Origin of the sequence: Variovorax sp. Varisp85 (assembly GCF_047304045.1) — a bacterium.
Taxonomy (GTDB): domain Bacteria; phylum Pseudomonadota; class Gammaproteobacteria; order Burkholderiales; family Burkholderiaceae_C; genus Variovorax.
In genome coordinates, this window is sequence record NZ_JBGLYN010000005.1 from 56184 (window position 1) to 113854 (window position 57671).

45 protein-coding genes and 1 tRNA gene (2 of these 46 cut by a window edge) are annotated in these 57671 nt (G+C 67.8%); 25 read left to right on the top strand and 21 right to left on the bottom strand.

Annotated features, from left to right (window positions below):
• The 3 genes from ACCC97_RS03760 to ACCC97_RS03770 form a co-directional block, all read left to right on the top strand.
• Nucleotides 1–253, top strand: the 3' end of a protein-coding gene (locus ACCC97_RS03760) for a type IV pilus twitching motility protein PilT (protein ID WP_007833310.1). It extends 791 nt beyond the left edge of the window; 253 of the gene's 1044 nt are visible here — the last part of the coding sequence; its start codon lies off the left edge, out of view; it ends in the stop codon at nucleotides 251–253.
• Between the two features lie 136 nt (nucleotides 254–389).
• Complete coding sequence (locus ACCC97_RS03765; RefSeq protein WP_007833325.1) at nucleotides 390–1526, top strand: PilT/PilU family type 4a pilus ATPase; 1137 nt, start codon at nucleotides 390–392, stop codon at nucleotides 1524–1526.
• 161 nt (nucleotides 1527–1687) lie between these two features.
• Nucleotides 1688–2596, top strand: a complete 909-nt coding sequence (locus ACCC97_RS03770; RefSeq protein WP_413331624.1) for an NAD(P)-dependent oxidoreductase — start codon at nucleotides 1688–1690, stop codon at nucleotides 2594–2596.
• Nucleotides 2597–2743: 147 nt separating this feature from the next.
• On the opposite strand, the gene ACCC97_RS03775 is transcribed toward ACCC97_RS03770, so the two are convergent.
• From ACCC97_RS03775 to ACCC97_RS03785, 3 genes are all read right to left on the bottom strand, one after another.
• A complete protein-coding gene (locus ACCC97_RS03775; RefSeq protein ID WP_007837336.1) occupies nucleotides 2744–3550 on the bottom strand; it encodes a BON domain-containing protein in 807 nt (268 codons plus the stop codon).
• A complete protein-coding gene (locus ACCC97_RS03780) occupies nucleotides 3547–4191 on the bottom strand; it encodes an SIS domain-containing protein (RefSeq protein WP_413331626.1) in 645 nt (214 codons plus the stop codon). Before ACCC97_RS03780 ends, ACCC97_RS03775 begins: the two co-directional genes overlap by 4 nt.
• Nucleotides 4192–4320: 129 nt before the next feature.
• Nucleotides 4321–4698, bottom strand: coding sequence for a YraN family protein (locus ACCC97_RS03785; protein WP_007837338.1), 378 nt, complete (start codon nucleotides 4696–4698; stop codon nucleotides 4321–4323).
• A gap of 46 nt (nucleotides 4699–4744) precedes the next feature.
• Between ACCC97_RS03785 and rsmI the strand changes: the two genes are divergently transcribed.
• Entirely contained in the window at nucleotides 4745–5695 is a 951-nt protein-coding gene (gene rsmI, locus ACCC97_RS03790) for a 16S rRNA (cytidine(1402)-2'-O)-methyltransferase (RefSeq protein ID WP_413331627.1), read from the top strand.
• Here the strand turns inward: rsmI and ACCC97_RS03795 are convergent.
• The 6 genes from ACCC97_RS03795 to ACCC97_RS03820 all read right to left on the bottom strand — a co-directional run bounded on the left by ACCC97_RS03795 (nucleotide 5692) and on the right by ACCC97_RS03820 (nucleotide 25903).
• Nucleotides 5692–6420 (bottom strand): glutathione S-transferase, encoded by a 729-nt coding sequence (locus ACCC97_RS03795; RefSeq protein ID WP_007837340.1) that lies wholly within the window; start codon nucleotides 6418–6420, stop codon nucleotides 5692–5694. The two genes, rsmI and ACCC97_RS03795, sit on opposite strands and share 4 nt — an antisense overlap.
• 83 nt (nucleotides 6421–6503) lie before the next feature.
• The gene (locus ACCC97_RS03800) at nucleotides 6504–13412 is read right to left on the bottom strand and encodes a beta strand repeat-containing protein (RefSeq protein WP_413331629.1); all 6909 of its coding nucleotides are present in this window, start codon (nucleotides 13410–13412) and stop codon (nucleotides 6504–6506) included.
• Entirely contained in the window at nucleotides 13393–20625 is a 7233-nt protein-coding gene (locus ACCC97_RS03805) for a hypothetical protein (RefSeq protein ID WP_413331660.1), read from the bottom strand. The genes ACCC97_RS03800 and ACCC97_RS03805 overlap by 20 nt, the downstream gene beginning before the upstream one ends.
• 208 nt (nucleotides 20626–20833) lie before the next feature.
• A complete protein-coding gene (locus tag ACCC97_RS03810) occupies nucleotides 20834–23746 on the bottom strand; it encodes a beta strand repeat-containing protein (RefSeq protein WP_413331630.1) in 2913 nt (970 codons plus the stop codon).
• A 128-nt stretch (nucleotides 23747–23874) separates the two neighbouring features.
• A complete protein-coding gene (locus ACCC97_RS03815; RefSeq protein ID WP_042674103.1) occupies nucleotides 23875–24510 on the bottom strand; it encodes a DUF11 domain-containing protein in 636 nt (211 codons plus the stop codon).
• 412 nt (nucleotides 24511–24922) lie between these two features.
• Nucleotides 24923–25903 (bottom strand): LysR family transcriptional regulator, encoded by a 981-nt coding sequence (locus ACCC97_RS03820; protein ID WP_413331631.1) that lies wholly within the window; start codon nucleotides 25901–25903, stop codon nucleotides 24923–24925.
• A gap of 208 nt (nucleotides 25904–26111) precedes the next feature.
• Here ACCC97_RS03820 and ACCC97_RS03825 point away from each other — a divergent pair, with 208 nt between their 5' ends.
• Together ACCC97_RS03825 and ACCC97_RS03830 are read left to right on the top strand one after the other, a co-directional pair.
• Nucleotides 26112–26846: a response regulator transcription factor gene (locus tag ACCC97_RS03825; protein ID WP_007837353.1), complete on the top strand. Its 735-nt coding sequence runs from the start codon at nucleotides 26112–26114 to the stop codon at nucleotides 26844–26846.
• A 3-nt stretch (nucleotides 26847–26849) separates the two neighbouring features.
• Nucleotides 26850–29270: a CHASE2 domain-containing protein gene (locus ACCC97_RS03830; RefSeq protein WP_413331633.1), complete on the top strand. Its 2421-nt coding sequence runs from the start codon at nucleotides 26850–26852 to the stop codon at nucleotides 29268–29270.
• A 15-nt stretch (nucleotides 29271–29285) separates the two neighbouring features.
• Here ACCC97_RS03830 and ACCC97_RS03835 read toward each other — a convergent pair whose 3' ends face one another.
• Nucleotides 29286–30260 carry a Bug family tripartite tricarboxylate transporter substrate binding protein gene (locus tag ACCC97_RS03835; RefSeq protein ID WP_413331634.1) on the bottom strand — a complete coding sequence of 325 codons (975 nt, stop codon included), beginning with the start codon at nucleotides 30258–30260 and terminating at the stop codon, nucleotides 29286–29288.
• Nucleotides 30261–30349: 89 nt separating this feature from the next.
• Nucleotides 30350–31303, bottom strand: a complete 954-nt coding sequence (locus ACCC97_RS03840; protein WP_042674105.1) for a 2-hydroxyacid dehydrogenase — start codon at nucleotides 31301–31303, stop codon at nucleotides 30350–30352.
• 117 nt (nucleotides 31304–31420) lie between these two features.
• On the opposite strand from ACCC97_RS03840, the gene ACCC97_RS03845 reads away from it, so the two are divergent.
• Nucleotides 31421–32635 (top strand): citrate/2-methylcitrate synthase, encoded by a 1215-nt coding sequence (locus ACCC97_RS03845; RefSeq protein ID WP_413331635.1) that lies wholly within the window; start codon nucleotides 31421–31423, stop codon nucleotides 32633–32635.
• Here the strand turns inward: ACCC97_RS03845 and ACCC97_RS03850 are convergent.
• The 3 genes from ACCC97_RS03850 to ACCC97_RS03860 all read right to left on the bottom strand — a co-directional run bounded on the left by ACCC97_RS03850 (nucleotide 32539) and on the right by ACCC97_RS03860 (nucleotide 34390).
• Nucleotides 32539–32991, bottom strand: coding sequence for an amidohydrolase family protein (locus ACCC97_RS03850; protein ID WP_413331636.1), 453 nt, complete (start codon nucleotides 32989–32991; stop codon nucleotides 32539–32541). The two genes, ACCC97_RS03845 and ACCC97_RS03850, sit on opposite strands and share 97 nt — an antisense overlap.
• A gap of 4 nt (nucleotides 32992–32995) precedes the next feature.
• Nucleotides 32996–33625 carry a restriction endonuclease gene (locus tag ACCC97_RS03855; RefSeq protein ID WP_007837367.1) on the bottom strand — a complete coding sequence of 210 codons (630 nt, stop codon included), beginning with the start codon at nucleotides 33623–33625 and terminating at the stop codon, nucleotides 32996–32998.
• Nucleotides 33626–33715: 90 nt separating this feature from the next.
• A complete protein-coding gene (locus ACCC97_RS03860; RefSeq protein WP_007837370.1) occupies nucleotides 33716–34390 on the bottom strand; it encodes a hypothetical protein in 675 nt (224 codons plus the stop codon).
• Between the two features lie 212 nt (nucleotides 34391–34602).
• On the opposite strand from ACCC97_RS03860, the gene ACCC97_RS03865 reads away from it, so the two are divergent.
• The gene (locus ACCC97_RS03865; protein ID WP_007837372.1) at nucleotides 34603–34845 is read left to right on the top strand and encodes a helix-turn-helix domain-containing protein; all 243 of its coding nucleotides are present in this window, start codon (nucleotides 34603–34605) and stop codon (nucleotides 34843–34845) included.
• Nucleotides 34846–34968: 123 nt separating this feature from the next.
• Nucleotides 34969–35871, top strand: coding sequence for a LysR family transcriptional regulator (locus ACCC97_RS03870; RefSeq protein WP_413331637.1), 903 nt, complete (start codon nucleotides 34969–34971; stop codon nucleotides 35869–35871).
• On the opposite strand, the gene ACCC97_RS03875 is transcribed toward ACCC97_RS03870, so the two are convergent.
• The 3 genes from ACCC97_RS03875 to ACCC97_RS03885 form a co-directional block, all read right to left on the bottom strand.
• Nucleotides 35857–36549, bottom strand: coding sequence for a glutathione S-transferase family protein (locus tag ACCC97_RS03875; RefSeq protein WP_413331638.1), 693 nt, complete (start codon nucleotides 36547–36549; stop codon nucleotides 35857–35859). The two genes, ACCC97_RS03870 and ACCC97_RS03875, sit on opposite strands and share 15 nt — an antisense overlap.
• A 308-nt stretch (nucleotides 36550–36857) precedes the next feature.
• Nucleotides 36858–36932, bottom strand: a tRNA-Arg gene (locus ACCC97_RS03880).
• Nucleotides 36933–36975: 43 nt separating this feature from the next.
• On the bottom strand, nucleotides 36976–37650 hold the full coding sequence (locus ACCC97_RS03885; protein ID WP_413331640.1) for a TetR family transcriptional regulator: 675 nt from the start codon (nucleotides 37648–37650) through the stop codon (nucleotides 36976–36978).
• Nucleotides 37651–37826: 176 nt separating this feature from the next.
• On the opposite strand from ACCC97_RS03885, the gene ACCC97_RS03890 reads away from it, so the two are divergent.
• From ACCC97_RS03890 to ACCC97_RS03905, 4 genes are all read left to right on the top strand, one after another.
• Nucleotides 37827–39104 (top strand): efflux RND transporter periplasmic adaptor subunit, encoded by a 1278-nt coding sequence (locus ACCC97_RS03890; protein WP_007837378.1) that lies wholly within the window; start codon nucleotides 37827–37829, stop codon nucleotides 39102–39104.
• An 18-nt stretch (nucleotides 39105–39122) separates the two neighbouring features.
• Complete coding sequence (locus ACCC97_RS03895; protein ID WP_007837379.1) at nucleotides 39123–42287, top strand: efflux RND transporter permease subunit; 3165 nt, start codon at nucleotides 39123–39125, stop codon at nucleotides 42285–42287.
• Nucleotides 42280–43701, top strand: coding sequence for an efflux transporter outer membrane subunit (locus ACCC97_RS03900; protein ID WP_413331642.1), 1422 nt, complete (start codon nucleotides 42280–42282; stop codon nucleotides 43699–43701). Before ACCC97_RS03895 ends, ACCC97_RS03900 begins: the two co-directional genes overlap by 8 nt.
• Nucleotides 43702–43816: 115 nt before the next feature.
• Complete coding sequence (locus tag ACCC97_RS03905) at nucleotides 43817–44419, top strand: c-type cytochrome (protein ID WP_007837382.1); 603 nt, start codon at nucleotides 43817–43819, stop codon at nucleotides 44417–44419.
• Between the two features lie 75 nt (nucleotides 44420–44494).
• Here the strand turns inward: ACCC97_RS03905 and ACCC97_RS03910 are convergent, their stop codons facing one another.
• The 3 genes from ACCC97_RS03910 to ACCC97_RS03920 are packed head-to-tail and all read right to left on the bottom strand — an operon-like array spanning nucleotide 44495 to nucleotide 46558.
• Nucleotides 44495–45058: a DUF2946 family protein gene (locus tag ACCC97_RS03910; protein ID WP_007837384.1), complete on the bottom strand. Its 564-nt coding sequence runs from the start codon at nucleotides 45056–45058 to the stop codon at nucleotides 44495–44497.
• Between the two features lie 19 nt (nucleotides 45059–45077).
• Entirely contained in the window at nucleotides 45078–46106 is a 1029-nt protein-coding gene (locus tag ACCC97_RS03915) for a YheT family hydrolase (RefSeq protein ID WP_413331644.1), read from the bottom strand.
• Nucleotides 46106–46558 carry a YybH family protein gene (locus ACCC97_RS03920; RefSeq protein WP_007837388.1) on the bottom strand — a complete coding sequence of 151 codons (453 nt, stop codon included), beginning with the start codon at nucleotides 46556–46558 and terminating at the stop codon, nucleotides 46106–46108. The genes ACCC97_RS03915 and ACCC97_RS03920 overlap by 1 nt, the downstream gene beginning before the upstream one ends.
• Before the next feature lie 217 nt (nucleotides 46559–46775).
• Here ACCC97_RS03920 and rutA point away from each other — a divergent pair, with 217 nt between their 5' ends.
• Genes rutA through rutF form a run of 6 tightly spaced genes read left to right on the top strand, consistent with a single transcriptional unit; the run spans nucleotide 46776 to nucleotide 51081 of the window.
• Nucleotides 46776–47888: a pyrimidine utilization protein A gene (rutA, locus tag ACCC97_RS03925; RefSeq protein ID WP_413331645.1), complete on the top strand. Its 1113-nt coding sequence runs from the start codon at nucleotides 46776–46778 to the stop codon at nucleotides 47886–47888.
• Nucleotides 47889–47901: 13 nt separating this feature from the next.
• Nucleotides 47902–48693 (top strand): pyrimidine utilization protein B, encoded by a 792-nt coding sequence (gene rutB, locus ACCC97_RS03930; RefSeq protein WP_413331646.1) that lies wholly within the window; start codon nucleotides 47902–47904, stop codon nucleotides 48691–48693.
• Between the two features lie 23 nt (nucleotides 48694–48716).
• The gene (rutC, locus tag ACCC97_RS03935) at nucleotides 48717–49109 is read left to right on the top strand and encodes a pyrimidine utilization protein C (RefSeq protein WP_007837393.1); all 393 of its coding nucleotides are present in this window, start codon (nucleotides 48717–48719) and stop codon (nucleotides 49107–49109) included.
• Nucleotides 49110–49114: 5 nt separating this feature from the next.
• On the top strand, nucleotides 49115–49921 hold the full coding sequence (gene rutD, locus ACCC97_RS03940; RefSeq protein ID WP_413331647.1) for a pyrimidine utilization protein D: 807 nt from the start codon (nucleotides 49115–49117) through the stop codon (nucleotides 49919–49921).
• A complete protein-coding gene (locus tag ACCC97_RS03945) occupies nucleotides 49918–50520 on the top strand; it encodes a malonic semialdehyde reductase (protein ID WP_413331648.1) in 603 nt (200 codons plus the stop codon). The genes rutD and ACCC97_RS03945 overlap by 4 nt, the downstream gene beginning before the upstream one ends.
• A 12-nt stretch (nucleotides 50521–50532) precedes the next feature.
• Nucleotides 50533–51081: an NADH-dependent FMN reductase RutF gene (rutF, locus tag ACCC97_RS03950; protein WP_413313302.1), complete on the top strand. Its 549-nt coding sequence runs from the start codon at nucleotides 50533–50535 to the stop codon at nucleotides 51079–51081.
• 155 nt (nucleotides 51082–51236) lie between these two features.
• On the opposite strand, the gene rutR is transcribed toward rutF, so the two are convergent.
• Nucleotides 51237–51941, bottom strand: coding sequence for an HTH-type transcriptional regulator RutR (rutR, locus tag ACCC97_RS03955; protein ID WP_413331649.1), 705 nt, complete (start codon nucleotides 51939–51941; stop codon nucleotides 51237–51239).
• Between the two features lie 193 nt (nucleotides 51942–52134).
• Here rutR and ACCC97_RS03960 point away from each other — a divergent pair, with 193 nt between their 5' ends.
• The 6 genes from ACCC97_RS03960 to ACCC97_RS03985 form a co-directional block, all read left to right on the top strand.
• A complete protein-coding gene (locus tag ACCC97_RS03960; RefSeq protein ID WP_413331650.1) occupies nucleotides 52135–53136 on the top strand; it encodes an isopenicillin N synthase family dioxygenase in 1002 nt (333 codons plus the stop codon).
• A 4-nt stretch (nucleotides 53137–53140) separates the two neighbouring features.
• Nucleotides 53141–53527, top strand: a complete 387-nt coding sequence (locus ACCC97_RS03965) for a VOC family protein (RefSeq protein WP_413331651.1) — start codon at nucleotides 53141–53143, stop codon at nucleotides 53525–53527.
• Between the two features lie 68 nt (nucleotides 53528–53595).
• A complete protein-coding gene (locus tag ACCC97_RS03970) occupies nucleotides 53596–54705 on the top strand; it encodes a BMP family ABC transporter substrate-binding protein (protein ID WP_413313306.1) in 1110 nt (369 codons plus the stop codon).
• A gap of 23 nt (nucleotides 54706–54728) precedes the next feature.
• Entirely contained in the window at nucleotides 54729–56255 is a 1527-nt protein-coding gene (locus tag ACCC97_RS03975) for an ABC transporter ATP-binding protein (protein ID WP_413331652.1), read from the top strand.
• Nucleotides 56248–57372, top strand: coding sequence for an ABC transporter permease (locus ACCC97_RS03980; RefSeq protein WP_413331653.1), 1125 nt, complete (start codon nucleotides 56248–56250; stop codon nucleotides 57370–57372). The genes ACCC97_RS03975 and ACCC97_RS03980 overlap by 8 nt, the downstream gene beginning before the upstream one ends.
• Nucleotides 57369–57671: the start of an ABC transporter permease gene (locus ACCC97_RS03985; RefSeq protein ID WP_413331654.1), read on the top strand. The gene runs 630 nt beyond the window's last position; 303 of the gene's 933 nt are visible here — the first part of the coding sequence; it begins with the start codon at nucleotides 57369–57371; the stop codon falls past the right edge of the window. The genes ACCC97_RS03980 and ACCC97_RS03985 overlap by 4 nt, the downstream gene beginning before the upstream one ends.

Sequence of the window (57671 nt, forward strand, 5' to 3'; positions counted from 1 at the left end):
CTCGCAGACGCTGTGCAAGACCAAGGACGGCCAGGGCCGCGTGGCGGCGCACGAGATCATGCTGGGCACGCCGGCCATCCGCAACCTGATCCGCGAGGCCAAGGTCGCGCAGATGTACTCCACCATCCAGACCGGCCAGGGCTCGGGCATGCAGACGCTCGACCAGAACCTGACGGAACTGGTGCGCCGCAATACCATCTCGGCTGCAGAAGCCCGCGGCAAGGCGAAGATCCCAGAAAACTTCCCAGGCTAGCCATGAAGCCCCCCGGCTTTTCACTTCGCTGCGCTGCGTGTAACTCCACCCCCCAAGGGGGAGGCGCGGCCGCCTTGGGGCGGCCCGGCGGTCGGCCGCCGGCAGCATCAAACTAAACAGATCAAGGAGCGCTCTCATGGAACGCGATCAAGCCAGCCAGTTCATCAACGACCTGCTCAAGCTCATGGTGAGCCGCAGCGGCAGCGACCTGTTCATCACCGCCGACTTTCCGCCGGCCATCAAGGTCGACGGCAAGGTCACCAAGGTGTCGCAGCAGGCGCTGGGTGCGCAGCACACGCTGGCGCTCACGCGCTCGATCATGAACGACCGCCAGACGGCGGAGTTCGAGCGCACCAAGGAGTGCAACTTCGCGATCTCGCCGACCGGCATCGGCCGCTTCCGCGTGAACGCCTTCGTGCAGCAGGGCAAGGTCGGCATGGTGATGCGGACCATCCCCGCCAAGCTGCCGACCATCGACGGGCTGGGCATGCCGCAGATCCTGAAGGATGTGTCGATGACCAAGCGCGGCCTGTGCATCCTGGTGGGCGCCACCGGCTCGGGCAAGTCGACCACGCTGGCCGCGATGATCGACTGGCGCAACGAAAATTCGTACGGCCACATCGTCACGGTGGAGGACCCGGTCGAGTTCGTGCACCCGCACAAGAACTGCGTGGTGACGCAGCGCGAGGTGGGCATCGACACCGACAGCTGGGAAGCCGCGCTGAAGAACACGCTGCGCCAGGCGCCCGACGTGATCCTGATGGGCGAAATCCGCGACCGCGAGACCATGGAACACGCGGTGGCCTTCGCCGAAACCGGCCACCTGTGCATGGCCACGCTGCACGCCAACAGCGCCAACCAGGCGCTGGACCGGATCATCAACTTCTTTCCCGAAGAGCGCCGCGCGCAGCTGCTGATGGACCTGTCGCTGAACCTGCGCTCGCTGGTGTCGCAGCGCCTGGTGCCCACCGAGGACGGCACGGGCCGCGTGGCGGCGGTGGAAGTGCTGCTGAACACGCCGCTGATTTCCGACCTGATCTTCAAGGGCGAGGTGGGCGAGATCAAGGAGATCATGCGCAAGAGCCGCAACCTGGGCATGCAGACCTTCGACCAGGCGCTGTTCGACCTGTTCGAGAGCCACTCGATCAACTTCGAGGACGCGATCCGCAACGCCGACTCGGCGAACGACCTGCGGCTGCAGATCAAGCTCAACAGCCAGCGCGCGCGCAGCACCGACCTGTCGGCAGGCACGGAGCACTTCGCAATTGTGTAAGGGCTCGCCCCCAGGCTTCGCGCACTTCGTGTCGCTTCGCCTTCCCCCTACCGGGGGCGACACCTGCCGCACGGCGAAGCCGGTTCTGCGGTGTCTCGCGACTGGATCGCGCGGGTTTCATGCCTGATGGGATCGGCTTTCTTGGCTTTAAGCTGTCGGCCATGAGCAGCATCAACCCCCGCACCTACGAATCCGTTCCCGCCCAGACGGTGGCCTTCCTTGGCCTCGGCGTCATGGGCGGGCCCATGGCCGGACACTTGGCCAAGGCCGGCCATACAGTCACGGTCTACAACCGCACGCCCGCCAAGGCGCAGGCCTGGGCCGCCGAATTCGGCGCACCCGGGCGCCACGCCCCGACGCCGCGCGAAGCCGCGGCCGGCGCCGACATCGTGTTCTGCTGCGTCGGCAACGACGACGACCTGCGCTCCGTGGTGCTGGGCGACGACGGCGCTTTCGCCGGCATGAAGAAGGGCGCGGTGCTGGTCGACCACACCACCGCCTCGGCCGACGTGGCGCGCGAGCTCTCCAAGGCCGCTCAGGCGTTGGGCCTGCACTTCATCGACGCGCCCGTCTCGGGCGGACAGGCCGGCGCGCAGAACGGCGCGCTCACCGTGATGTGCGGTGGCGATGCGGCTGTGTTCGAGCACATCAGGCCGGTGGCCATGGCGTTCTCGCGCGCGGTCACGCTGCTGGGCGACAGCGGCGCCGGCCAGCTCGCCAAGATGGTGAACCAGATCGCCATCGCGGGCCTGGTGCAGGGCCTGTCGGAAGCCATCGCCTTCGGCCAGCGCGCGGGGCTCGACATGGAGGCGGTGCTCGGCGTCATCAGCAAGGGCGCAGCCCAGAGCTGGCAGATGGAAAACCGCGGCAAGACCATGATCGAAGGCAAGTTCGACTACGGCTTCGCCGTCGACTGGATGCGCAAGGACCTGGGCCTCGTGCTCGACGAAGCCAAGCGCAACGGCGCGCGCGTGCCGGTGACGGCGCTCGTCGACCAGTTCTACGCCGACGTGCAGCAGGCCGGCGGGCGGCGCTGGGACACGTCGAGCCTCATCATCCGATTGAAATAGGCTCGCCCCCAGGCTGCGCGCACTCCGTGTCGCTTCGCCTTCCCCCTACCGGGGGCAACACCTGCGGCCCGGCGAAGCCGGTTCCGCGGTGTTCCACGAAAAATGCCCGCGACGAGCAGCGGGCATTTTTGGTTCGGCGCTCGTTCTTCAGCGGATCGGCGACGTCGTCGCGCCGCTTGCGGGCAGCGGCTCCATCGGCGGCAGCGGCACGCGCGAGCTGGAGGAAGAAGGCGCTGGCGACGGCGAAGGCGCGGACGGCGTTGCCGAGGTCACCGGCGCCGGACCCGTGCCGCCGCGCTGCGCCGCAGCCTGGTTTGCCGCCTGGCTGGCCGCCAGATCCGCCTCGCTCACGACCTCGACCACGCGCACGACCTTCACCACGCCCGACACACCGCGCGTGATGTCGGTGGCGCGGTCGGTTTCGCGCCGCGTCGCGATGCCCATCAGGTAGACCACGCCGCGCTCGGTCACCACCTTGAAGGAATTGGCGAAGATGTCCTTGGCGTCGAGCAGCGAGGCCTTCACCTTGCCGGTGATGTAGAGGTCGTTCGAGCGGTCCTGGAAGGTGCTCGAGGAGCCGACGGTCAGCTCGTTCACCACCGAGCGCACGTTCACGATGCGGCTCACTTCCTCCTCGACACGGCGGCGGTCGGCTTCGCTGCCCACGGCGCCGGTCAGCAGCACCTGGCGGTTGTAGCTGGTGACGCTCACGTACATCTGGTCGTTGGCGATGTCGCGCACGCGGGCCGCGGCGCGCAACTCGATGCCCTGGTCGTCCAGCTGCGCGCCCGAGCTGCGGCGGTCGGTGGCCACCATGCCCACGCCCATCACGGCCGCACCGCCCACGACGAGCGGCACGCAGGCGGAAAGGCCGGCGACCAGCGCGGCACCCAGGGTGAGGGCCAGGGCGAAACGCCGGGTCGATGATGTCATCGTCATGGTCGTCATGGTCATGAGGAAGCTTCCTGTTCTCCGAGTAACTGGGCATCCACGCCGTCGCACAGGCAATGCAGCGCGATCTGGTGGATTTCGTGGATGCGCGCCGCACGCTCGTGCGGCACGCTGATCTGGACATCGGTCTCGCGCAGCGCACGGCCGATGGCGCCGCCCGAACCGCTGCTGCCCGCAGCCAGCGCCGAGGGCGCCCCCGAGACGGCGTTGCCGAGCAGCGCGACCACGGTCATGTCGCGTTCGTGCGCGGCTGCCACCGCGGCAAGCACCGACGCCGACTGTCCGCTGGCGCTCAACGCCAGCAGCACGTCGCCGGCCTGGCCGAGCGCGCGCACCTGGCGGGCGAAGCGGTCGACGTCCGTCGCGCTCGCGCTGTCGGCCTCGGGGTCGGTGGTGTCCCCGGGCAGCGCGATGGCGCCGAGCTCGGGCCGCTCGCGTTCGAAGCGGCCCACGAACTGCGCGGCGAACTGGGCCGCCAGCAGCCCCGACACGCCAGCACCGCAGGCGAGCACCTTGCCGCCGCTGGTCACGCACGCCAGGATGGCCTGCATCGCTTGAGAGATGGGTTTGCTGAGGACCGGTCCGGTCTGGTACTTGAGGTCGGCACTGTCGATGAAGTGCTGCTGAATCCGTTGCTCGAGCATGAGGCGGGATGATAACTGGGGGTTGTGAAACAAGACGTTTTGGAATGCCCCACCCCGAATCTCCGCGCACTTCGCGTCACTTGCGGGTGCCCGGCATGGGATGGGTTGCTCCACGGGTGTTCGATTGGATCAACTCGCGTCGAAGGCGCCCGGGAGCCAGGTGATTGTCTCTTCGACCAGCACCACGTCGAAACGGCATGGCGGTACCGTGCGCAGCCGGCTCAGGTAATGCTGCGCGGCGAACACGATGCGTCGCTGCTTCAGTCCGGTGATGCTGCCGCCCGCGCCGCCGTGCGTGCCGGTGCTGCGCTGGCGGACCTCGACGAACACCAGGGTGCCCTGCGGCGAATGGCGCGGATCGCGCATGATCAGGTCGATCTCGCCGCCGCCGCGCCCGGGCGTCCGATAATTGCGCGCGACCAGCACGAGGCCGGCGTCCTGCAGATGGTCGAGCGCGGCGTCTTCCGCCGCATCGCCGCGATGCTTCGTTGTGGTGTCTGTCTTCATGGCTCCCTGCCTGCAATCTTCTTGTTCGTTCTGACGGAGAAACCCCTTGGCTTCACTCGCCCCTGCTTCATTCGGCGCCGCCCTCGCGGCCGCGCGCGACGCCGCGGGTGCGCAGCATTATCCGCAGGGCACGCTCTACGTGGTCGCCACGCCCATCGGCAACCTGGCCGACATCACGCTGCGCGCGCTGCATGTGCTGCAGCTGGTGGACGCCATCGCCTGCGAGGACACGCGCCACACGCAAAGCCTGCTGCGCGCCTACGGCATCGACCGCCCCGGCGCACAACTGCTGGCGGTGCACCAGCACAACGAGGCCGAGGCCGCACAGGCCGTGGTCGCGCGGCTCGCGCAGGGCGAGCGCATCGCCTACGTCAGCGACGCCGGCACGCCCGGCGTGAGCGACCCCGGCGCGCGGCTCGCTGCGGCCGTGCGCGCGGCCGGGCAGCGCGTGCTGCCGCTGCCCGGTGCGAGCAGCGTGACCACCCTGGTGGGCGCGGCGGGCCTGGTGGCCGAAGGCGGCGACGCCAACGCCAGCAGCAGTGCCTTCGTCTTCGCGGGCTTCCTGCCGAGCAAGGCCGGCGAGCGCGACACGGCCGTGCAGGCGCTGTCGCAGGAGCCGCGCGCCGTGGTACTGCTCGAAGCACCGCACCGCATCGAGAACCTCGCGCGCGCACTGGCCACGCTGGGCGAGCGCCGCATCACCGTGGGCCGCGAGCTCACCAAGCAGTTCGAGGAAATCGCAACGGTGGCGGCCAGCACCCTGCCCGACTGGTTCGGCGCCGACCGCGACCGCATTCGCGGCGAGTTCGCGCTGGTGCTGCACCCGGTGGCGGTGAGCGGCGACGGCGGCGCGGAAGGCGAACGCGTGCTGCGCCTGTTGATGGCGGAACTGCCGGTGAAAACGGCGGTGAAGCTGGCTGCAGAGATCAGCGGCGCGCCGCGCAACACGCTGTATGAATTGGCGCTGCGCATACGCAACGAGGCCGGGGAAGGCTAGCCGTCCAATTCAGCGTAGCGCCTGAAGATGCCGTCCTCGTTGAACGCGACGCGGCGCGGGCTCTGCAGGTAGTCGTGCACGCGCTGCCGCCGCCTGACGTTGGCATGCAGCTTCTCGACCGCGGGCGTTGCAGCCAGCGCCCGCGCCGTGGCCTTCGGGAACGCGTAGTGCAGACCGTCCACCAGCTGGAACAGCGACAGGTCCGCATAGGTCAGCACGTCGCCCACCAGGTGCAGGCTGCCCGCGGGGTTGCGCTGCAGCACGCGCTCGAACCAGTTCAGGAACTTGGGGATGCGCTCGTTGCGAAAGGCCTGTGCGCGCAGCACGGCCGCGTCGCGCTGGTCTTCGTAGTAGGCGCCGGTCGAGATCGGATGGTGCGTGTCGTGCGCCTCGGCGACCACGTCGGCAATGGTGAGCTGCAGCTGGTGCGTCCACAGGCCGTCTGATTCGCCCACGCCCGACAGCCCGAGCCGGGGCCCGAGGTAGAGCAGGATCGCGGCCGTCTGTCCGACCACGATGTCGCCGTCGACGAGGAAGGGCGGCGCGAACGCGGGCCGCGCGCTGTCGGGGTCGCCCAGCCGCCGGCCCAGCGCGGACTCGCCGCCGCCCTCGGCTTCAGGCAGGCGCGCCACGTCGACGTAGTCGGCACCGGCCGCCTCGAGCGCGAGCCGCACGAATTCGCCGCGGCCCTGGATGGTGGGCCAGTAATGCAGTTGGTAGGGCATGCGGGCATGGTGTCATGAGGCCGGGGCGGTTGCAATCGCGCCCGCCGGCAGCGCCGGATTATTCGGCCCGCATCTCTTCGGCCTCAGTTCACCTTGACCGTGAAAAGAACAGCCCCCGAAGCGCCCGGGTCCAGCGGTCCCGTGAATTGCCAGCTCAGCGCCCCCGTGCCTCCCGCGGTCTGCGCCGTTGCGCAGGCCTCCGTGGCCGCCGGAATCGGATTGGCGGGCGTGCGCTTCTGGCAGTTCGCGAGCGTCGCCGGCGTCGTGCCCGCCTGCGCCGTGACGAAGGCGGTGAACTGCGGCGTCGTGTCGTTGACCGTCATGCCGCTGATCGGGCTGGAGCCGTTGTTGGTGTAGGTGATGCGGTACTCCAGCACCTCTCCAGGCTTCGCCTGGTTGTTGATGCCGAAGCTGCCACCCTGCGTCACGTTGCGCACTTCCTTCTTGAGCTCCAGCGCGCTGGTCGAGACGGTCGTGGTGTCGGTCACCGTGTAGGTGGCGCTCAGGGCCGGGCCGGCATTGGTGAACACGAAGCTGGCCTGCACGACGCTGGCGTTGCCGTTGCCGGTCGCCGCGTTGGCGGGAATGAACTCCTGCATCAGGATGCAGACGCTCTGCCCGGCCACGACGTTCACCGGCGCGGCCGGCGGGTAGAGCAGCGCGGCGCCCGCCTGCAGCGAACCGGTGCAGCCCACGTCGGCAAAGATCTTCCCGCTCCAGCCGCTGACGGCAGGCGTGTCGATCGAGCTCGGGATGTCGAAACTCACGGCACCCGCGGTCCGGGCCATGAAGGTGTGCGGATAGCTCACCGTGCTGCCGGGCTGGCCGGTCTTCGCGCCGTCGGCCGCGAGCGTGTTGCGGTCCACGTCGCCGAAGTTGAGCCCCGCGTGGCCGGTGCCGTTCCAGGTGAAGGCGATGCGATCCGGCGTGCCGCTGCGGGTGTAGGTGTAGCTGATGCCGGCGATGGCGACGGCCTGGCCGGAGCGCAGCGGGACGCTGCCCAGCGAGGCGCCCGTGGAGATGCGCGAAGCGGCGTTGGTCTCTTCCACGCACACCGGATCGTTCAAGCCGAGACCGAGGGGCGCTCCCAGCGCGTACTGCCCGCTGCCGTTCGTGATCGTCGTTGCGAGCGTGGTGGCGCCGCAATCGGTCAAGCGCACGGTGATGCCAGGGATGCCGGCCTCGCCGCCGTTGATCAGGCCGTCGTTGGCGATTCCGGCGCCCACGCCGTTGTCCAGGAACACCCGGCCGGTCACGCTCCTGGGGTAGCCATTGACGAAGGTGCAGGTGATGGCCGCCCCGGCCACCATGTTGGCAGCAGGAATGCTCAGCTGGTTGCCCGTGAGCGTGCCGAACTTGGCGGTCGGCGTGCTGCTGTTCGCGTCCACGCAGCTGGCGCTCATCGGATTGGCGGGCCAGCCGTCCGGCGAGCTTTCCCGGATGGTGACGCCGGTTCCTGCGGTGCCCGTGATGTTGGCGGCGCCGTTCGCGCTGCCTTCGCCCGTCACGGTGATGCTGTCGGTCGCCGTTGAAAGGCCGCTGAGCGCAAAGCCGAAGAGATTGGCGCCGACGCCGCCGACGGTGGTCTTGACGATCTGGACCCGGGGAAACGGCGGCGAATAGGTGTTGGTGAAGGTACACGCGATGTTGCTGCCCGGTGCCGTGGCGGCGGCGCTCAGCGTCACCTTGCGGTTCGGCAGATCGGGCGTGGCGGCTCCGCCGGCACCCAGGCCGGTACAGCTGATGCCCGTCAGCACGTAGTCGGCCGGCAGCGGATCTTCCGTGATGGTCGTCGCCACGCCGGGCGTGGTCAGGGTCTGGGCCGCGCCCGCGGCGGGCGTGCCGGCGGCGGTGGTGGTGATGCTCTGCGCCGCCAGGCCGTTGTCGCCCGTGAAGCCGAAGGTGCCGGTGGTGCCCACGGAAACCTTGCGGATGGTCACGCTCGCAGATGCGGCATTCGTGAACACGCATTGCAGCGACTTGCCCAGCTGCACGCTGGCCGCCGGGATCGTGTAGGTCCGGCCGCTCGCCCCGGTGCCCAGGCTGCCCACCGGCGTGCCCGCGTCGGTACAGGTTGCACCGGCCAGGTTCCAGCCGGGCACCGCGGCTTCGGTGATGCTGATGACCGCGCCGTTCGCGCTGGCGGTGAAGGCCTGCGTGCCCGCGGCTGCCGTGTTGCCGTCCACCTGCGCCGGCGTGCCGGCGGCCACGGTGCTGACGCTGCCGGCTGCCTGGGTGGTGTTGGTCAACGTGAAGCTGAAGGGGCCGCCGGTGCCGCCGGTCGTGGTCTTCTGCAAGGTGACCGTGGCCGGCGAACAGAGCGCGCTGGTGGTCGCCTGGGCGAGAAAGCCCTGGTAGGGGGCGCCGCTCTTGATGTGGACGACCACCGTGTTCGACCCGGACTGCCAGTTGCTCGCCAGCGTCGCGCTGGCCGCGGCACCCGGGTCGAAGCCGCGGAAGGTGTACGGGGTCGCCCCGCCCTGCGGCACGCCTCCAACGCTCTGCAGCACGCCGTTGACGTAGATCTCGGCGACCGAATTGTCGGAATAGAAGTCCAGCTTCAAAGAAAAGCTCGCCGGGTTGACCGACGCCGCCATGTTGAAGGTGAAGCGGTGGTAGATGTCGACATTGCCGGCGTGCGTGGTCTGGTACTGCGAGATCCAGTTGGCATTGCCGAAGGGCGAGGCGATCCAGGCCGTCGGCGCCTTGTTGCCGACGTAGGAGCGCGCCCAGGTGGCGACGGTGCCGGGCCCGCCCGTCGCCGCGCCGATACCCGACTCCCATACCGGATCGCGGCCCGTCGTCAGCGGCGGTCCGACCGGGCCGTCGAAGCCCGTGTTGAAGATCGCCGCATTGGTCGAGCACATCACCGTCGGCGCGATGGGCGGCGAAGGCGGATTGGTGTCGGCGGTGTTGGTGAAGGTACAGACGATGTTGCTGCCGGGCGCGGTCGCGGCTGCGTCCAGGGTGAGCACGCGTCCGTTGCGCGAGGCCGTCCCGCCGGCGCCCATGCCGGTGCAGGAGGCATCGACCAGCGCATAGGTCCCCGGCGGCACGCCCTCGGTGATGGTCGTGGCGGTGTTGGCTGCCGCGAGCGAACGCGTCGCCGCGCTGGCCGGCGTACCGTCCACCGTGGTCGTGATGTTCTGGGTCGCCGCCAGGCCGTTGGTGCCCGTGAAGCTGAAGGTGCCGGTGCCGCCGAGCGAGGTCTTGCGGATGGTCACCGTCGGCATGGTTCCGAACCTGTAGGGCTGCGGGCTGGGCAGGTAGCTGTTGGCGCCGACGCTGAAGCTGCCGCTCAGGACCGCGCCGCCCACCGTCACCTGTGTCGTGCTGTAGACGGCGGCCACGGTGGAGGTGGCCGTCACCTGACAGGTCGCGGCCGCCGTGGTCGTGCAGCTGCCGGCGGCGCCCACCGCGCCGCCGTTGAAGGCGACGTTCGGCGTCGCGCCGAAGCTCACCACCGTGCCGGCCTGAACCGGGTTGCCGGCCGCGTCGCGGATGAAGACCTCGAGCACGTCCTGTGCCGCGCCGTTGGCAAGCTGGTTGTCGGTGACGATGCGCAGGCCCGATTGGCTGGCGGTGCCGGAGCCGACGACGATGCTCGTCTGGGCGCTGTCACAGCTCACGCCGTTGCCGGACACGCAGCCCGCGCCGGCTGCCGTGGCTGGCGCACCCACGCCGCTCGTGCTGGTACTGGCGTAGTTGGTGAGCACCGTGCCGGTTGCCGCGATCGGCGCGGTCGCGTTCAGCGTGAAGCCGCGCACACCGGTGGAGGCCGGAATGCCGCCGGCAGGCAGCGTCATCGTGCAGCTGAGCAGTGCACCGGCGGCGCTGGGCAGCGTGCCGCAGTTCACCGAGGTGACGCCGGTGCCGGCCACGGCCGACGTGGCCACCACGCCCGGCGGCAACTGCTCGCTCACGACGAGCGAGGTGCCCGAGTCCACCGCGCCCGTGTTGGCCAGGTTCAGGCCGTAGGCGATGTTGCCGCCGGCTGCCACGGTCGCGGGCGCGGTCTTGTCCACGGCAATCACCGGGGCCGCGGTGTTGGTGAAGGTACAGGTGATGGCCGCGCCGGACCGCATCGCGCTCGCGGGCAGGGTCGCGGTGTTGCCGGCGAACGTCGCCAGCTCGGTCGCGGGATTGCCGCTGGTCGCGGCCGCCGAGTCCAGGCAGGACGCCGAGACCGGATTGGCCGGCCAGCCCGCGGGCACGCTCGACTCCTGCACCGTCGCCGCGATTCCGGCCGTGCCCAGATGGACCGTGGCCGAGGCCTGCGGCGTGAACAGCGCCGTCACGTCGATGCTGTCCGCCGGATTGGTGACACCCGTGAGCGTGTAGCCGAAGGTCTGGGTGCCCGTCACGTTGGTCTTGGTCTTGCGCACCGTGATGCGGGGCTGCGCGAGCACCGGGGTCGTCACGCTGCTCGTGCAGTTGCCCGCGGCGTTGCAGGCCGGATCGCCGCCGCCGCTGGCGGTCGCGGTGTTGTCCACGCTCGGCACCGCGCCGGCCAGCGGCGTGACCGGAATGACGAAAGAGACGCTGCCAGTGGTGGCCGCGAGCCCCGCGGGCACCGTGCAGCTCACGGCCTGTCCGGTGGCAGTGCAGCCGGCGGGCATGGTGCCGAGCGTCAGCGTCGCAGGCACCGTATCGCTGATGGTGGTCACGGCGGTCGTGGCGACCGGGCCGGTATTGGCGAGTGTCAGCGTGTAGCTGGCCGGCGTGCCGACCGCGAAGCTCGGCGCGCTGGCGGTCTTGGTCAGATTGAGCTGCGGCTCGATCGAGTTGGTGAAGGTACAGGCAATGTTGCTGCCCGCCGCAGTGGCAGCGGCATTCAGCGCAACGGACCTCGTTGCGAGGTCCGGCGTGGCCGTGCCGCCGGCGCCCATGCCGGTGCAGACGATGCTCTTGAGCCTCCAGCCGGCGGGCGGCGCGTCTTCCGTGATGGTGGTGGCAGCCCCCACGGTGGTGAGGCCCGATTGCGCACCGGCCACGGGCGTGCCGGCCGCTGTGGTCGCAATGCCCTGCGCGGTGAAGCCATTGGTGCCGCTGAAGCCGAAGCTGCCCGTGCCGCCTTCGGTGACCTTGCTGACGGTCACGGCCACGCGGGTGTAGGTGAAGGTGCAGAAGATGGTGGCGCCGTAGTCGGTGGCGGCCGCATCGAAGGTCACTCTTCGGGTCGAGAGATCGTAGGTCGCGGTGCCGCCCGGCGCCATGCCGGTACAGCTGATGCCGGTCAGCACGAAGCCGGCTGGCGCGGAGCTCTGCAGGATGAACGTCGAGATTGCGGGCGTGGTCAGAAACTTGGCGGGTCCGGAGGCCCCGACCCCTGGCGAAGTCGTGACGATGGGGCTGGCGGCCGCGCCGTTGTTGCCGAGGTAGCTGAACGACCCCACGCCGCCGTTCGAGACCACGGTGGTCGTGATGCTGGGCGCCACCTTGGGCGGCGTGTTGTAGGCGAGCACGAGGGTCGCCGTTTCATTGACGTTCACGCCATCGTCGTTGTTCGGATCCGCGTCGTTGGGCACCGTGCAGAAGTGCGTGGCGCCAGGCGTCGCGGCCTGCACGCACACCTTGGCGCCGTTGGGAACCGAGTAGCTGCCGGTCGCCACGCTGGGCTGCGGGAACACGGGAATGTCGAAGCCGGCCTCGCCGCCGTCCGCCAGGTTCGGGCCGCTGGAAGCAGCCAGCGGCGTGGGGTTGACCTGGCAGGTCACCACCACGGGCGAACCGGCCTTCGCGCAGTTGGCGGGCAAGGTGCCCGTGTCCCATCCGGCCGGAAGGGTCAGCACCGCGGTCGAGTTGTCCGAGCCCGTGGTCGGCGCGGGGCCGAAGTTCTTGGCGATGAGCCTGACGTTGCGCTGCTGGCCGTAGCTGGTCCAGGCGTCGCTCGGCACGACCACCTGAACCTGCAGGTCCGGACGGCCGGTGATGATGTTCGAGCAGGTGTAGTCCTCGTTGGTGCCGAGCGCGTGCGCGGTCGCGCAGGTGCCGGTCTTCGAGTAGCTGTTGCTGTTGGTCCCGGTCGGCGCCAGGGCGTTGCCGCTGTAGTTGGTGCCCGCGGAGGTGTAGGTCTCGTAGGTCTGCTGGTAGCGCGCCGTGTTGTTGGAAACGCCCGGCGGATAGAAGACCACGCCGGCAACGCTCGGGCGCCAGGCGGCCGTGTTCGTGCTGCTGCCGAGCGTCTGGTCCCACGCGTAATTGACGAAACTGATGCGCTGCGAAACGCGCGCATCGGGAAACTTGCCGCTCACGCCGGAAAAGCCGTCGATCAGTTCACCGCCGCCGGTGTCGACCAGGCCGCTGCAGGTGCCCGTCGCGGAAAACGGGCAGACCGTCTTTTCGGCGTTCACGGGCCCGGGCACCGCGGAGCCCGGCCCCGTGCCGCCGTCGTCCGCGGTGAGGCCCAGCGTAAAGTTCGCGCCCCCGCTGGACGCCGCCTGGAACCAGTCGCCCGCGGTGACCATGACCGGGCGGCAGACGAAGGTGATCTGCGTCGGATAGATGTTGCCCGAGGCGCCGTTGAACATGCGGTCGAAGCCGCCGAGCACGGCAATCACGGTGCCGGCCGGACAGACCTGGGGACCGCGCTGCGTCATGCCGTTGATCGGTCGGCCCCACCATCCCGCCGAGGCCGACGAGCCGAACGCGATGGTCGCCGCGCCAGCGCCTTCGCTCACGGTGAATGGCGTGCAGCCGAATTCGACCGCGCGCAACCCGCCGGTCAGGTTGGCGAAGGTGCCGCTGACCTCGGGGCCGTTGATGCGCTCCCACATGGTCAGTCCTGTGGGGAAGCCGTTGGCGCAAACCGTCTGCACGACCTGGCCGGCGTTGGTGCCCACCACGGTGCCGTTGAGCCTTACCGCCCCCTGCGGCACGAGCACCTGCTGCGCATGCCCGAGAAGCGGAAAGGACAGCAGCCAGGCTGCGAGCAACAGCCATCGCCGCGCGGCGGCCGCATGCGAGCGCAGCCTAATCTTGAGTCTTTGCATGTTCGCTTGCCTGATCCGTGTTTTTTCGAGAGGCCGATGCGGCGGGGGCGCTGGCCGACGCGAAGCCCAACCCCGTCTCGTCGAACTTGAAGCGCAGCCGGATGTAGGCACCCTTGCTGGTGTATTCGTTGGCCGTCAGCTCGCGGTCGCGCAGGCCGACGAAGTTGTAGCCGGCCGAGACCCACAGGTCCTTGGCCACCTGGTAGCCGAGTTCGACGCCCGCGGTCTTCTGCAGCGCGCCGCCCTTGCCGTAGAGCACGCCGGCCTGCATGCCGAAGTCCCAGTCCTTGTTGATGTCGCGCGTGTAGCGCGCATGCAGCAGATGGGCCCAGTAGCGGCTCGCCAGGAAACCGTCGTCGGCGCGCGAGATCTTGCCCGCGTAGCGCGCACTGAGAACGCTGCCGCGCTGCGGGTTGTAGTTCAGGTGGGCCGAGACGATGTCGGCGCTGGTGCTGCCCGGCAGGCTCCTGTTGCCGGAATCGCTGCCGAAGGCGCTGCCGCCGTTCAACGCGCCAGCCGCATTGCCGCCCCCCACGATGCGCTCGGAGCGGCGCTCGTAGCGCAGCAGCGCGTTCCAGCTGTCGGTGTCCACCGGGCGGTAGGCCATGCCGATCTGGTGGCGCTGAAGGTGGCGCTCGTTGCCTGCATTGGTGCCCTGCCCTTCGCTGTCGCTCACCACGCTGCGCGCCAGCAGGCTCCAGGCGGGGCTGATCTTGTAGCCGAAGCCGGCGCTGAAGAGCCGGGTGTCGGCATCGTCGCCCTTGCGTCCTTCGAGGATGCCGCTGAGCTTGTAGGTGTCGGTGAGGTACTCGACCCCGGCGGTGATGGCGGTGGACTGGCCGAGACCGCCCGCATAGCCGGTGCCGCTGTTCGCGCTGTTGGCGTAGCCGCCCAGCTGGCGGGTGTGCTCGAGGCCGCCCGTCACGCTGAAGCGGTCGGTGAGCTTCACGGTGTTGCGCACGCCGGTCGCCGCCTGCGCGGCCCGGCCGTCGATGCTGTCGGCGAGCCGGAACTCGTTGTAGACGCGGCCGCCCTCCATGTAGTTGCTCTCGATGCCCAGGATGCCGACGTTGTTGGATTGCGTCGCGCTCAGTCCGTCGGTGCCGTAGAGGCTGGAGACGAGTTCGTAGCGGCCGTAGACGCGGGTCTTGTCGGTGATGGCGTAGTTGCCGCCAACGGCCAGCGTGCGGCGAGCGGAATCGTGCAGGTCCTGCTCGCCTTCGACGAAGACCTGGGCCAGCGGCACGCCGGGCACCTGCGCCGACAGGCGTGCGCGCACGGTGGTCAGGCTCTCGCTGTCGGCATTGGCGGTGGCCGCCGCACCGAGTGCGGTCACGTTGTTGGCACCCACGCGGCTGCCTAGGCTTCCGGTGGAGGTGGAGACCTCGCCGTAGTCGAATCCGGAGCCGGAGGCGAGGCCGCTGCTGCGCTGGCCTTGGCGCAGGCCCACTTCGGCGACCAGGGTGTCGCCGAACTTCTTCTGCACGCTCGCGGTAGCGCCCTTGCGGTCGCCTTCGAGCAGGGCGTCCTTGCTGTAGATCATCTCGGCGCGCACCGCAGTGCTTGCGTCGATCTTGTATTCGGCGCGTACGGAGGCTTCGGTGCGGCCTGCGGAAAAGCTGGCGCCGGGGTTGTCGAAGCCCGCGCTGGTCTTGCCGGCCAGCGCCACGACCGCGAGCTTCTCGTCCTGGTGACGCACTTCGAGGCGCGTGCCCTCGCCCTTGCCCTTCGCATCGGAATCGGTGCGAACCAGCTCGGCCGCGGCCGTGGTGTTGTCGCCGATGCGGGCCACCGCCGTCAGGGCGCGCAGGTTGCGGTGGTTCTCGGGATTCTGGTCGGTGCTGGCGACCACGCCCAGCTGCAGGCGCTCCGCCACCTTGACCTGCACGTCGGTACCGGCCACCGTGAACTTGGGGCCTCCGCTGTCGACTTCGTACGTGACGCGGATCGACTGCGGGTTGAGGTTGGCATCGGCCGACGCGATCGCATGGGTGAACAGGATGCGGCGCGTAAGCGGCTCGACCGTGTAGTCGACGAAGCGCGTGACCGGCGTGCGCTGCAGCACGACGTCGGGCTGGTTGCGGTCGCGCACCACGACCTCGACCTGCTCGCTGTTGTCGACGAACTCGCCGCTGGTGGCGCTCAGGTAGTAGGGGCCGGAAGTGCCGACGGCGCGGAATTCCTCCACCTGCTGGGTCTGCGCGGTGCGCGAGACATAGCTGGTCGCGCGCACATTGCGGTCTTCGTACACGTGCTTGAGGCCGGTCAGCGAGCGGTTGTTCTGGCTCAGGTTGCGCACCTCGGTGCTGCTCGCGGTGGTGAAGTCGCCGTACAGCAGGAAGGAGCGGTTCTTGTCGATGCGCACGTAGAGCTTTTGCGTGCTCTGCGCGTCGAAGCCCTTGACCGACGAGTCGCCGTACACCGGGTAGAACTCGTCGGGCCGGATGTCGCGGAACAGCCGGTCGTCGCGCGTCTTGTCGGAATCGAAGGCGGCGGTGAGCAGGTAGTCGCCCTTGACGGCACCCTTGAAGAAGAAGGCGGCGCGGGCGCCGGCGCGGCGGTCCTTGCGCTCGTCGGCAAGGCCCGTCAACTCTGCCTCGAACGCGGCGCCGGCAGGCATGGCGCCGAGCGGTACGCTGCCGCGCCTGGTGAAGTCCAGCACGCCTTCGACAATGCCCACGCCGAGCATCGGCCGCATCTCGGGCAGCAACGCCAACCGCACTTCCTTCACAAAGCTGCCGGCGCTCACGCGCAGGCGCACATCGCCCGGCTCGCCGGGCGGCAGCAGGCGGAACTCCGCCGCGCCGCCGTCCATGAAGACCTGCGTGCCCGGTTCGGCGGGGTTCAGGTCCTCGTCGAGCCAGCGGCCGCGGTCCGTCTCCAGGGTGAGTTGGGTGCGCGCGGTCACCGGCACGCCGGCCGCGTCGACCAGCCGCACCTTGACAGCCACGGGGGTGCGCAGGTCGGCATATGCAAGCTCGGGCAAGTCGACCTGGATGGCGCCGAGCTTGTCCGGCGCGACGATGCCGATCCGCTGCGTGGCGCGCACGTTGCCGAAATCGTCCACCGCGTCGAGCTGCAGGCGGTTGGCCCCGGGCTGCAGCACCACGCCGACGTATTCCCAGGCGCCGATGCTCTTCGACGGCAGCTGCGTCTTCTTGCCGACGCGTCGTTCGTCGATCGCCTGGCCGTTGACCGAGAGGCGCAGCGCCACGCCGGACTCGCCCTTGACGCGCACGTTGATCGACTGGCCGGGAACGGTGTCGCCTTCCTTCAGGCCGAGGAAGCCGAGGGCGTTGCCGTCGAGCTCGGGCAGCAGCACTTCCAGCTCGATCGGGCTGGGCGCGGCCTGCGGCAGCAGCGGCGCGCTGCGCGGCGCCAGCATGGCGGCGGAGGTGTTGACGGGCCGGCTGGCGAAGGCGCCGATGCCGGCCGCCGCGCCACCCGCGGCCGAAGCGCCCTGCGCAGCGGCCGGCAGGCCGTTGAGCGCGGCGAACAGGCTTCCGGCCGGGGTCGCGGCCGCCGGCGCGGTGGCGCCCAGCGTGCCGCTCATGCTGCCCGACGCGGCACCGACGAAGCTGCTGGCGTTGGCCGGCGCATCGGGCATCGCGATCAGCGGCGCCGACGACGCCATGGTCGAGCCGCTGCTGCCGCTCGCAAGCGCCTGGCCGCTGGCCGGCAGCGAGCGGAGATCGCCCACTGCAACGATCTGTCCTTCCGGATTCAGGCGCAGCCGCACCTGGGCCTCGGCCTCGGTGTCCGGGATCGCGGCAATGGCGGCGCGGCGCGCCACCACGTCGGCCACCACGGCCTGGTCGCCGCAATTGCCGATGATGAAGTTGGCCTTGTGGAACTCCCCCTTCTTCAGGTCGACGAATCGGCTCTCGGGGCGGCCGGCATTGCGGTTGTCCAGCAGCTCCAGGCGGGCGCCGGGCGGCAGCGTGGTCTGGTCCAGGCGCAGCACGTGGGTGAGCGGCTTGAGGCCGTAGAGGCTCCACTTGCCCTCCACGTCGGTGACGACGTTGGTGCCGTCCTCCATGAACAGGCGCACGCCGGGCACGCCGATCTCGTCGGCGCCTTCCTGCCTGCCGTCCGCCTTGCAGTCCATGTAGACCTTGCCGAACAGGAAGGCGTCGTCGGAAAACACGCCGCCCGTGACGCGTACCGTCCAGTTCGCGAGGTTGGACTGCAGCGGCCCCGAATAGGCGCGCGCACGATTGACGGCGTCGCCATTGGTGGGCGCACCCACGCCGATGCGCACGCGGTAGCGCACCACGGCCGCCTGGTCGATACCGAGGGTGAGCGTCGGGTAGTCGAAGACCAGTTGCGGGCCCGCGCCGCCCGCCGGGTTGCCGGCCGCGGCGGTGTTGAGGCGCGCACTGTTGGCCACATAGGCGAAGCCCGGCGGCAGGCTGTCGCTGAAGCGCACGCCGGTGACCGGGAATCCGGTCTTGTTGGTCACGGTCAGTGCGTAGTCGATGAAGTCGCCGAACTCCACCTGGCGCTTGCTGCCGTCCTTGCGCAGCACCAGCCCGAGCACGTTGCCCGGGTCGAGCGGGATGTGGTTGTGCACGATGTCGCAAGCCGCGCCCGAGGCATTGAAGCCGGCGTTGACGGAGAAGTAGTGGGTCGTCGGATCGGCACCCTTGGGCGGCGTGGCGTTGGGCGCGATCTGGCCGCAGCCCGAGAAAGTGCCGGCCGTGACCGGGATCAGCTGCGACGGGTAGACATAGCCGGTGCCCGCCGGCGGCACCACGCCGAGCGAGTAGGTGCACATGCCGGTGACCGGCGGCGACTGCAGGAAGAACTGGTAGCTGCCGTCGGCGCCCGTGGTCATCGAGACGCTGCCGTTCGTATTGAATGTATAGGCGCCCGACGAGCCGCCAAAGATCTCCCCCGCCGTGATCGGCGTCGCGGCCCCGCTGCTGCAGGACTGCCGCGTGAAGGTGACCACCGCGCCGGCAACGGGCTCGCGCGTCACCGCGTTGTAGACCGTGCCTGCCGGATCAGCCAGCAGCGACTGCACCGAGCTCGCGCTGGCCGCCACCAGCATGGCGGGCGTGACGTTGATGGTGTTCTGGTCGAAGGCCGCGGCCCAGGCCTTGTTGGTGACCGCCACGCGGCTGCCCACCGCACCGGCCTTCTCGGTGATGCGCACCGTGAAGCCGATCTGCTCGCTCTGGCCGGGCGCCAGGCCGCGGTTGCCGTCGCTCAGGCTGAGCACCGCCTCGGTCGGCAGCTGGAAGGGATCGCTGCTGGCGAGCGCGCCGCGGTTGCAGGTAGCGCGGCCGGTGAAGCTTCCCGCGACGTCGAGCAGTCCGCTGCGCGCCTTGGGCGCACCGACCAGCTCCCAGGACGCGACCGAGCCGTCCGGCTTGTCCATGTCGAAGGTGCAGTTCAGGTTGTCGATCACGCGCACGTGCGGCGCCGGGGCGATACCGGTGTTGGTGACCAGCAGCCGGTAGTCGAGTTCGTACACGCCCTGCCCGATGCGCCGCGGCAGCGAGACACTCTTCACGAGCGTGAGCGAGGGAAGCTCCATGGACACCGGCGTTGGCGAGCTGTTGTTGTTCGGGTTGCCGTCGCCGTCCGGGTCCGGGTCGGCGCCATCGACCGAATCGTCGAAAGCCACGGGCGCGCCGCCGGGCGTGAGCGCGCCCTGTGCGCGCACGCTGTTCAGCAGCGTGCCGGTGCGGCCGCTGAGGTTGATGCGCAGATCGAACTGCACCGTGAACCGCGCCCCGACCGGCAGCACGGCCCCGGGTGCCAGCAGGTTCTGCGCGGCCGGCGTGCCGGTGAAGGCAGCGTTGGCCGCAGCCACGGTGCCGCTCACGCCATTGCCCTGGTTGCCCGCGATGCCGATCGAGCCGGCCACCACCGTGTACTGGTTCGGCCCCGGTACCGCCGCGGTCGTGTAGCTGCCGAACTGAGTGGCACCGCTGCCTTCGAGCAGGTCGGCCGCCTGCACGCCGTAGAGCCACACGGCGCCGTAGTTGCGGATGTCCACGCTGAAGCGAACCGTGGCGGTTCCGTCGAGCAGGCCATCGGCGCCGCGGTTCGGGCGCGGCGCCGACGCGGCCTTGGCAACGCCGATGCGGCTCTGGCTCGTGGTGATGAGCACCGTGTTGGACGGCGACACCGCCAGCGCGACGCCGTCGTTGTAGTAGCTCTGCGCGGTGTTGCGGATGTCGCCGGTCTGGTCCGGCCTGACCCGCACGGCGAACTGCATCGCGATCGATGCATTGCGCGACACGGGAGTGGGCACGCCGATCGCCACCTCGATCGCGGCGGCATCGTCCGCGGTGCGGTAGCTGAAGGCCGGATCGCCCGGCAGGCGGAACAGGCGCACCGCGCCCGCGGCAGTGCTCTGCAGCGTGCCGGCGATGTACTGCGTGCCGGCTGGCACCAGGTCGCGCACCAGCACGAGGCTGGCCGGCGCGCCGTTCACCAGCACCGGCGTGCCGGCCGGCGCGGCGCTGTTGGCGGGCTGCGCATCGCGGGCGCCGATGTTGGTGCCGGAAACGGTGAAGTCGATGCGCGTCTGCCCCGGCACGACGATGCCGGGATAGCTCGCGGCCTTGGTGATGGAGATCACCGCGACGTCGCCGACGGTCACGACGTCGCGGTTGGTGGCGCTCAGGTTCTGCAGCGCGGTGGTGGCCGTCAATGCGGTGCAGGCGACACCGTTCGCGCTCGCCGGGATCGTTCCCTGCACCAGCAGCGCGGCCGTCTCGCCGGGCTGCAGCGCCAGCGCAGCGCCGGCGCCGAGCGGAAGCACCGGATCGGCGGGGTCCACCACGCCGTTGTTGTTGGTGTCGCGCACCACCCGCAGGGCCGAAAGGTCCAGCGTGTCGGCCGCGCAGCCGCCGGCGTTGTTGGCAAAGCCCAGCATGTAGCTCGACGGCACGTTGCCGGTGTTGGTGAGCAGGTGGCTCAGCGTGACGACGGTGGCGGGCGGACGCGTGACGGTCTGGTCCTGCGTCAGCACCAGCGCCTCGACCGGCAGCACGTTCGCCACCACGCTGTTGGAGCTGGAAGTTTCGGTCTGGGCAAATCCGGCCGGCACGTAGGTGGCCGTTGCCACGTTGCGGATCACGGTGCCGCCGGGGGCGGGGGCGGCCAGCACCGCAGCCGGAGCAAGGAGGAATGCCAGCCCGATCGCGAGCGTGGCGCGGGCGCGGCGCCATCGATGCGAGCTGCCGCTCACGCTCATTGAATCAGACAAGAATTGCACTCCGCGAAACCTTCCGTCGGCCCCTCCGGGCCGTGAATGACTGGATCTTTTTCCGCTGCCGCTTCCGCGCCGATGCGCATGCACGGCGCACGAAAGCGGCAGGGGAAAAAGGCGAAGCGCGGCCGACAGGGCGGCGCTTCGCTCAAAGCCGGCGGACCCCGAGGCCCGCCGGCGACTCAATCGCGCATCACTGGTTGATCCGTACGGCGAAGGTCAGGGTGGCCGTGCCGCTCGGGGCCACGGTGTTGGCCGCGCTGCCGCAGCTCACCGCGGTGGCGGTCTGCGCGTAGGCCAGGGCCGTTCCGCTCACACCCGTGGAGACGCACCGCGTGGCCACCGGGGGCTGCGTGGGGCTCATCGTGGTGTACGCGGGCGCCGCATCGTTGATCGCGATGTTGGTGACCGGCGCGCTGCCTTCGTTGGTGGCAACGATCTGGTAGACGATGCACTGGCCGGGCTTCAGCGACAGGGGCGTCGCGGCAAAGGCGGCGTCCGCCGTGCCGTCGCAGGCGACGTCGGGGGCCTGCGTCTTGACGACGCGCAGCTGGCCCGTGATCACGGTGCTGACGTCGGTGGCCGACGGCGCGCCGCAGTTCGGGGCCGGGTCCGTGAACGTCGCCGTCACGGTCGCGGTGTCGGTCGCGCCCGCGCTGGCACCGCCCGGAGCGAACACGCGCACCAGCAGCTTCTGCGTTGCACCGGCCGCGAGCGGCCCTGCGATCGGGCCGGTGACCAGGGTGTCGCCCGCATTGATCTGGCCGTCGCCATTGACGTCGAGGTAGATCGCGGTGGTCCAGCCCAGCGTGGCATCGCCCGCCGGCACGGTGGCCGTGAGCTGGTACGCGCCGCAGCTCTGGTTGCCGGTGTTGGTCAGCGTGTGCGCATAGACGACCGTGCCGCCGGGAGCGACCTGGCCGACGTTGTTCGGCGTGAGCGTTGCGCCCAGCGTCTGTGCGGTGGTCACGGTCACGGCGTCGAGCTTGACGTCGGACACGAGCACGCCGGTCGATGCCACGGCAGTGGATTGCACGCGGAAGTAGATCGCCTGGGCGGTCACCGGCGTCTGCGTTGCAGGCGGCGTCACGCAGGCGTCGACCTGCTGCTGCGCGCCGGCAGCCACGGACACACTGGTGATCGCTGCAGCGGTACAGGTACCGCCCGCGGCCACGAACTTCACGCTCCAGCCCGCCGGCAGCGTGCCCGGGAAGCTGGTCGACTGGCTGGCTGCCAGGCTGTAGGTTTGCGTTGCAGGGCCGGTTCCATCGTTGTTCTTGACGAACAGCGTGAAGATCGTGCCGGTGCCCGCTGGCGTGGTGTTGGTCGTGGTCGGCTGCGGGCTCGGGCCCGGGCCAAGGTCACCGCCGCCGACCGAACCGGAACCAGTACCGGCAGCGCTGTTGGTCAGGTCGACGAGTGAACCGACAACCACCGTGACGCGGTCGAGCGTCGCATCGAGCTTGGTCGCATCGCCCGCGGAGCGGCCGGTGACGACCGCGTCGAACGGACCGGAACCTACCGTGGCGCTGGCCGGCACATTGGCCTGCACGACGACGTTGACGCTGCCGCCGACCGGAATCGGGCCGGTGTCGGGAACGCCGTCGCCCGTGGTATCGAGCAGCGGCGTCACGCCGTCGGCCGCGAACAGCAGGAAGGTCGTGCCTGCCGGGAAAGTCCCGTTCGCAATGCTCAGGTTGACGCTGTCCACGCCGCTGCCGGCGTTGAACACGGTCTGCGCGAACTTGACGCTGCCGCCGGCAACGACCGAAGGCCGCGTGGTGGTGTCCGCCGCGGTGCCGTTGGGCGTGCCAGCCACCGTGTCGACCGCCGTCGCGGCCGTCGAGGGGTTGGTACCCAGCACGATGCCGTAGCTGGCCGTGACCGTGTAGGCCGCCGGATTGGTGCTCGAACCCAGGGTGCCGATGGCCGCGGCCGTGGCGGCCGGGGAATCGGTCGGGTTGTACTGGCCCACGTTGGTGGTGGTCGAGGTGCCGACCACCGCCGTGTTGTTCACCAGCACCACGAAGCTGATCGTCTGCGTGACGTTCTGGCCCAGCGAAGCGACCACGGCGTTCAGCGTGTTGCCGGTCACCTGGAAGTCGATGCCGGCCGGATCGCCGGCGGCACCGTCACCCAGCGCGACGCCTGGTGCACTGCTCCAGACGGCGGAGCCCGCAACGTACGTGAGGCCCGATGGCAGCGTGTCCGACAGGGCGAACTTGCCGGGCGCTCCGCCGGTGTTGTTGAAACTGAGCGTGTAGACCGTGTACTTGCAGGTGGCGCTCGAAGCCAGGCCGGCCGCCCACGTCGTCGAGCAGGTAGCCGACGAGGAACGCGGACCGCCGGTGCTCGCGAGCGGCCAGGCCGCGCCGCCGGGACCGGCGACAGCCGGAGCACCGATCGACTTGGTGGCATTGAACGCAGCCACGGTGGTCAGGTTCACCTGGTCCTTGTCCGCCGCCGAGGTGTTCGGCGCCGTGTACAAGGCCGGCGTGCCGGGAACGGCAGTGATGGTGGCCGTGTCGAAAGGCGTCGTCGGCGTGGTGGCCGTGCCAGGAATGGTGTACGCCACCACGAACTGGAAGGTGCCGTTGTTGCCCGGCACGTTCTGCGCGGGCACGTTGCAGACCGCGGCGGAGGTGGCGGTACACAGCGGCGTGGTGCCGTCGGGTACGCCGTCGCCGTTGGTGTCGGGGTAGACCTCGACCTTCGAGAAAGCGTTGGTATCGGCGTCCACCGTGATGGTGAAGCTGTCCGTGCCGTTGCCGGTGTTGGTCAGGGTGTGTGGCGCGTAGACCACCGAGCCCGCGGCACCCAGCTTGGTGTTGACGACCGTGGTCGTGACCTGGTTGACCGTGTCCAGCGTGAAGGAGCCCACCTGCTGCACCGTGGTCTGCACCAGGTTGGAGGTTGCCAGCTGCGTTGTCCCGGCGGAATCCGAATAGGTGGCCGAAGCCTGGTTACCGATGACGGTGTTGGCGGGCGGCGGCGCGGCAAGGACGCTCGAGCTTCCGAACAGGAAGCCCAGCGACAAAACTGCGGCGCCCGCCCAGGTGGCGTTCGGCCTGAAGCCGACGCCCTTGGCTGGCGAGATGGGACTCACGTGGTTTCTCCTCGGTTGTTGTCAAAAAAAGGGACAAAAAAATCCCGGCCCCGTCCGCGAACGGAACATCAGCCGGGTTGCGTGCGATCAGCGGAATGAACTCAAGAAAGAGACCGCTGTCCGGGTGATCAGCGCGCGGGAGCGGGCTGCACCGTGACGGCGGGTGCCTGCACTGCCGCGGCGGCGGCCTTGGGAGCAGGCGGCACGACGACCTCGACCTTGGCGCGCGCGCTCACGGCAGTCACGCCGTTGGCGGGCAGCTGGCCGAGCGTCCAGCGCAGCGCGCGGTAGTCGCTGTAGGGCACCGGTTCGGTCTTGTTGCCGTCGGCCTTGCGCATCAACGGCTCGGCCCCGTAGACGCCATCCTTGGCGGCCGCCTTGACCAGCGCCGCGCCGGGCTTGGCACTGCGGGGCAGGTACTCGAGCCCCTCGGGAATCGGCAGGTCGGCAACCAGGCCGGAAACCGCCTTGCCGGTGTTGTTGGTGTACGTGGCGCGGTATTCGAGGATGTCGCCCGGCTTCACCGAGGAGGCTTCCAGCAGTTGCTCCTTGCCGTCGGCGGTCTTCACGACCTTGTGCTGCGTGAGCGCCACGGCAACGGTCTTGCTGCCGGCACCAGCCTCCGGCGAGGCGACGCGCTGCGCCGCCGCAGGCGCCATCAGGCAGGCCGCCATGAGCACGCCGGCCGCCATGCGGACCGCAAGTCCCGGGAAACCGCCCGTGCGGGGGCGGAAAAAGGATTGAGTAGATTTTTCAGTGGGCACGAATGCTTGCTCCGGGTTCGAAAGTCACAGGCATGCCGGTCCATCGCCGGCGAGGGAAACAGCAGCTCGGGCTGCAAGGGACAGGAATTTCTTTGCGATTCAGGGACAGGAAGGCTCGCCTTCGGCCCAGTTGATACATTTATTTCCAACTGTTAATTATGTAAGCGATCTACCATTTTTCTACTAGAAAAGTTCCACTTTTGGATCGGGACCCATGGTTCCAGCCAGAACAACCAAGCACGGGCCCCTAGAAAATCGGGCTAAATTCCCTCAATTCCCTCACTTTTGCCTCCAAATTTCGTCATCGAGAGAGGTCGGTCACGGCATCGCTGGTTGACGCAAACGCACAACAGCGCGTGCGGAATAGCAGTCAACGACTTTGCGAAAAAAATGTGAAAAAAACGCATTTCCCTCAAGTACCCGACGACGGGCGACCGGCCGGCTGCTTCAGGGCGCCAAGCAGGTAATCGGCAAAAGCCCTGACCTTCCGGGAATTTCGCTTGCCCGGGAGATACATGAGATCGAATTCCATCGGCCTCAATTCGAGCATCGGAAATGCAACCTGAAGCGATCCGTCTTCTATATTTGGTTTTGCCAGAATCAGGGGAATCAAGGCAATGCCCTTGCCCGCGCAGGCAAGCCTCAAAAGCAATTCCGGATCGTTGGAGCGAAACAGGCCGATGGGCTGCACGCTGTGCTCTCGGGAAACAATCGGAATGATCATTTCCTGGCCGGCGCGCTCGGTGTCGCAAGTCAGGAAAGTGTGCTGCGCCAGGTCTTCCAGATCCTTGATTTCGGGACGCCGTTCGAGGTAGGACGGCGCTGCGCATAGCACGAGCGGCTCGCTCGCGACGCGGCGCGCCACGAGGTCTTCGCACCCTTCGCGGCTCGCCCGGATGAGCACGTCGGCCTCCTCGCGGGAAAGATCCACCTTGTGGGATCCCAGGCGCACCGTGATTTCGAGCCGGGGATGCGCGGCCATGAAAGCGGGAAGATGCGGGGCCAGCAGAGCCCGGCCGAAATAGCTGGAGGCCGAGACGCGAAGCCGCCCCCTGAGGTCGTCGCTCGTGCTCGCGCGCTGCGCCATTGCATCGTCGACCGCGATAAGAATGTCGCGCGCAGCCGATAAAAAAGAGCGCCCTTCGTCGGTCAATCCAAATCGATGCGCACTGCGGTGCATCAATAAATGCCCGAGCGTCGATTCAAGTCTTTTGAGCTGCCTGGATGCGGTGGCTTTGGGAATTCCCAGCGCCCCGGCTGCGTGCGTCAAGCCCCCGGCCTCAACCGCTTTCACGAAAAGGCGGACATCCGGCAATATCAAATCCTGCGCGCTCGACTTCGAATTCGAATTTTCGGCTCGAACGTCAACATCATTTAAAGACATCTTCATCATCTCTCAGTGATCCAATGGCTTCCCATGCCTGGATGGTCTCAAGAGCGATTTGGTTCGTCTTACAAATGTGAGATTTGGTGATAAACTATTAACAGTTGTTACCACTCACTTCTTTTGCCTGGTCACCGCCAGTCTTCGTGGGCGCCAAGGCTGCAGCCGCTCGCAGTCGAGGCTCCGCATTCGGTACCGGACACCGACAACCGAACCCATGCGTATCGCCGTACTCGAAGACGAGCCCGACCAGTTGGCTCAATTGGTCCGCGTGCTGCAAGAGCAGTTCACGCAGGGAGACGTCACCAGCACCTGCGTTGCGTTCGCCGACGGGCTTTCGCTGCAGAGAACGCTGCGCCGCGAAACCTTCGACCTGATCGTGCTGGACTGGAACGTGCCGGGGCTTGACGGCGCCGAGCTGCTGCAGTGGCTGCGCACCTGGCAGAAGAGCCCGGTGCCCGTCCTGATGCTGAGCTCGCGGTCTTCGGAGCGCGACGTGGCAAAAGCCCTGGGCCTCGGCGCCGACGACTACATGGTCAAGCCTGTGCGCCTGCTGGAACTGCGGGCGCGCCTGCAGCGCCTGCTGAAGAGAAGCCACTCGCTCGAGCCGTCCGACCGGAGACATTTCGGGCGCTGGGAGTTCGACCAGGTTTCGCACAGCGTTCTGATCCATCCGGAGCACGACGACGGCGCACCGCCGCGGCGCCAGGAACTTTCGAGCCGCGAGTTCAAGCTCGCGCTGATGCTGTTCCAGAACATCGGCCACGTGGTTTCGCGCGCGCACCTGCTCGAAAGCGCAGGCTACGACGGAGACCTGCCCTCGCGCACGCTGGACATGCACATCTACCGGCTGCGCAACAAGCTCGAGCTCGAAGCCGCGCAGGGGCTCACCTTGCGCACGGTCTACGGGCGAGGCTATTGCCTCGACGCCACGCTGGAAGCGGCCGCCTGAACCGTGGACCCGCGAAACTCGATGCAGCGATCGAGTGATCGCGAGCGCCTCCCCACCCGAACGCGCGCACGTGCAATGGTCGCGCGGCTGCTGATTGCGCTGCTGCTGCCCGCCGCCATGCTGTGGCTCGTCGATCGGCCCGGCTGGCTGCAAATGCTCGACACGATGGTCTACGACTCCGTGCTGCCGCTCGCAGCGCCCCCGCCCTCGCCGGACATCCTGATCATTGCGATCGACGAGCGAAGCTTGCGCGAGTTGGGACGCTGGCCCTGGCGGCGCGAAACCTATGCACGGCTTCTGGAGCAACTCGCACCGGCAGCACCCCGAGCAGTGCTGCTCAATCTGTTCCTGACAGAACCCAGCCCCGATGCCGGAGACGACGAGCAATTGGCCCGGGCCATGGATCGCTTGCCCGTCTACCTGCCGATGCTGCGCGACAGCGGCACTGCGTCTTCGCCGGGCCGCTGGCCGGGCTTCCTGCCGCCCTTGCCGGTGTTCGCCGCCCATGCGCGCGGTGTCGGCCATGCGGAGCTGGCGCTCGATGGGGACGGCGTGTCGCGCACGCTGTATCTGCGCGAAGGTCCGGCTGGCCGTGGTCAATATTACGTGGGCGCGCTGATGGCCGGGTACGGGTCGGCGGCCGAGCTCGAAGCCGAGCCTGCAGCGATCGCGCCTGGCGCCTGGAAGCACGAGCAACCCGTGCGCATGTTCTTCGCCGGGGCCCGGGGCAGCTACCGCACGGTGTCCTATGCGAGCGTTCTGCGCGGCGAGGTGCCGGCCGCGCTGCTGCAGGGCAAGCTGCTGCTGGTCGGCGCCACGGCGCACGGCCTGGGCGGCCAGGTGCCGACGCCGAACGCGGGCGTCGCCGCACTGCCGGGCATCGAGGTGCATGCCAACCTGATCGACGGACTGCTGCACGGCCGCAACGTGCGCATGCCGGCACCGCTGGCATATGCCGCCTGGACCACCTTGCCGATCTGGCTGGTGCTGTTGCTCCTGGTGCATGCCAGGCGCCATGCGCTGGTGTTCATTTCCGGCCTCGCGCTCTCGTGGCTGCTGCTCTGCGTGCTGGCCATGCCGTTGCTGCACTGGTGGCTGCCGCCGGCGGCCCCCATCCTCGGCATGCTGGCGCTCTACCTGCTGTGGAGTTGGCGCCGGCTCGAATCGCAGTTCGTCTACTTCCGCCAGCGCGCGAGAACACTCGACAGCCTGCCAGCGAGCGCTTTCCAGGCGTTGGCGGCCCTGGCCCTCCCGATGCAGGCTCCGCCGGCAAATCCGCAGCAGGCGCTCGACCGCGCGATTGCGCGAATCGGCCGCATGCAGACGCTGATGGACGAGGCGCTCCAGATCATGCCGGCAGCCGTGCTGATCTGCGATGACACCGGCTGCATCGGTTCGAGCAATGCCGCGGCGCAGCGGCTGCTCGACGAAACCTTGCGCGCCACCATGCACGCCCCGGCACGGCCGCCCCATGGCATGCACCTGCCGACCCTGCTCGGCAGCCTTGGCGGCGTTGCGAGCGAGGGCATCGAAGCCGTCGGCGCCCACTGGAGCGAGGATCTGCGGCGCGAGTACCGGACATCCGACGGCCGCATCTTTCAGCTCGAAGCCGAAGCCTTCGGCACCACCGAAGCCGGCGATCGCAACTGGATCGTCGTGCTGCCCGAAATGACCGCCGAGCGCGAGGCGCAGAACCAGCGGGAAGAATGGCGCCGCCTGCTGTCGCACGATCTGCGCAGCCCCCAGATGACGATCCTCAGCCTGCTGTCGATGCACAGGCCCACGGAAAGCATCGACGTGCTGCTGCACGCGGTGCGCCGCGAAGCCGAGCGCACCGTGAGCCTGGCGGAAGGATTCATGGACTTCGTGGAAGCAGGCTCCGACGACTACAGCATGGAAGACACCCACCTCGGCACCGTGCTGCTCGACGCGCGCGACCAGGTCTGGCCGTATGCGCGCGCCAGCCAGGTGCAGATCGAGACCCGCATCAGCGACGCCGATGAACTCGCCATGCATGCCGACGGTGTGCTGCTCACTCGCGCGATCGTGAACCTGCTGAACAACGCCATTCGCCACAGCGCCGCGGGCGGGCGCATCACGCTCTGCCTCGCGGCCGAGCCCGGCGCCGGGGCAGAGGAAGATGCGCGGGCCTTCATCGCGGTCAGCGACGACGGCGAGGGCATGTCCCATGCGCAACTGAACGGCCTCCTGAACGGAACGCGGCCGCCGCGCAGCAACGACGAGGTGACGCATGGTTTGGCCGATGAGCCCCATGCACCCATCAGGCGCCGGGGCATGGGACTGGGCTTTGCGGTGGTGCGCACGGTGCTGCGGCGCCATGGCGGGCACATCGAGGCCGCGAGTGCGGCCGGCGCGGGCACGACCTTCTGGATCAGCCTTCCGCTTCGCGGCAGCTTGCCCTGAAATCGTGCGGCGGCCTCACTCCGGCTGGATCCCCGCCTCCTTGACGACCTTGCCCCACTTGGCGAGATCTGACTTGATCAAGGCGGCGTATGCCTGTGGCGTTCCGCCCTGGATCTCGACGCCGACAGCCTCCAGCTTGGCCCGGACATCGGGCAGCTTCAGCGCCGCGTTGATTTCGGCATTGAGCCTCGCGACGATCGCCTGAGGCGTGCCGGCAGGAGCCAGGAACCCGCCGTTCGTGTTCGCGTCGTAGCCCTTGAGCCCCTGTTCGTCCGCGGTCGGCACGCCGGGCAGGGACACTGTTCGCTTGCGGGTCGACACCGCGATCGCCAGCGCGTTGCCGGCCTTCACCTGCGACTGGATGGCGCTGATCGTGTCGATGAACAGCGCAGTGCGTCCGGCCAGCAGATCGGGGTGGGCGGCGGAAGAGCCCTTGTACGGGACCAGCAGCATCTGCACGCCGCTGGCCATGCGGAACATCTCGGCGGCCATTTCCTGTGCACTGCCGCGACCGGAGGTGGCGACCTTGGCCTGGTCGGGGTTGGCCTTCATCCAAGCCACGAACTCGGGCAATGTCCTGGCCGGGATTCGCGGGTAGATGGCAAACACCAGCGGAACCTCGTGGGTGTAGATGATCGGCTCGAAGCTCTTCTCCGGATCCCAGCTCAGGTTCTTGAACAGGAACTTGTTGATGTTGTGGCTGCCGCCCACGATGCCGATCGTGTAGCCGTCGGGCGCAGATTTGGCGAGGACGTCGGTGCCGAGATTGTTGGATGCGCCGGGCCGGTTGTCGACGATCACCGGCTGCCCCATCGACGCCGCCAGCTTGTCTCCGACGACACGCGCAATGGTGTCGATCGCGCCGCCCGGCGGGGCGGGCACGATGATCTTGATGGCACGGCTCGGATAGGCCTGGGCCGACGACAGGGATGGCACCACGGCCAGGGACGCCGAGACGGTGAGGATCTTGAACAGGGCTGCGAGTTGCATTGGTGTGTCTCTCTCTTTTGTTGATAGGTAAATCGTCATGAAGCCCCGGCGAACTCACCGATGGCCAGGGCTGCGCGTTCGCCCTGGCCTCAGGTGGTCAGGCTCATCGCCGGACGTTCTCCTGCCAAGGCCTGGGCGATGCTTTCGAGCACCATCTCGGCCATTGCGGTCCGGGTTTCCCAGGTGGCGCTGGCGCGGTGGGCCTGCAGGGTCACGCGGTCGGACTGGCGAAGCGCAAGGGGAACGCGGGGTTCGTCGACGAACACGTCCAGGCCCGCGCCGGCAATCCGCCCTGCGGCCAGCGCCCTTGTCAGGTCGTCCTCGTTGACCAGTCGGCCGCGCGCAACGTTGACCAGGAAGCCGCGTGGGCCCAGGGCGTCCAGCACGGCCGCGTTGACGATGCCTTCGGCCTTGTCCGCCGCCGCGCAGAGCACCAGCGCATCGGAATTCCGCGCAAGTTCCACCAGGTCCGCGACAAAGCCGTGGGCAACATCGTTCATGGGGCGCAGGTCGGTGTAGGCGATCGGACAGCCGAAGGCCGCTGCCCGAGCCGCGACGGCGCGCCCCACGCGCCCCATGCCGACGATGCCCACGCGCATGCCGCTGAACCGCCGCGCAAGCGGGATGGCGCTCGGCTGGGGGAAGCGCTCCCACTGGCCGTCGCGCACGAAGCGGTCCCCGGCGCACAGCCCTCGGCAGGCGGCGATCAGCAATCCGATCGCGAGATCGGCCACGTCCTCGGTCAGCGCGCCCAGGGTTGCCGTAACGGGCAGACCGCGGCCGCGGCAGTACTCCAGGTCCACGGCATCGGTGCCGACGCCATTGATGGCCACGACCTTGAGGCCGGGCAACTGTTCCAGCATGCCGCGCGAAATACCGGTGTGCCCTCCGGTGATCACTGCGTCGATGGATGCGCCATGTTCGCGCAGCCAGGCTTCCTGGCCTGCGGTCTCGAAGTATTTGTGAACGGTGTAGCGCGCCGCGAGCTTGTCGTTGACCGAGGGGATCAGGATCGGATTGAGTTGCAGGACCTGGGGATTCATATCGAATTCGTTCAATGGATGCGGTGTTTTCAAGGCTGGAGGCATGCTAGTTATTGATTGATGAGATCGTCAATATTGATATATAAAATCAACATATTTGGACTCACGCACCCGACCATGGCTTCCTGGATTTCGATGGACGAGGCCTGCCGCCTCCTCGGGGTGCAGCCCCAGACGGTTTACGCCTACGTCAGCCGCGGCAAGCTGGAAGTCGCGCCCGACCCGGCTGACGCACGCCGCAGCCTGTATCGCGCCGAGGACGTTGCCGGCCTGGCCAGACGCAAGCAGGCCGGCCGCAAGCACGAGACGCTGGCAGCCAACACGCTCTTCGGCTCGGAGCCCAGCATCCCGACGGCCCTTTGCGCCTTCTTTCGCGGGCGCCCGTACTACCGGGGCGAGGACGCCGTCGGCCTGGCCCGGACGGCCACCCTCGAAGACGTCGCGCAGCTGCTGTGGGAGGCCGAGCAACCCGTCGACTTTTCGTGCGCCACCGCAATGCGCTCCGGCGCGTCTGGGCGGGTAGCCGCCTTCACTGCGTTGGCGGGCCTGGCGGCCACCGGGCACTCCACGCGTGGACGCCTGACCCGGGTGCTGCACGCCGAGGGCCAGGCTTTGGTGGGTGCAGTGGCCAACGCGTTCGGCGCCGAGCCAGGACATGGGCCGCTGCACCTGCGCTTTGGGCAGGGATGGAAGCAACCGCCCGAGGTCGCCGAGTTGCTGCGAACCGCCATGGTGCTGCTGGTCGACCACGAGTTGACCAGTTCGGCGTTCGTGGCGCGCATTGCGGCATCGACGGGCGCCTCCTTGCCGGCATGCCTGCTGGCCGGACTCACCACCCTATCGGGCCCCTTGCATGGCGATGCCTCGGGCCGCGTCCAGGCGCTGTTCGGCGAAGTGGAGCGACTGGGCGAGGACCAGGTGGTGGCGCACTACCTGTCGACCGGCTTGCCATTGGCCGGGTTTGGCCACCACCTCTATCCCGAAGGCGATCCTCGCGCAGCCGCCCTGCTGGCGTTGTTCGAGCCCCCGGAGGTGATCGCGCGCTTCATCCATAAAGTGACGCGTCTGACCGGATTGCATCCCAACATCGACGTGGCCCTGGCCGCGCTGGTCGCGGTCCATCGACTGCCCGCCGACGCGGCCTTTGGCCTGTTCGCGACGGCGCGCAGTGTCGGGCTGTTGGCGCACAGCCTGGAACAACTGGGCGTGGCGCAAGTGATCCGCCCGCGCGGACGCTACGTGGGTCCGATGCCCGACTTGGCGCAGCACGCACGGCCCCCCGTATCAGCGCCTGTAGGCGCCGGTCGATCACGCCCACCGGAAATGAAGTGATAAAGGCGTGCTGCGTTCTCGACAAGAACGACACGAATTTCGTCTTCGGACAGCCACCGTGCGAGCAGATTGATCAAGACGGCGTCATCGGGCTTGCTCGACTCCGTGACGTGCGGCCAATCGGCACCCCAAACCAGCCGGTCGAGGCGGTCACCCGCAAGGTGGCGCACAAAGTCGTCGAGATCTTCATAGGCCGTCGAGTCGGGCGAGGCGATGTAGGGCGCCGACATCTTCATCCACACGCTGCCGCTGCCCATCATGCGCAGAAGGACGGCCTTCACGCGGTCCGACATCGCGGGCTCGGCATTGATGCGCGCGAAATGGTCGATGACCACGGGCACCGGCAGCGCGGTCAAGTAGCTACCGGTCAGACGCCATGTAGAGCTTGAACCGGCAACGCGTCTTGCCGTAGTTCACGCAGCCCCAGAACGGTGTCCCGCCCTCCTTGGGCTTTCTCTCCGCCATCTTCACACCGCAGTTCACGCAGGTCGGTTTCCAGTACTCGCCTTCATAGGCGACTGCGAGCAGTGCTTGTTGTTGCTCAGCCGTGCGCGTGCCAATGAGGCGCAGCAGGCCTGACCGATCTTGTGCGTTGATGCCATTGGCCTTGGCGAAGACCAACGCGTCGTCAGTGAATGTGGAGCTTGTAGCGAAGGTGCCGTATTGCAGGTCGTTGGCCTTGAGCACGCCGAAGAACTCGCGCAACTGCTGCACGCCGACAGGCTTGCGGCGCCAGTGCTTGCACTGAACGATCATCGGTTTTGGGCTGTGCGCCGAATAGAGCCAGATGTCGACGCCGCCGTCCGCGCCGTGAGACTGGCTCTCCGTACGCACGCCGGCCTGCCCGAACAGCGTTTCGCACAACGCCTCGAAGCGGCGCCACTCGATGTCCTCGAATACCTGAGGAGACCACGCCTGTTGAGGCGCATGGGCCGCCTCGCCGGTTTCGCCTGTGAGTTCTTTCTTCAGTGTGCTCAGCCATCCCGCCATACATCACCTCCGCCTCTTGAGGCACCAATGTAACGCAGTGTTGCAGCACTTCTCCGGGCCGGCTTGATGCCCAGTTGCGCCGCGGAGTAGCTACCGCCCCGGCTTCCGACCATCCTCCGCACGAATCCGCTGACCCCGGTCAACGCCTACCTGGTGGATGCTGACCAGCTCGCAGCGCCGCCAGAAACCCACGCCCTCCAGCGCCGTGGAAATGTCGATCTTCGCCAGCCGGTAGAACCCCAGGACCACCCCTTGCGCGAATGCGGAGATCAGTGGCTCCGCATGCCCCGCAACCCTGGAGCTGCCGCGGATCAGCTTGCCGCCAAGCTCCATGAGCTTGAGCGCGTGGCTCGACCCGGTTGCGGTGCTTTCCTTCGGCACCCGCAGGCACCAGAGCCTGGAGCCGAGCGTCCACACCGCGTGACGCGGCACCTCGTCGAACAGAGCCCCTTCGATCACGATCTGCCTTGCGCGGATCTCGCCGAAGTCGTGATGGTCCTGGCCATAGAAGAATTTGGCGAACTCGTCGGCCTTTCTCTCCACGGCGCGGTCGCTGCGCGCCATCTTCTCTGCGGCTCTGAGGCCCGAGACATGCGCGACGAGAAAGCCCAGCTCGTCGGATGACATCCGGTGGCCGGACGCCATGCGGCGGTCATACCAGTCCGCCAACTGGGTCAAGGTCTTGCATTCCATGAAAGCCCTGTCGAAGGGCGTGTGTCGAGAGAAGCGGGAGTTCTGCTCCAGCTTGCCTTCTGGCCGTTTCATGGCAACGGTCCTCGATCCCCTCCCCCAACATCGACTCCGCCGCTGCCACCGCGAGCCGACAGCACAAAGGCTGCGCCCACGAGAAATATCCCGTTATTCATTTCAATCCATCCCTGATTGATTTTTTCGCTCCGGTCTTCGCCGTTGCTTGTTGGATCGTATCTCGAAAAGTCGCGTTACGACTATTCCATATCGGACTAGACGATTAGCGCATGTCCGTTTCCCTCTACCACGCTGAATACGAAGCGCTGCGCAACTTGATGCGCAGCGTTCGGGTGAAGGCCGGCCTAACGCAGGTGCAGATGGCCGAAGCCCTGGGCGTGGGCCAGTCCTACGTCTCCAAGCTGGAACGCGGTGAGAACTTCGTCGACGTGTTGCTGTTTGCTCGGTGGTGTTCGGCCTGCGGGGTCAAGCCAGGCAAGACCTTGGACAAATTGATAGGGACGCAGAACTAGCAGTCCAACGATCTGATCCCGAGAGCAGTTCGGCGGTTGCCGCCCTCGACTTGCAGAACCGAGTGCTAGCGCGGATCGCGAATCGGGAGCAAATCTTGGATGTGTGCAGCGACAATGCCAATCATGAGCCGCACCTCCGCTTTCGAATGGGATGACCTGCGTATTGCACTCGCCATCATGGAGAGCGGCACCTTGTCCGGTGCCGCAACCACGCTGCACGTGAGCCATCCAACGCTATCGCGCCGTCTGCAGCTGATGGAGCGGCGCCTCGGAACGCGGCTGTTCGAGCGTACCTCGGGAGGCCTTCGGCCGACGGAGGCGGGAGAAGAGGTCAGGGCGCTTGCGCTCCGCTTTCGAGACGAGATCGCCGGCCTGGAGCGCCGCGTCTGCGGGCGTGACGATGGCCATGACGGGCCGGTGCGTGTCACTGCCCCTGACGCTGTCTCCGAGTACCTGCTACCCGGTGTGCTGGCCGCTGTGTGCCGAACGCAGGTCGGATTGCAGCTCGAGCTTCATGTGTCCAACGATGTTGTTTCGTTGGCGCGGCGCGAGGCTGACATTGCACTTCGCGTGACCAGAGCACCACAAGAGACTTTGCGCGGACGCGAGGTCGGTACCGTCGCGATGGCGGTTTATGCACCGCGCCAGTTGACCGAGGCGGAAGAGGCCTCAGCGCCGTCCATCCGCCTGCCATGGGTCGGCTTCGACGCTGGCTTGGCCTGCAGTGCGCCTGGAATCTGGCTGGCGAGCAACGTTGCTCCCGACGAGGTGCGGTTTCGCGCGAACACCCTGCTGGGCGCCGCGCAAGCCGCACGCGCGGGAATCGGTTGCGCCGTTCTGCCTTGCTTCGTCGGCGGCTCGATCCCGGAACTCGTTCGCGTCGGTCCACCGCTGGACGAGCTGGCGCAGCCGCTGTGGCTGCTGATGCATGAGGACGTCGCGCGCGTGCCGCGCATCCGCCGTGCGAGCGCGGCGCTGTCCGAAGAGATCGCGAGATCGTCTCAGCTGATGTCAGGCCTCGACTGAAGTCGCCTCGGCGGTGACGAGTCGAGACATGTAGGAACCGCGCCCGGCCAGATAACGCATGAAGACCTGTCCGTATTCGGGCACCACGGCTGCGCGCACGCTTGGCCGCTCCGCCAGCTTGTGGCGATAGGCGGCTGTTGCCGGAAGCCCTTGAAGAAGGCGGAAGTCCGCCAATCGGTCGAAGGTTTCGAGTAGCCGGAAGATTGGTGCAAACGCGGCGTCTACCAGACCGAAGCGCTCGCCGCCGAAATACGGGCCGGCTCCAGCCAGCTGGCTCTCAAGCCGCGCGAAACGTCCAGCAAGCTCGGACCGTTCGCGTTCGAACGCTGCTTCTTCTGGCGCCATATAAAAACCAAACACATCTGCGATCACGGTCGAGGCGAACTCGGCCCATGCGCGGTGCCGAGCGCGATCCAGAGCGCGATCAGGCCACATCGGCGCCTGGCCGACGGTTGCTTCTTCGATGTACTCGCAGATGACGGCGGTCTCGAACACGGCCGTGTCGCCCACGCGCAGCAGCGGCACCTTGCCCAGTGGCGACAGTCGGATGAACCAGTCCGGCTTGTCTGCAAGGTCGATGTAGGTTCGCCTGGCTTCCTGGCCCTTCTCGGCAAGCTGGATGGCTGCCCGCTGCGTATACGGGCAAAGGATGTTACTGATGAGTTCAAAGTTGTGCATGCCATTTCCTTGTGGATGAGCACACGACGTTACGCACAGGCGGCAGGCAGCACCATCGAAAGCTTGTGCAGGCCGCTGTGCAGAAACTTGTAGGTGCTGGCGCGCTCACCTGCGTTGGCTGGAAGGTCCCGAACTCGATGAGTCTCATCGCGCTCGGCATCCAACACAGGGCCAGAAGATGGAGAGGGATCGGCCGGGTCCATCGGCTGCAGTCAAATTTCCTCGGACCAGTCTGGCGACAGAACCGCATTCCCCAGACAAAAAACAAAAAAGCCGGACACCTTTTTGAGAGTGTCCGGCTTCATATCTGGTCCCGCCGCCAGGAATCGAACCTGGATCTCAGCCTTCGGAGGGCCGAATTCTATCCGTTGAAATACAGCGAGGAATCTGGGCTCCGGCAGAACCGGAGCCACGCATTATCGCCCATCAGGCGGCGACTTCTTCAGCTTCGTTTCCGATGCCCGCCGCCAAGTTCCGCGCAAAGCCCAGTCCGGCCAGGTAAACGTTGAAGGTGCGCCGGCCAGTGGGCACCAGGTCGAAGGCGGTGGGGTCGAGCAGCCAGTTCTGGATGAGCCCGCTGATCAGCGCGTGCAGGCCCTGGGCCGCCACGTCGCCGGGCACGGGCAGCTTGATGTGGTCGCGCCGCGCGGCCAGGCGCAGGGCTTTTTCGAAATCGCTCACGCAGGCGTTGCGCGCGCTCAGGTGGCGCTGCTGCACCGAGGCCATGTCGTGGGTGTATTCGACCTTGTGGGTGGCCACGTCGAACACGCGGCGCACCTGGGGGTCGGTGGTCATGAGGGTGAGGGCGTGCACCATGCCCTCCTCTATTTCGGCCAGGGGGTCGTCGTCAATGCCCACGGCCGCGGCGGCGGCCCGGGGGCCGGCCTCCAGCGGGAGGATGACGCGCTCCATCATCGCGTTGAAGAGGGCGGCCTTGTCCTTGAAGTGCCAATAGATGGCGCCGCGCGTGGCCCCGGCCTGCTGCGCAATCTGCTGCAGCGAGGTCTGCGAGACGCCTTGCGCCTGAAACAGCAGCTCCGCGGCATCGAGCAAGCGATTCCGCGTGGCCAGTGCCTCTTCCTTCGTACGACGTGCCACCAAGTCTCCCAATTTGCAAAGCCAAGCCCTTTCCGATTCGTGGGGCCATTCGATGCTGTCACTATACATCCATGAATGTATGTAAACTACCGGGCTTCCCCGATGGCCCGGCTGTTTATGCTGGCTTTCTGTTCGCTCCGCGAACGCGCCATCTCCCGTCTTTGCTTCAAAGGATTCGCATGCCTCTCCTGCATGTTTCGCGTCAATCTTCGTTCTCGCCGCGCCTCGCGATCGTGGCCGCTGCTGTGGTGTTGGTGCTCGCGGCCTGTTCCAAGGGCGATGCGCCGGCCGGCCCGGGTGGCGGTGCCGGCGGCGGCGCCCGCCCCGCGCCAGAGGTGGGGGTGGTGGTTGCCACACCGGGCGACGTGGGCCTGGTGACCGAACTGCCGGGCCGGCTCGAAGCCTCGCGCGTGGCGCAGGTTCGCGCCCGCGCCTCGGGCATCCTGCTGAAGCGCGAATTCCGCGAAGGCAGCGACGTGAAGGCCGGCCAGCTGCTGTTCCGCATCGACCCCGCGCCGCTGGTGGCCGCTTCGCAGAACGCCCAGGCCACGCTGGCGCGCGCCGAGGCCAACGCGGTGCAGGCCAAGGCCCTGGCGGACCGCTACAAGCCGCTGGTCGAGGCCAACGCGGTGAGCAAGCAGGAATACGCAACGGCCGTGGCCTCGCAGAAAACGGCCGAAGCCGACGTGGCCGCCGGGCGCGCCGCGGTGCAGACGGCCAAGATCAACCTCGGCTATGCCGACGTGACCTCGCCCATCGCGGGCCGCATCGGCCGCGCCCTCGTCACCGAAGGTGCGCTGGTGGGCCAGGGCGACGCCACCGAGCTCGCGGTGGTGCAGCAGATCAACCCGCTGTACGTGAACTTCACGCAGTCGGCCTCCGACGCGATGAAGCTGCGCCGCGCCGTGGCCGCCGGCCAGTACAAGCGCGCGAGCGGCGAGGAAGCCGCGAGCATCCGCGTGGTGCTGGAAGACGGCAGCGACTACCCGCTGGAAGGCAAGCTGCTGTTCTCCGACCTCACGGTCGACTCCACCACCGGCCAGGTCACGCTGCGCGCCGAAGTGCCCAATCCCAAGGGCGAACTGCTGCCCGGCCTGTATGTGCGGGTGAAGCTCGAACAGGCGCAGGCCACCAACGCGATCACGCTGCCGCAGCAGGCCGTCACGCGCACCCAGCAGGGCGACACGGTGTCGGTGGTCGACAAGGACGGCAAGATCAGCAAGCGCACCGTGAAGATCAGCGCCGCCAAGGACAACCAGTGGGTGGTGCTCGATGGCCTGAAGGCCGGCGAGCAGGTGATGGTCGACGGCTTCCAGAAGCTGCAGATGATGCCGCCCGGCACGCCGGTGAAGGCAGTGCCGTGGACCAAACCCAACCCGAATGCCGCAGCCGCGCCCGCCGCTGCGGGGGCCGCACCGGCGGCGGCTGCCGCGGCCGAGAAGACCGACAAGAAGTAATCAGGAAAGCGCCCGCAAATGGCCAAATTTTTCATCGACCGCCCGATCTTCGCGTGGGTGATCGCGCTGTTCATCCTGGTGATGGGCAGCGTGGCAATCACCCAGCTGCCGATCTCGCAGTACCCGCCGGTGGCGCCGCCCGCCATCGTCATCAACACCGCCTATCCCGGCGCCTCGGCGCAGACGCTGGAGGACAGCGTGCTGTCCGTCATCGAGCGCGAGATGAACGGCTCGCCGGGCCTGATCTACATGGAATCGGTGGCCCAGGCCGACGGCACCGGCTCCATCACGATCAGCTTCGAAGCCGGCACCAACCCCGACCTCGCGCAGGTGGATGTGCAGAACCGGCTCTCGCGCGCCACGCCGCGCCTGCCGGCCGCCGTGACACAGCAGGGTGTGCGCGTGGACAAGTCGCGCAACAACTTCCTGCTGTTCGCGATGCTGTCTTCGGACAACCCGAACTTCGACCCCGTCGCGCTCGGCGACTACGCCTCGCGCAACATCGTGCCCGAGCTGCAACGCGTGGTGGGCGTGGGCCAGGCCCAGCTGTTCGGCACCGAGAACGCGATGCGCGTGTGGATCGATCCGGCCAAGCTGCAGGGCTTCAACCTGTCGGCCACCGACGTGAACAACGCGATCAAGGCGCAGAACGCCCAGGTGTCCTCCGGCACGATCGGCGACCTGCCCAACATTCCCGGCCAGGCCATCGCGGCCACCGTGGTGGTGAACGGCCAGCTCGCCAACGTGGAGCAGTTCAAGAACATCGTGCTGCGCGCCAACACCGACGGCTCGACCGTGCGGCTGAAGGACGTGGCACGCGTCGAGCTCGGCGGCCAGTCGTATGCGACCTCGGCGCGCCTGAACGGCGTGCCCGCGGTCGGCATCGGCGTGCAGCCCACGCCGAACGGCAACGCGCTGCAGTCGGCCAAGGCGATCCGCGCCAAGATGACCGAGCTCGAGCGCTTCTTTCCGCCGGGCGTGAAGTGGAACATTCCATACGACAGCTCGCGCTTCGTGCAGATCTCGATCACCGAAGTGGTCAAGACGCTGCTGGAAGCCGTGGCGCTGGTGTTCATCGTGATGTTCCTGTTCCTGCAGAACTGGCGCTACACGCTCATCCCGACCATCGTGGTGCCCATCTCGCTGCTGGGCACGTTCGCCTCGCTGCTCGCACTCGGCTTCTCGATCAACGTGCTGACCATGTTCGGCATGGTGCTGGTGATCGGCATCGTGGTGGACGATGCCATCGTGGTGGTGGAGAACGTCGAGCGCATCATGAGCGAGGAGGGGCTCTCGCCGCTCGAAGCCGCGCGCAAGGCCATGAGGCAGATCTCCGGCGCCATCATCGGCGTGACGGTGGTGCTGATCTCGGTGTTCGTGCCGCTCGCGTTCTTCGCGGGTTCGACGGGCAACATCTACCGCCAGTTCTCGGCGGTGATGGTGACGTCGATCGGCTTCTCGGCCTTCATGGCGCTGTCGCTCACGCCGGCGCTGTGCGCCACGCTGCTCAAGCCAGTGGAAGCCGGCCACCACCATGAGAAGACCGGCTTCTTCGGCTGGTTCAACCGCGGTTTCACGCGCACGGCCAAGGGCTACGAAGGCATCGTCGCGCGCATCCTGCGCCGCGCCGCGCGCTACCTGATCATCTACGTCGCGATCATCGGCGCGGTGGTGTTCACCTACACGCGCCTGCCGAGCTCCTTCCTGCCGGAAGAAGACCAGGGCAACATCATCGTCAACGTGCAGCTGCCGCCGGGTGCGACGCAGGAGCGCGCGCTGTCGGTCATGCAGCAGGTCGAAGGCTTCATCCTGAAGCAGCCCGAAGTGCAGAGCATGGTGGGCGTGATGGGCTTCAGCTTCTCGGGCCAGGGCCAGAACGCGGGCCTCGCCTTCGTGACGCTCAAGGACTGGGAAGAACGCAAAGATCCGGCCCACTCGGCCAGCGCGCTGGCCGGACGTGCCTTCGGGGCGCTCTCGGGCATCCGCGACGCCTTCATCTACCCGTTGAGCCCGCCGCCCATTCCCGAACTGGGCAACGCGAGCGGTTTCAGCTTCCGGCTGCAGGACCGCTCGGGCGCAGGCCACGAGGCGCTGATCAACGCACGCAACCAGCTGCTGGGCATGGCTTCGCAGAGCAAGATCCTGACGCAGGTTCGCCCCGACGGCCTGGAAGACGCGCCGCAACTGCAGATCGACATCGACCGCGACAAAGCCAGCGCCCTGGGCGTGACCTTCGATGCGATCAACGCAACGCTGTCGACGGGCCTGGGTTCGAGCTACATCAACGACTTCCCGAACCGCGGCCGCCTCCAGCGCGTGGTGGTGCAGGCCGATGCGCCCGCACGCATGCAGCCCGACGACCTGCTCAAGCTGAACGCCAGCAACACGCAGGGCCAGCCGGTGCCGCTGTCGGCCTTCGCGACCACCAAGTGGGTCACGGGCGCCACACAGACGGTGCGCTACAACGGCTATCCCGCGATACGCATCAGCGGCTCCGCCGCCGCGGGCTTCAGCACGGGCGCCGCCATGGCCGAGATGGAAAAGCTGGCCAAGCAGCTGCCGCAAGGCTTCGGCTTCGAATGGACCGGCCAGTCGCGTGAAGAAAAGCTCGCGGGTTCGCAGGCCATCATCCTGTACGGCTTCGCGATCCTGGCGGTGTTCCTGTGCCTGGCCGCGCTGTACGAAAGCTGGACGATCCCGCTGTCGGTGATTCTGGTGGTGCCGCTCGGCGTGCTGGGCGTGCTGCTGGCCACGATGCTGCGCGCCTATTCGAACGACGTGTACTTCCAGGTGGGGCTGATCACCATCATCGGCCTCTCGGCGAAGAACGCGATTCTGATCATCGAGTTCGCCAAGGATCTGCAGGCGCAGGGCAAGGGCGTCATCGAAGCGGCGCTGGCCGCAGCCCATCTGCGTTTCCGCCCGATCATCATGACCTCGCTGGCCTTCGGCCTGGGCGTGGTGCCGCTGGTGATCGCCTCGGGCGCCGGTTCGGCCAGCCAGCGCGCCATCGGCACGGGTGTGCTCGGCGGCATGGTGACGGGTACGGCACTCGCCGTGATCTTCGTTCCGGTGTTCTTCGTCGTGGTGCGCACGCTGTTCAAGGGCAGTGCGCGCCAGCATGAGGTCGACAAGCGGCATGCGGAAGCCGCCGGCATCACGGAAGAGAAAGCACATGACTAAAAAATTGATCCCCACAGCCCTGGCCGCGGCAATGCTGCTGGCCGGCTGCTCGCTGATTCCGACCTACGAGCGTCCCGCGGCGCCGGTGCCGACCACCTTCCCGGGCGACCCGGCGCAACCGCCCGGCCAGGCCGCGGCCGACCTGCCCTGGCAGGACTTCTTCACCGACCCGCGGCTCGCAGGCCTGATCCAGACGGCGCTCACGAACAACCGCGACCTGCGGGTGTCGGTGCTCAACATCGAGCAGGCGCGCGCGCAGTTCCAGATCGAGCGCTCGAATCTGTTCCCGGCACTCGGCCTGACGGGCAGCGGCTCGCGCTCGAGCCCCAACCCGGCTCAGGTCTACAACAGCAGCGCCGGCAGCGTGGCCTCGCAGTACAGCGTCAGCGTCGGCTTCACGTCCTGGGAAATCGACTTCTTCGGCCGCATCCGCGCGCTGAAGGACCAGGCGCTGGCGCAGTACCTCGCTACGGACGAGACGCGCAAGGCGGTGCAGATCAGCCTGATCGCGTCGGTCGCCAACGGCTGGCTCACGCTGTTGGCCGACGACGAGTTGCTGGAGATCACGCGCCAGACGATGGTCACGCGCGAGGAGTCGGTGCGCCTCACGAAGATGCGCTTCGACAACGGCGTGTCGTCGGAGCTCGACTTCCAGGCCGCGAACTCGCTGCTGGAAACGGCGCGCGCTTCCTATGCGCAGCAGCAGCGTGCGCGCCTGCAGGACGAGAACGCCCTCGCCCTGCTGCTGGGCGCGCCGGTGCCGGCCGAAGCCACGGCGGGCGGGGTCAAGGGTCTCGACGGCATCCAGCCGATGCCCGACGTGCCGGCCGGCCTGCCTTCGGACCTGCTGGCCGAGCGGCCCGACATCCGTTCGGCCGAGCAGCAGCTGATCGCGGCCAACGCCAACATCGGCGCCGCGCGCGCGAACTTCTTCCCGCGCGTGTCGCTGACGAGTTCCATCGGCACCGCGAGCAGCGAGTTCTCGGGCCTGTTCGACCGCGGCTCCAAGGCCTGGTCGTTCGCGCCGTCGGTGACACTGCCGATCTTCAATGCCGGCCGCAACATCGCCACGCTCGACTCGGCCAAGGCCGGGCGCGAGATCGCGGTGGCGCAGTACGAGAAGTCGATCCAGACGGCGTTCCGCGAAGTGGCCGATGCGCTCGCGGGCCGCGCCACCCTGGGCGAGCAGGTGCGCGCGCAGCGTGCGCAGGCCGACGCGGAAGCCGTGCGATTCAAGCTCTCCGACCTGCGCTACCGCAACGGCATCGCCAGCGCGCTCGATCTGCTCGACGCGCAGCGCTCGCTGTTCACCGCGCAGCAATCGGCCGTGACGACACGCCTGCTGCAGTTGCAGAACCAGGTCACGCTGTACAAGACGCTGGGCGGCGGCTGGGCCGCACGCGACAAGGGTTGATGCGCCGAGGCGCTCGATAAGGGTGGTCCCTTGTCCCTTCGGGCAAGGGGCCTCTCTATAATCGCCGGTTGGTTAGGAAAAGCCCCCCGACGAGCCCCCGTTATTGAGGACGCCAATGAGCGCAGACCCGCATTACCAGGCCACAGAAGAAGCCCACACCGGGCCGATCAAGAACCCGAAGCAACTGCTGCTCGCGGTATTTTTCTCCTTCATTGCCCCGATCCTGATCATCGTGGGTCTTGTCTCCTACGTGGTCTCGGGCACCAAGCCCGCCGGCACCGCGGAAGGCGACAACATGGCGCTCTACGGCGTGACCAAGGAAGCGCGCGACCGCGAAGTGGCCGAACGCCTCAGGAAGGTCGGCACCATCGAGATCCGAGACGCCAACCGCCCGCTCGCTGCAGGCGAGGCCGTGTTCAAGGCCCAGTGCGTCGCCTGCCACGGCGCGCCCGGCATTCCCGGCGCACCGCACTTCCAGGACGCGGCCGCCTGGGGCCCGCGCATCGGCCAGGGCTATGCCACCCTCCTCGAACATGCCCTGAAGGGCAAGGGCGCCATGCCCGCGCAAGGTGGCGGCGACTTCGAAGACCTCGAAGTGGGCCGCGCCGTGGTCTACATGGCCAATGCCGGCGGCGCCAAGTTCCCGGTGCCCGACCGCCCGGCAGCCGCAGCCCCCGCTGAAGGCGCAGCCTCTGCGGCCAGTGCTCCTGCCAAGTAAGCGTTTCCCCTAGTCACACGAAGAAGCCGGCCCAGCGCCGGCTTTCTTCATTGGCGGATCGGCAGGCTGCGGAGTTCAGGGCTTCGCCGGCGCGGAAGCCGTGCCGGCATGGCGCTGCGCCGGGCTCAGCACATGGCCGAAGCGGTCGGGCAGTTCGCTGGCCTGCACCGCCTCCGGCGTCCACAGGCCTCGCTCGACCGCCTCGGCGGCGATGCCCACGTCCTGCGTGTGCACCAGTCCAAGCCCGAGGGGCGAGACCAGATAGAGCCGGCCTTCACCATCGAGCAGGCAGCCCGACACCTCCACCGCCTTGCCGGTGTGGGACGTGACGGTGAACCCACCGCCCTCCTTTTCGGCCACGCGCCACACCAGCGGCGCAGCCTCCAGCTCCACATACACGCGCTGCGGCCCGTTCTGGAAGAACCACTGGCCCTCGTCGTCGTGCTCGTAGTTGCGGTGGATGAAGTCGATCAGCTTGTCGTGCCTGAGCATCGAGCCCTTGGCCGCGCGGAACGGGCCCATGGCCTGGGTGCGGTCGTCGCGCATGTACCAGTTGCCGCGCGCGTCGAGGCCGAGCCAGCCGTAACAGTGCGGCACGTTGGGCCATTTGGCGAGGGCTTGTTTGACGATGTCGTCCATCGCGCTATTTTGCTCGCCCTCAGACGTGCGTTGCCAGCCAGCCGCCGACCCGCTCCGGCATGCCGCGCACATGCCCCGGCGGCGGGCCCATCGGAAAGCCGACGTGCCCGCCGTGCGCGGGCTGCCACAGCGTGACATGCGCGCCGACCTCGCCGGGCTTCGGCAGGCTCGCCGCGGGAATGAACGGGTCGTTGCGGGCGTTCACCACCAGTGCGGGCACGCGCACCGAGGCCAGGTGCGGCTTGGCCGAGCCGCGCGTCCAGTAGTCCTCGGTATCGCGAAAGCCGTGCAGCGGGGCGGTGAAGACGTTGTCGAAGTCGTAGAGGTTGCGCGACGACATCAGCCGCTCGCGGTCGAACAGCCCCGGGAACTGCTCCAGCTTGGCCAGCGCCTTGGGCTTCATGGTCGCGAGGAACATGCGCGTGTAGACCAGCCGGTTGAAGCCCTGCCCGATGGCTTCGCCGCCCGCCGCGAGGTCGAGCGGCGCGCTGACCGATGCCACGGCGCTCACCACGCCGGAGGCGCTCTCGCCCGCCTCCGAGGCCCAGCGCATCAGCGCATTGCCGCCGAGCGACACGCCCGCCGCCAGCACCGGCCCGCCGCCCTTGCGTGCATGCTGGTCGCGCATGCGCGCGAGGATCCAGCCGATCTCCTCGAAGTCGCCCGAGTGGTAAGCGCGCGGCGCCAGGTTCAGCTCGCCGCTGCAGCCGCGGAAATGCGGCACGGCGAAGGCCATGCCGCGAGATGCGGCGAATGCGGCAAAGGCTTCGGCGTAGTGGCTGCGCGACGAGCCTTCGAGCCCGTGGAACAGCACCAGCAACGGCCTCGGGCCCGGCATTGGCGCATCGACGAAGTCGACGTCGATGAAGTCGCTGTCGGGCGTGGGCCAGCGCTCGCGCCGGTAGACCGGGGCCGGCCCGTCGAAGCGCTTCGCATAGAGCGCGGCCCAGATGGTCTGCAGGTTGCCGCCGGGCAGCCAGCGCGGCGCCGCGTAGTCCAGCGGCTGGGGCGCGGAAACGGGACCGGAGGTGGCGACGAAGGAAGACATCAGTGCAGGACCTGGGGCGGATCGTTCGCTTCGTCCGGTTCGCGCGCACTGCCCGGACTTGCATGGTGCGCCACCATGCGCCAGCCCTGGACGGTCTTGTGATAGACGTTGGTGGCCAGCACGAAGGCATGGCGCGGGCCCTCGGCCGTGAGCACCTCGATGCGTTCGAGCACGTTGTGCACGGCGCTGGCGAGCGACTCGATCTTGCGCACCCGCGCCGGCGTGGCGTGGATCGCGCCGTTGCCGAACATCTGCTCGAAGGCCGCGCGGATCGCCACGGCCCCCACCAGCCGCGGGCCCCCCGGATGCACGCAGAACACCTCGTCCTCGTCGGCCCAGCAGGCCATCAGCGCGTCGATGTCGCCGCGCTGCAGCGCTTCGTAGAAGGCCGCTTCGACGTCGTCGGCAGTGCCGCCGATGGCCGCGGCGGCGCGGAGTGGGGTCTTGGGCATGGCGTGATTTTGCCGCGCCGTGCGTGACGGCGGCACTGCACCTCTTTGGTCCATGCTGCACCGTGCTGCCGCAATCCCGGCAGAACACCTGCTCCACTTTGGACCAAATGGTCAAAACATGGATGCGATTTTTCCCTAATCCATTGATTCAAAACAACTTATTCAACTGGCACGGCGCATGCAAGGAGCTTCGCAACCTCGCAACAGGAGCGCTTCCATGAACGTCGGCATCTTCATTCCCATCGGCAACAACGGCTGGCTGCTTTCCGAAAACGCGCCGCAGTTCAAGCCCAGCTTCGAACTCAACAAGCAGATCACCCTGAAGGCCGAGCGCTACGGTGTCGACTTCGTGCTGTCCATGATCAAGCTGCGCGGATTCGGCGGCAAGACGGAGTTCTGGGACCACAACCTCGAATCCTTCACGCTGATGGCCGGCCTCGCCGCCGTCACCAGCAAGATCAAGCTGTTTGCCACGGCCGCCTCGCTGGTGATGCCACCGGCCATCGTGGCGCGCATGGCGTCGACCATCGACTCCATTTCCAATGGCCGCTTCGGCCTCAACCTCGTCACCGGCTGGCAGCGGCCCGAGTACTCGCAGATGGGCATGTGGCCCGGCGACCAGTTCTTCGGCACGCGCTACCAGTACCTCAGCGAATACATCCAGGTGCTGCGCGACCTCTGGGGCACCGGCCAGTCCGACTTCAAGGGCGACCATTTCAAGATGGACGACTGCCGCCTGAGCCCGCAGCCGCAGGCCGACATGAAGGTGATCTGCGCCGGCCAGAGCGACGCGGGCATGGAGTTCTCGGCCAAGTACGCCGACTACAACTTCTGCTTCGGCAAGGGCGTGAACACGCCCAAGGCCTTCGCGCCCGCGGCCGAGAAGCTCATCGAGGCCACCGCGAAGACCGGCCGCAGCGTCACCACCTACGTGCTGATGATGGTGATCGCCGACGAGACCGACGACGCCGCGCGCGCCAAGTGGGAGCACTACAAGGCCGGCGCCGACCATGAAGCGATTGCATGGCTGGGCCAGCAGGGCGCAGCCGACACCAAGTCGGGCGCCGACACCAACGTGCGCCAGATGGCCGACCCGACCTCCGCCGTCAACATCAACATGGGCACGCTGGTCGGCTCCTACGCCACCGTCGCGCGCCTGCTCGACGAAATGGCAGAGGTGCCCGGCACCGAAGGCGTGCTGCTGACCTTCGACGATTTCGTGCAGGGCGTCGAAGCCTTCGGCGAGCGCATCCAGCCGCTCATGAAGAGCCGCGCGCATGTGCAGAGCCCCGTGCCTTCGCAGGCCGAGCCCGAGCGCCTCGCGGCCTGAGCAGGAGCATCACGTGAGCACTCCCGCACGCAACACGACTCTCACATCGAACATCCCTGTTGGCGCACCGCGGCTGCCCGGCGCCCCCGCACCGCAGGTGCTGCCCGCGCGCCCCGAGCCACTGGCGCTGCACGCGACCGATTCCGCGCTGATCGTCGTCGACATGCAGAACGCCTACGCCTCCATCGGCGGGTATGTCGACTCGGCAGGCTTCGACATCTCGGGCGCGCAAGGCACCATCGCGAACATCGCGCGCACCATCGCAGCGGCACGCGCGGCCGGCATGCTCGTTGTGTTCCTGCAGAACGGCTGGGACGCGGCGTACATCGAAGCCGGCGGCCCCGGCTCGCCGAACTGGCACAAGTCGAACGCGCTCAAGACCATGCGCGCCAGGCCCGAGCTGCAGGGCAAGTTCCTCGCCAAGGGCGGCTGGGACTACGACCTCATCGAAGAGATGAAGCCACAGCCCGGCGACATCGTCGTGCCGAAGACGCGCTACAGCGGCTTCTTCAACAGCACGCTCGACAGCACGCTGCGTGCACGCGGCATCCGCCACCTGGTGTTCACCGGCATCGCGACCAACGTGTGCGTCGAATCGACGCTGCGCGATGCCTTCCACCTCGAATACTTCGCCGTGATGCTCGAAGACGCCACGCACGAACTCGGCGGCCCTGCGATCCAGAAGGCATCGGTCTACAACGTCGAGACCTTCTTCGGATGGGTCTCCACGGTGGACGACTTCTGCCGCATCTTCGCGCCTTCATCGATCACCCAACCCGCACCGGCCGAAACGGCCATCGCCTGATTCACTTCAAGGAGCCTCCCCTCATGCCCAAGCAAGCCATCATCCCGCCCGGCACCGGCGTACCGCTCGCCCCCTACGTCCCCGGCACGCTCGCCGACGGCGTGCTCTACGTGTCGGGCACGCTGCCCTTCGACAAGGACAACAACGTGGTCCACGTCGGCGACGCGAGCGCACAGGCAAGGCATGTACTCACCATCATCCAGGGCGTGGTCGAAGCCGCGGGCGGCACCATGGACGACGTGACCTTCAACCAGATCATGCTCAAGGACTGGGCCGACTACGCGAAGATCAACGCGGTGTATGCCGAGTTCTTTCCCGGCACCAAGCCCGCGCGCTACTGCATCCAGTGCGGCCTCGTGAAGCCCGATGCGCTGATCGAGATCGCCTCGATCGCACACGTCGGCAAGAAGGCCTGACACTCATGCCGTCGCTGCACTACGAAGTGCATGGGCCGGCCGATGCGGCGGCCACCGTGCTGCTGTCGTCCGGCCTCGGTGGCTCGGCGGGTTTCTGGCAGCCGCAGCTCGGCGCACTGGTCGCCGCCGGGCACCGCGTCATCGCATACGACCAGCGCGGTACGGGCCGCAGCCCCGCTGCGCTGCCCGATGCGTATGCCATCGAACACATGGCGCAGGACGTGCTCGACATCCTCGATGCCACGAAGACTTCGCAATGCCACTTCGCGGGCCACGCGCTCGGCGGCCTGGTGGGCCTGCAGCTCGCGCTGGATGCGCCCTCGCGCATCGCGAGTCTCGTGCTCATCAATGCATGGTCCCAGCCCAATCCGCATTCGGCGCGCTGCTTCGACGCGCGGCTCGCTCTGCTCGGCGCCTGCGGCCCGCGCGCATACGTGGAAGCACAACCGATCTTCCTGTACCCGGCTGCCTGGTGCGCCGAACACGCGCAGCGCGTCGCCGACGAAGTCGACCACGCCTTCGCGCATTTCCCCGGCGAAGCCAACATGCGCGCGCGCATCGCCGCGCTGCGGGCCTTCGACATCGACGCGCGCCTCGCCGACATCGCCGCCCCTGCATTGGTCGCCGCAGCCAAGGACGACGCGCTCGTGCCCTGGACCTGCTCGCAGCGCCTGGCCGATGGCCTGCGCGACGTCACGCTCGACTTCATGCCGCACGGCGGCCATGCCCACAGCGTGACCGAGGCCGAAGCCTTCAACCGCAGCCTGCTCGACTTTCTTTCCCGGGTCAGCGCACCCGCCGTTCCCGCATGACCCAAACGCTTTCCACCACTCTCGACGACGCCGCGCTGTCGCTGCTTTTCACCGGCGCGCGCAGCCACAACGGCTGGACCGGCGAACCGGTCACCGATGCACAACTGCAGCAGATCTACGCGCTCGCAAGCCTCGGCCCGACCTCGGCCAACTGCTCGCCTGCCCGCTTCGTGTTCGTGCGCACGCCTGAAGGCAAACAGCGCCTCGCACCGGCGCTCTCCAAGGGCAACCTCGACAAGACAATGGCCGCACCCGTCACGGTCATCGCCGCATGGGACCGCAGGTTCTACGACAAGCTGCCCACGCTGTTCCCGCATGCCGACGCGCGCAGCTGGTTCACCGGCAGCCCAGAGGCCGCGCACGAGACCGCCTTCCGCAATGCCAGCCTGCAGGCGGGCTACCTGCTGCTCGCCGCGCGCGCGGGCGGCCTCGACGCCGGGCCGATGTCGGGCTTCGACAAGGCGAAGGTCGATGCCGCCTTCTTCGAGGGCACCGACTGGACCACCAACTTCCTCATCAACCTGGGCCACGGTGATGCGTCGAAGGTGTTCGGCCGCCTGCCGCGGCTGCCCTTCGACGAGGCCTGTGTGCTGGCCTGAAAGAGTCACGACATGCTGAACGCCATGGCCTCCCACCCTGCAGCATCGAACCCACCCGGCCTGCCTACGGGCCTGCCGAAGGCCGACTACCGCAATGCAATGGCGCGCCTGGGCGCCGCGGTGAACATCATCACCACCGACGGCCCCGCAGGCCGCGCCGGCTTCACGGCCTCGGCCGTGTGCAGCGTGACCGACGAACCGCCGACGCTGCTGGTGTGCCTGAACCGCTCGGCCTCGGTGTATCCGGCGTTCAAGGCCAACGGCGTGCTGTGCGTGAACGTGCTGGCCGCGGGGCACCAGTCGCTCTCCGCGCTGTTCGGCGGCAAGACGCCGATGGACGAACGCTTCGCCGCCGGCAACTGGAGCCACAAGACCACGGGCTCGCCGATGCTCGACGACGCGGCCGTGTCCTTCGACTGCCGCGTGGTGCATTCAACGAGCGCGGGCACGCATGACGTGCTGTTCTGCGAAGCGGTGGCGATTGCCATCGGTGGCGCGGCGCAGGGGCTGATCTACTTCGACAGGAGCTATCACGAGATCGCTGCGCCGCCGCAGCACTGACGCTTCTTACCCTTCTGCATTCGCAGGCAATGCCTTTGAATTGCTCCTTCCCCCTCTGGGGGAAGGCTGGGATGGGGGCAGGCAGAGCGCTCGATGGACACGCTGCTTGCCCCCACCCCAACCCTCCCCCAGAGGGGGAGGGAGCAAGGCAAGATTCAGCGGGGCGTAACGCCTTGCAGCACGATGCGCTGAACGCTCTCCACGGTCTGCTCGAAGAACGCCGCATCGTCCAGCGTGTGGCCCGTCAGCGCCTGCACCTGCACGCCGAAGTCCGCGTAGTGCTGCGTCACCGCCCACAGCGCGAAAATCAGGTGATGCGGGTCGACCGGCGCCAGCTTGCCGGCCTCGATCCACGCGCGAATCACTTCCGATTTTTTCTCCACCAGCGTGCGCAGCTCACGGTCGAGTTCATCGCGCAGCAGCGGCGCGCCCTGGATCATTTCAAGGCAGAACAACCGCGACGCATCGGGCCGGTCGCGCGACACCACCAGCTTGCGGCGGATGTAGCCGCCGATGGCCTCGCCCGGGTCCTGCTCGGCGCTGAAGCCGCGCAGCGGTTCGAGCCACAGCGCCAGCAGGTCGCGCAGCACATTGACGTAAAGCTCTTCCTTGTTCGCGAAGTAATAGAGCAGGTTGCTCTTCGACACATCGGCGCGCGCCGCCACCTGGTCGATCGACGTGCCGTGCAGGCCGAAGCGCGAGAACAACCCCAGCGCCGCGCCAAGGATCGCACTGCGCTTGTCCTCGATCTGGCGCAGCCGGCGGTTCACCGCGGACGCGCTGCGCACCGCGGGCTTGGCGCGCTTGCGCACCGGGCTCTCTTTGCTGGCGCTTGCGGCCAGCGCTTTGGTCTTCGGCATCTTCCCTCGCTCTTGTTCATGAATCGGCAGACGGCGCACCACTGTAAGGCCACGGTGCATCGCCTTGCGCCGCAGTTGCCTTCGCGGCGCAAGGTTGCGCACCATGCTGACGCGACGGATGCGTTTTGTCCATTTGGTCCAACTGGCACAGACGTTGCATGGCGAAAGGCATGCCAAGCATGAGGAACCTGCCATGACCCTGCTGTCCGTCCCCATCATCGATCTCGCGCCCCACTTCGCCGGCACTGCCGAAGGCAAGGCCGAGGTCGCGAAGAAGGTCGATGCGGCCTGCCGCAGCATCGGCTTCCTGGTCATCACCAACCACGGCATTTCGCCCGAGCTGATCTCGCGCGTGTCGTCGCTCTCGCGCAGGTTCTTCGACATGCCGCTGGGCGAGAAGCGCAAGGTCGATCGCCCGCGCGAAGACGCGGTGCGCGGCTACAGCGCAGTGGGCGAGGAAGGCCTTTCGTACAGCCTCGAAGAAGCGGCGCCGGGCGACCTGAAGGAATCGTTCTCCATCGGCCCGTCGAACGTGCCGAACGACGACTACCACCGCGGTCCCGCCGCCGGACCGCACTTCGAGCCCAACAGCTGGCCGCCCATCGAAGGTTTCCGCGAAGCCTATGAAGGCTACTTCGAGGCGATGAGCGATCTTTCGCGCTCGCTGATGCGCGTCTTCGCGCTCGGCCTGTCGCTGCCCGAGACCTTCTTCGACGACAAGATCGACAGGCACATCAGCATGTTCCGCGTGCTGAGCTATCCGCCCCAGCGCGAACAGCCGCTGCCCGGCCAGCTGCGTGCGGGCGCGCACAGCGACTACGGCAGCCTCACCATCGTGCTGCCCGACGACAAGGGCCTGCAGGTTTTCAACAAAGCCGGCCAGTGGGTCGACGTGCCGCAGGTCGAAGGCGGCCTGGTGGTCAACATCGCCGACCTCATGATGCAGTGGACCAACGACCAATGGGTGTCCACGCTGCACCGCGTGATCAATCCGCCGTTCGAGGTGGCGAGCACCAATCGCCGGCAGTCGCTGGTGTTCTTCCATCAGCCCAACTACGACGCGATGGTCGAGTGCCTGCCGAGCTGCCTCGCGCCGGGCGAAGAGGCGAAGTACGCGCCCATCTCATCGGGCGACCACCTCACATCGAAGTTCGTCAAGCAGACGACCTTCGGCGGCACCAAAGTGACGGCCTGAACGCATGGCCCACCTGTCTTACGTCAACGTCTTCGCGAAGGACGTGGTCGCACTCAGCGGCTTCTACCAGCGCGTGTTCGGCTTCGCCGAGATCGAGGCGATCCGCTCGCCGATCTTCCGCGGGCTGGACACCGGCAAGTCGAGCCTGGGCTTCAACGCGCTCGATGCTTACGAACTGCTGCACCTCGCCGAGTTCTCCGACACGCGCGGCGTCAAGTTCCTGCTGAACATCGACGTCGACAGCCAAGCCGACGTCGACCGCATGGTGCCCGTTGCGCTCGAAGCGGGTGCCACGCTCGTCAAGCCGCCGTACGTCACCTACTACAACTGGTACCAGTCGGTGCTGCTGGACCCCGAGGGCAATGTGTTCCGCATCAACTTCATGATGTGACGCGCACTGCCCGTTTTCGATTTTCTCGTCCCTCCCTTTCTTCAAAGCCCCTCACCAAAGGTAGTTCCATGCAGCAGCTGCGCACCCTCACTCCCGGCCTGGGCCTCGCGATGACCATCGCGGCCGGCGGCGCGTTCTTCACCACGCTGCCCGCCGCGGCCGCCGATGGCTTCACGCTGAAGGACAAGCCGAAGATCGCGATGCTCTACTTCGGCCCGAAGAACGACGGCGGCTGGACGCAGGCCTTCGACGAAGCCCGAGCGAAGGTCGAGAAGGAAATCGGCCAGAAGATCCAGTTCGTCGAGAACGTGCCGGAAGACGCCTCGGCCATCAAGCCCGCGGCCGAGAAGTTCATCCAGCGCGGCGCCAACATCGTGATCGGCACGGCCTTCGGCTACTCCGACAGCTTCAAGGACCTGGCAGCCAAGTACCCCGACGTGGCCTTCCTCAACGGCTCGGGCACCACCAACGGCAGCAACCTCGAATCCTTCTACGGCCGCACCTACGAGAGCCAGTATCTCTGCGGCATGGCGGCCGGCGCGGCGTCGAAGACCGGCAAGCTCGGCTTCGTCGCGGCCAATCCCTTCGGCGTGGTGAACTGGACCATCAACGCCTTCGCTCTCGGCGCGCAGAAGATGAACCCGAACGCCACGGTCAACGTGATCTACACCGGCGCCTGGAACGACCCGGTGAAGGAACGCGCCGCCGCCGCCGCGCTGATCGACCAGGGCGCCGACGTGATCGGCCAGCACGTCGACAGCCCCACGCCGCAGATCGTCGCGCAGGAACGCGGCGTGTACGGCACCGGCCACCACCGCGACCTGCGCCAGTTCGCGCCCAAGGCCACGCTGTGCTCGTCGGTGTGGGTGTGGGACCGCTTCCTGACGCCCGAACTGAAGAAGGTGATGGCGGGTGGATGGAAGCCTTCGCCATACGGAGCCTTCATCGAGATGAAGGACGGCGGCACCGACATTGCGGGGTTTGGCCCCGCGGTGCCCAAGGACAAGGCCACGCTCATCACCGCCGAGCGCGACGCGATCATGAAGGGCAAGCAGGTCTACGCCGGCCCGCTCGCCGACCGCGACGGCAAGGAGCGCGTGGCCAAGGGCGCGGTGCTGTCCGATGCGGACCTGTGGAAGATGGACTGGTTCGTCAAGGGCGTGGTCACGCAGAAGTAAGCAAGCAAGGCCTCCGGAACCTCATGCCCAATGCGCTCGAACTCACCGGCATCCGCAAGTCCTTCGACGGCTTCGCGGCATTGACCGACGCTCACTTTGCCGCGCGCTGGGGCGAGGTGCATGCGTTGCTGGGCGAGAACGGCGCGGGCAAGTCTTCGCTGATGAACATCGCGGCCGGGCTCTATGCGCCCGAGGTCGGGCAACTGCTGGTGGACGACAACGCGGTGCGCTTCGCCGGTCCGCGCGACGCAGCGAAGCACCGTATCGGCATGGTTCACCAGCATTTCAAGCTGGTGCGGCCTTTCACGGTGGCGCAGAACATTCTGCTCACGGCACCGCCGCCGGCCGAGTTTCAAAGCCATGGCGAGCGGCTTCGCGAGATCGAGCGCGACATTCGCAACAAGGCCTCGGAGCTGGGCTTCGACATCGATCCGTCGAAGCGCATCGATGCGCTTTCGATTGCCGAACAGCAGCGCGTCGAGATCCTCAAGGTGCTGCTCGCGGGCGCACGCATCCTGATCCTCGACGAGCCCACGGCCGTGCTGACCGACCAGGAGGCCTCGCGCCTGCTGCAAACGGTACGAGGGCTGGCGCGCGCCGGGGCGGCCGTGGTGCTGGTCACGCACAAGATGGCCGACGTGAAGACGTATGCCGACCGCGTGACGGTGATGCGCGGCGGGCGCACGGTGGCCACGCTGCGGCCCAACGAAGCCTCTGTTGCCGAGCTGGTGAAGCTCACGGTGGGCGAGTCGATTGCAATGCAAGGCTTCCAGGCCTCGACCATATCGCGTGGCCCGGTGCGCTTGTCCGTGCGCGGACTGCGCACGCCGGCCTCGCCCGAAGGCCGGCGCGTGCTCGACGGCGTGGATCTCGAACTGCACGCCGGTGAAATCTACGGCCTCGCCGGTGTCGGCGGCAACGGACAGGGCGAGCTGGCGGGCGCGATCATGGGCCTGCCGGGCGAAGGCACCGAAGGCGAGATCCGGCTCGAAGGCCACGGCGACCTGAAGACCATGGCCGCATCGGCACGCCGCGGCATCGGCATTGCCGCCATTCCGGCCGACCGCTACGGGCTCGCGCTCGCGGGTGGCCTCTCGGTAGCCGAGAACTACGCCATCGGCCGCGTGCACACCGGCCGTTACGGCCCCGTGTGGCGCCTGCGCCGCAACCGCATCCAGAGCGACACGCAGGAAGCCGTGCGCGCCTTCGACGTGCAGGGCGTGCGCTCGGTCGCGCAGAAGGCCGCACTGCTCTCGGGCGGCAATGCGCAGAAGCTCGTGCTGGCGCGCGAGTTCGGCAAGTCGCCCACGCTGGTGCTCGCGCACAGCCCGAGCCGCGGGCTCGACGTGCGCGCCAGCGCCGAGGTGCATGCGCGGCTGCGCGCCGCGCGCGACAGCGGCGCCGCCGTGCTGCTGATCAGCGAAGACCTCGACGAGGTGCTGCAGCTGGCCGACCGCGTGGGCGTGATGGCGCGCGGTCGCATCGCCGGCGAATTCGCGCAGCCCGCCGACCGGCAAGCCATCGGACAGGCGATGGTGGACCATGGCTGAAACAGCGTTGGCAGCCGACATGGCACATCCTCCCAAGACCCCGCCGCTCGCCGGCCGCCGCTACGCGCTCGAGATCCGCCAGCACATGGCCTGGCGCTGGCAGGCGCTGATCCTCGCGGCCGCCCTGCTCGTGGGCTTCGCCATCTCCGCTGCGATCCTCGTGGCAGCGGGCGTACCGGTCGACGAACTCGCGAACGAGTTCGTGATGCAGACCTTCTTCGACGGCCAGAACTTCCGCGCCGTGCTGTTCCAGGCCGCGCCGATGATCCTCGTCGGCCTCGCGGGCTCCATCGCCTTCCGCGCGCGCTTCTGGAACCTCGGGCTCGAAGGCCAGATGATCTGGGGCGCCATCGGCGCGACCACCGTCTCGATGTGGCAGATCGGCCCCGAAAACCTGCGCCTGCCGCTGATGTTCGCGGCTGCCATCGGCTGCGGCCTGCTGTGGGTGCTGGGGCCTTCGTGGCTCAAGCTGAAGCTCGGCGTGAACGAGATCATCTCGACGCTGATGCTCAACTACATGGCGGCCAACTTCCTGCTGCATCTGGTCTATGGCAGCTGGAAGGACCCGAAGGACAACTTCCCCTACTCGCCGCAGTTTCGCGTGTTCGAGCGGTTGCCCGAGCTGGGTGCGGGCATCGGCAGTTCGATCCTGCTCGCAGGCGTAGTCGCGCTGCTGGCGTGGTGGCTGGTGAGCGTGAGCCGCGTGGGGCTGTATCTGCGCTTCGTCGATGCCAACCCGCGCGTGGCGCATGCCAACGGCGTACCGGTGCGGCGCACTATTTATGGCGCGGTGCTGCTGTCGGGCGCGATGGCCGGGCTCGCGGGCTTCGCGGTGGTCGCCGGGCAAGAGGGCCGGCTCACGCAGGCCTTCTACCAGGGCTATGGCTTCTCGGGCATCCTCATTGCCTTCCTCGCGCGCAACAACCCGCTCGCGGCCACGGTGGTGGCGCTGCTGGTGGCGGCGCTGTTCATCACCGGCCGCAGCCTGCAGGTGTTCTACCAGGTGCCGTTCTCCATGGTGCAGCTGATCCAGGCGGTCATCGTGGTGTGCGTGGCGTCGAGCGACTTCTTCATTCGTCACCGGCTGCGCCGGGTGGGCGGGGAGGCCGTAGCATGAGCGTCAGCATCGTTCTCAACTGGCTCGCGAGCACGCCGGACTTCGCCGTGCCGTATGCGCTGGCCGCACTGGGCCTGATCATCAGCGAGCGCGCGGGCGTGCTCTCGCTCGGCGCCGAAGGGCTGATGCTGGTCGGCGCGCTGGCCGGCATCGGCGCGCAGATCGCCATCGGGCAGCCGGCGGTGTCGCTGGTGCTCGCGATGCTGGCGGCCGGCATGGTGTCGGTGCTGTTCGCGGTGATGGTGATCTGGTTGCGCGTGAACCAGGTGATTGCCGGGCTCGCGCTGGTGTTCTTCTGC

Bases quoted from the DNA above. Each gene is read 5' to 3' on its own strand.
- ACCC97_RS03765 (WP_007833325.1), top strand. From the start codon at position 390: ATGGAACGCGATCAAGCCAGCCAGTTCATCAACGACCTGCTCAAGCTC.
- ACCC97_RS03770 (WP_413331624.1), top strand. From the start codon at position 1,688: ATGAGCAGCATCAACCCCCGCACCTACGAATCCGTTCCCGCCCAGACG.
- ACCC97_RS03775 (WP_007837336.1), bottom strand. From the start codon at position 3,550: ATGACCATGACGACCATGACGATGACATCATCGACCCGGCGTTTCGCC.
- ACCC97_RS03780 (WP_413331626.1), bottom strand. From the start codon at position 4,191: ATGCTCGAGCAACGGATTCAGCAGCACTTCATCGACAGTGCCGACCTC.
- ACCC97_RS03785 (WP_007837338.1), bottom strand. From the start codon at position 4,698: ATGAAGACAGACACCACAACGAAGCATCGCGGCGATGCGGCGGAAGAC.
- ACCC97_RS03795 (WP_007837340.1), bottom strand. From the start codon at position 6,420: ATGCCCTACCAACTGCATTACTGGCCCACCATCCAGGGCCGCGGCGAA.
- ACCC97_RS03800 (WP_413331629.1), bottom strand. From the start codon at position 13,412: ATGCAAAGACTCAAGATTAGGCTGCGCTCGCATGCGGCCGCCGCGCGG.
- ACCC97_RS03805 (WP_413331660.1), bottom strand. From the start codon at position 20,625: ATGAGCGTGAGCGGCAGCTCGCATCGATGGCGCCGCGCCCGCGCCACG.
- ACCC97_RS03820 (WP_413331631.1), bottom strand. From the start codon at position 25,903: ATGATGAAGATGTCTTTAAATGATGTTGACGTTCGAGCCGAAAATTCG.
- ACCC97_RS03825 (WP_007837353.1), top strand. From the start codon at position 26,112: ATGCGTATCGCCGTACTCGAAGACGAGCCCGACCAGTTGGCTCAATTG.
- ACCC97_RS03835 (WP_413331634.1), bottom strand. From the start codon at position 30,260: ATGCAACTCGCAGCCCTGTTCAAGATCCTCACCGTCTCGGCGTCCCTG.
- ACCC97_RS03840 (WP_042674105.1), bottom strand. From the start codon at position 31,303: ATGAATCCCCAGGTCCTGCAACTCAATCCGATCCTGATCCCCTCGGTC.
- ACCC97_RS03845 (WP_413331635.1), top strand. From the start codon at position 31,421: ATGGCTTCCTGGATTTCGATGGACGAGGCCTGCCGCCTCCTCGGGGTG.
- ACCC97_RS03855 (WP_007837367.1), bottom strand. From the start codon at position 33,625: ATGGCGGGATGGCTGAGCACACTGAAGAAAGAACTCACAGGCGAAACC.
- ACCC97_RS03860 (WP_007837370.1), bottom strand. From the start codon at position 34,390: ATGAAACGGCCAGAAGGCAAGCTGGAGCAGAACTCCCGCTTCTCTCGA.
- ACCC97_RS03865 (WP_007837372.1), top strand. From the start codon at position 34,603: ATGTCCGTTTCCCTCTACCACGCTGAATACGAAGCGCTGCGCAACTTG.
- ACCC97_RS03870 (WP_413331637.1), top strand. From the start codon at position 34,969: ATGAGCCGCACCTCCGCTTTCGAATGGGATGACCTGCGTATTGCACTC.
- ACCC97_RS03875 (WP_413331638.1), bottom strand. From the start codon at position 36,549: ATGCACAACTTTGAACTCATCAGTAACATCCTTTGCCCGTATACGCAG.
- ACCC97_RS03890 (WP_007837378.1), top strand. From the start codon at position 37,827: ATGCCTCTCCTGCATGTTTCGCGTCAATCTTCGTTCTCGCCGCGCCTC.
- ACCC97_RS03895 (WP_007837379.1), top strand. From the start codon at position 39,123: ATGGCCAAATTTTTCATCGACCGCCCGATCTTCGCGTGGGTGATCGCG.
- ACCC97_RS03900 (WP_413331642.1), top strand. From the start codon at position 42,280: ATGACTAAAAAATTGATCCCCACAGCCCTGGCCGCGGCAATGCTGCTG.
- ACCC97_RS03905 (WP_007837382.1), top strand. From the start codon at position 43,817: ATGAGCGCAGACCCGCATTACCAGGCCACAGAAGAAGCCCACACCGGG.
- ACCC97_RS03910 (WP_007837384.1), bottom strand. From the start codon at position 45,058: ATGGACGACATCGTCAAACAAGCCCTCGCCAAATGGCCCAACGTGCCG.
- ACCC97_RS03915 (WP_413331644.1), bottom strand. From the start codon at position 46,106: ATGTCTTCCTTCGTCGCCACCTCCGGTCCCGTTTCCGCGCCCCAGCCG.
- ACCC97_RS03920 (WP_007837388.1), bottom strand. From the start codon at position 46,558: ATGCCCAAGACCCCACTCCGCGCCGCCGCGGCCATCGGCGGCACTGCC.
- rutA (WP_413331645.1), top strand. From the start codon at position 46,776: ATGAACGTCGGCATCTTCATTCCCATCGGCAACAACGGCTGGCTGCTT.
- rutC (WP_007837393.1), top strand. From the start codon at position 48,717: ATGCCCAAGCAAGCCATCATCCCGCCCGGCACCGGCGTACCGCTCGCC.
- rutD (WP_413331647.1), top strand. From the start codon at position 49,115: ATGCCGTCGCTGCACTACGAAGTGCATGGGCCGGCCGATGCGGCGGCC.
- ACCC97_RS03945 (WP_413331648.1), top strand. From the start codon at position 49,918: ATGACCCAAACGCTTTCCACCACTCTCGACGACGCCGCGCTGTCGCTG.
- rutF (WP_413313302.1), top strand. From the start codon at position 50,533: ATGCTGAACGCCATGGCCTCCCACCCTGCAGCATCGAACCCACCCGGC.
- rutR (WP_413331649.1), bottom strand. From the start codon at position 51,941: ATGCCGAAGACCAAAGCGCTGGCCGCAAGCGCCAGCAAAGAGAGCCCG.
- ACCC97_RS03960 (WP_413331650.1), top strand. From the start codon at position 52,135: ATGACCCTGCTGTCCGTCCCCATCATCGATCTCGCGCCCCACTTCGCC.
- ACCC97_RS03965 (WP_413331651.1), top strand. From the start codon at position 53,141: ATGGCCCACCTGTCTTACGTCAACGTCTTCGCGAAGGACGTGGTCGCA.
- ACCC97_RS03970 (WP_413313306.1), top strand. From the start codon at position 53,596: ATGCAGCAGCTGCGCACCCTCACTCCCGGCCTGGGCCTCGCGATGACC.
- ACCC97_RS03975 (WP_413331652.1), top strand. From the start codon at position 54,729: ATGCCCAATGCGCTCGAACTCACCGGCATCCGCAAGTCCTTCGACGGC.
- ACCC97_RS03980 (WP_413331653.1), top strand. From the start codon at position 56,248: ATGGCTGAAACAGCGTTGGCAGCCGACATGGCACATCCTCCCAAGACC.